This window comes from Cupriavidus sp. SK-3 (assembly GCF_000611145.1).
In the GTDB taxonomy this organism is placed as follows: Bacteria; Pseudomonadota; Gammaproteobacteria; order Burkholderiales; family Burkholderiaceae; genus Cupriavidus.
In genome coordinates this window covers 1-43,044 of the sequence record NZ_JFJV02000246.1, presented here as the reverse complement: position 1 = coordinate 43,044, position 43,044 = coordinate 1, and the positions used below count along the sequence as shown (strand labels likewise).

General features: G+C 66.5%; 38 protein-coding genes, 2 pseudogenes and 1 riboswitch. Of the genes and pseudogenes, 22 read left to right on the top strand and 18 right to left on the bottom strand.

What is annotated here, in order from left to right:
• Positions 1-305: 305 nt before the first annotated feature.
• Entirely contained in the window at positions 306-1,328 is a 1,023-nt protein-coding gene (locus tag CF70_RS26025; RefSeq protein ID WP_035871599.1) for an ABC transporter substrate-binding protein, read from the bottom strand.
• Positions 1,329-1,381: 53 nt separating this feature from the next.
• Positions 1,382-2,455 carry a substrate-binding domain-containing protein gene (locus CF70_RS26020; protein ID WP_051649009.1) on the bottom strand — a complete coding sequence of 358 codons (1,074 nt, stop codon included), beginning with the start codon at positions 2,453-2,455 and terminating at the stop codon, positions 1,382-1,384.
• A gap of 515 nt (positions 2,456-2,970) precedes the next feature.
• On the opposite strand from CF70_RS26020, the gene CF70_RS26015 reads away from it, so the two are divergent.
• From CF70_RS26015 to CF70_RS25980, 8 genes are all read left to right on the top strand, one after another.
• Complete coding sequence (locus tag CF70_RS26015) at positions 2,971-3,636, top strand: fumarylacetoacetate hydrolase family protein (RefSeq protein ID WP_035871619.1); 666 nt, start codon at positions 2,971-2,973, stop codon at positions 3,634-3,636.
• On the top strand, positions 3,633-4,397 hold the full coding sequence (locus CF70_RS26010) for a fumarylacetoacetate hydrolase family protein (protein ID WP_035871596.1): 765 nt from the start codon (positions 3,633-3,635) through the stop codon (positions 4,395-4,397). The genes CF70_RS26015 and CF70_RS26010 overlap by 4 nt, the downstream gene beginning before the upstream one ends.
• A 28-nt stretch (positions 4,398-4,425) precedes the next feature.
• Positions 4,426-5,886 carry a 5-carboxymethyl-2-hydroxymuconate semialdehyde dehydrogenase gene (gene hpaE / locus CF70_RS26005; RefSeq protein ID WP_035871593.1) on the top strand — a complete coding sequence of 487 codons (1,461 nt, stop codon included), beginning with the start codon at positions 4,426-4,428 and terminating at the stop codon, positions 5,884-5,886.
• Between the two features lie 60 nt (positions 5,887-5,946).
• Entirely contained in the window at positions 5,947-6,795 is an 849-nt protein-coding gene (gene hpaD / locus CF70_RS26000; protein WP_035871590.1) for a 3,4-dihydroxyphenylacetate 2,3-dioxygenase, read from the top strand.
• Positions 6,796-6,840: 45 nt separating this feature from the next.
• Positions 6,841-7,230, top strand: a complete 390-nt coding sequence (locus CF70_RS25995; RefSeq protein WP_035871587.1) for a 5-carboxymethyl-2-hydroxymuconate Delta-isomerase — start codon at positions 6,841-6,843, stop codon at positions 7,228-7,230.
• A gap of 45 nt (positions 7,231-7,275) precedes the next feature.
• A complete protein-coding gene (gene hpaH / locus CF70_RS25990; RefSeq protein ID WP_035871584.1) occupies positions 7,276-8,079 on the top strand; it encodes a 2-oxo-hept-4-ene-1,7-dioate hydratase in 804 nt (267 codons plus the stop codon).
• Positions 8,080-8,092: 13 nt separating this feature from the next.
• Positions 8,093-8,896: a 4-hydroxy-2-oxoheptanedioate aldolase gene (gene hpaI, locus CF70_RS25985; protein WP_035871581.1), complete on the top strand. Its 804-nt coding sequence runs from the start codon at positions 8,093-8,095 to the stop codon at positions 8,894-8,896.
• Positions 8,897-9,104: 208 nt separating this feature from the next.
• Positions 9,105-10,112, top strand: coding sequence for a Bug family tripartite tricarboxylate transporter substrate binding protein (locus tag CF70_RS25980; protein ID WP_035871578.1), 1,008 nt, complete (start codon positions 9,105-9,107; stop codon positions 10,110-10,112).
• Positions 10,113-10,119: 7 nt separating this feature from the next.
• Here the strand turns inward: CF70_RS25980 and CF70_RS25975 are convergent, their stop codons facing one another.
• The gene (locus CF70_RS25975; RefSeq protein WP_035871575.1) at positions 10,120-10,941 is read right to left on the bottom strand and encodes a DNA-binding transcriptional regulator; all 822 of its coding nucleotides are present in this window, start codon (positions 10,939-10,941) and stop codon (positions 10,120-10,122) included.
• Between the two features lie 133 nt (positions 10,942-11,074).
• Here CF70_RS25975 and CF70_RS25970 point away from each other — a divergent pair, with 133 nt between their 5' ends.
• The 8 genes and pseudogenes from CF70_RS25970 (at position 11,075) to dmpG (ending at position 18,780) form a co-directional block, all read left to right on the top strand.
• Positions 11,075-12,010, top strand: a complete 936-nt coding sequence (locus CF70_RS25970; RefSeq protein WP_051649007.1) for an alpha/beta fold hydrolase — start codon at positions 11,075-11,077, stop codon at positions 12,008-12,010.
• A gap of 35 nt (positions 12,011-12,045) precedes the next feature.
• A pseudogene (locus tag CF70_RS38295) lies at positions 12,046-13,128 on the top strand (bifunctional 3-(3-hydroxy-phenyl)propionate/3-hydroxycinnamic acid hydroxylase); the annotation flags it as partial.
• Between the two features lie 3 nt (positions 13,129-13,131).
• Positions 13,132-13,921, top strand: a pseudogene (locus tag CF70_RS38290) (3-(3-hydroxyphenyl)propionate hydroxylase); the annotation flags it as partial.
• Position 13,922: 1 nt separating this feature from the next.
• A complete protein-coding gene (locus CF70_RS25960; RefSeq protein WP_035871572.1) occupies positions 13,923-14,873 on the top strand; it encodes a 3-carboxyethylcatechol 2,3-dioxygenase in 951 nt (316 codons plus the stop codon).
• 17 nt (positions 14,874-14,890) lie between these two features.
• Positions 14,891-15,682, top strand: coding sequence for a 2-keto-4-pentenoate hydratase (gene mhpD, locus CF70_RS25955; RefSeq protein ID WP_200876812.1), 792 nt, complete (start codon positions 14,891-14,893; stop codon positions 15,680-15,682).
• Positions 15,683-15,733: 51 nt separating this feature from the next.
• On the top strand, positions 15,734-16,711 hold the full coding sequence (locus CF70_RS25950) for a Bug family tripartite tricarboxylate transporter substrate binding protein (RefSeq protein WP_063830504.1): 978 nt from the start codon (positions 15,734-15,736) through the stop codon (positions 16,709-16,711).
• A 26-nt stretch (positions 16,712-16,737) separates the two neighbouring features.
• Complete coding sequence (locus tag CF70_RS25945; RefSeq protein WP_035871569.1) at positions 16,738-17,688, top strand: acetaldehyde dehydrogenase (acetylating); 951 nt, start codon at positions 16,738-16,740, stop codon at positions 17,686-17,688.
• A gap of 27 nt (positions 17,689-17,715) precedes the next feature.
• Positions 17,716-18,780: a 4-hydroxy-2-oxovalerate aldolase gene (gene dmpG, locus CF70_RS25940; RefSeq protein WP_035871566.1), complete on the top strand. Its 1,065-nt coding sequence runs from the start codon at positions 17,716-17,718 to the stop codon at positions 18,778-18,780.
• Positions 18,781-18,987: 207 nt separating this feature from the next.
• Here dmpG and CF70_RS36305 read toward each other — a convergent pair whose 3' ends face one another.
• The 3 genes from CF70_RS36305 to CF70_RS25925 form a co-directional block, all read right to left on the bottom strand.
• On the bottom strand, positions 18,988-19,308 hold the full coding sequence (locus CF70_RS36305; protein WP_063830503.1) for a hypothetical protein: 321 nt from the start codon (positions 19,306-19,308) through the stop codon (positions 18,988-18,990).
• Positions 19,309-19,547: 239 nt separating this feature from the next.
• Positions 19,548-20,195 carry a hypothetical protein gene (locus CF70_RS25930; protein ID WP_035871563.1) on the bottom strand — a complete coding sequence of 216 codons (648 nt, stop codon included), beginning with the start codon at positions 20,193-20,195 and terminating at the stop codon, positions 19,548-19,550.
• 133 nt (positions 20,196-20,328) lie between these two features.
• A complete protein-coding gene (locus tag CF70_RS25925; protein ID WP_235185215.1) occupies positions 20,329-21,093 on the bottom strand; it encodes a Crp/Fnr family transcriptional regulator in 765 nt (254 codons plus the stop codon).
• Between the two features lie 159 nt (positions 21,094-21,252).
• On the opposite strand from CF70_RS25925, the gene CF70_RS25920 reads away from it, so the two are divergent.
• Complete coding sequence (locus CF70_RS25920; RefSeq protein WP_035871559.1) at positions 21,253-22,890, top strand: acyl-CoA synthetase; 1,638 nt, start codon at positions 21,253-21,255, stop codon at positions 22,888-22,890.
• 472 nt (positions 22,891-23,362) lie between these two features.
• On the opposite strand, the gene CF70_RS25910 is transcribed toward CF70_RS25920, so the two are convergent.
• The 4 genes from CF70_RS25910 to CF70_RS25895 form a co-directional block, all read right to left on the bottom strand.
• On the bottom strand, positions 23,363-24,547 hold the full coding sequence (locus CF70_RS25910; protein WP_035871553.1) for a M20 aminoacylase family protein: 1,185 nt from the start codon (positions 24,545-24,547) through the stop codon (positions 23,363-23,365).
• A gap of 63 nt (positions 24,548-24,610) precedes the next feature.
• Positions 24,611-25,918 carry an MFS transporter gene (locus CF70_RS25905; RefSeq protein WP_035871545.1) on the bottom strand — a complete coding sequence of 436 codons (1,308 nt, stop codon included), beginning with the start codon at positions 25,916-25,918 and terminating at the stop codon, positions 24,611-24,613.
• Between the two features lie 268 nt (positions 25,919-26,186).
• The gene (locus tag CF70_RS25900) at positions 26,187-27,110 is read right to left on the bottom strand and encodes a LysR substrate-binding domain-containing protein (RefSeq protein ID WP_035871542.1); all 924 of its coding nucleotides are present in this window, start codon (positions 27,108-27,110) and stop codon (positions 26,187-26,189) included.
• 97 nt (positions 27,111-27,207) lie between these two features.
• Positions 27,208-28,530 (bottom strand): D-amino acid dehydrogenase, encoded by a 1,323-nt coding sequence (locus CF70_RS25895; RefSeq protein WP_035871539.1) that lies wholly within the window; start codon positions 28,528-28,530, stop codon positions 27,208-27,210.
• A gap of 48 nt (positions 28,531-28,578) precedes the next feature.
• Positions 28,579-28,705, bottom strand: a riboswitch (glycine riboswitch).
• 250 nt (positions 28,706-28,955) lie between these two features.
• Here CF70_RS25895 and CF70_RS35300 point away from each other — a divergent pair.
• Entirely contained in the window at positions 28,956-29,513 is a 558-nt protein-coding gene (locus CF70_RS35300) for a Bug family tripartite tricarboxylate transporter substrate binding protein (protein ID WP_255350699.1), read from the top strand.
• A gap of 770 nt (positions 29,514-30,283) precedes the next feature.
• Here CF70_RS35300 and CF70_RS25885 read toward each other — a convergent pair.
• The 3 genes from CF70_RS25885 to CF70_RS25875 form a co-directional block, all read right to left on the bottom strand.
• Positions 30,284-30,727 carry a GNAT family N-acetyltransferase gene (locus CF70_RS25885; protein ID WP_035871537.1) on the bottom strand — a complete coding sequence of 148 codons (444 nt, stop codon included), beginning with the start codon at positions 30,725-30,727 and terminating at the stop codon, positions 30,284-30,286.
• A 314-nt stretch (positions 30,728-31,041) separates the two neighbouring features.
• Positions 31,042-31,578, bottom strand: coding sequence for a cytochrome b/b6 domain-containing protein (locus CF70_RS25880; RefSeq protein WP_035871531.1), 537 nt, complete (start codon positions 31,576-31,578; stop codon positions 31,042-31,044).
• 23 nt (positions 31,579-31,601) lie between these two features.
• The gene (locus CF70_RS25875) at positions 31,602-31,868 is read right to left on the bottom strand and encodes a PepSY domain-containing protein (RefSeq protein ID WP_035871528.1); all 267 of its coding nucleotides are present in this window, start codon (positions 31,866-31,868) and stop codon (positions 31,602-31,604) included.
• 291 nt (positions 31,869-32,159) lie between these two features.
• Between CF70_RS25875 and hfq the strand changes: the two genes are divergently transcribed.
• Positions 32,160-32,543, top strand: coding sequence for an RNA chaperone Hfq (hfq, locus tag CF70_RS25870; RefSeq protein ID WP_035871525.1), 384 nt, complete (start codon positions 32,160-32,162; stop codon positions 32,541-32,543).
• A 287-nt stretch (positions 32,544-32,830) separates the two neighbouring features.
• On the opposite strand, the gene CF70_RS25865 is transcribed toward hfq, so the two are convergent.
• The 4 genes from CF70_RS25865 to CF70_RS25850 form a co-directional block, all read right to left on the bottom strand.
• On the bottom strand, positions 32,831-33,235 hold the full coding sequence (locus CF70_RS25865; protein ID WP_035871523.1) for an FKBP-type peptidyl-prolyl cis-trans isomerase: 405 nt from the start codon (positions 33,233-33,235) through the stop codon (positions 32,831-32,833).
• A gap of 267 nt (positions 33,236-33,502) precedes the next feature.
• Positions 33,503-34,948 (bottom strand): short-chain fatty acid transporter, encoded by a 1,446-nt coding sequence (locus CF70_RS25860; RefSeq protein WP_035871520.1) that lies wholly within the window; start codon positions 34,946-34,948, stop codon positions 33,503-33,505.
• Positions 34,949-34,958: 10 nt separating this feature from the next.
• The gene (locus tag CF70_RS25855) at positions 34,959-35,924 is read right to left on the bottom strand and encodes an ornithine cyclodeaminase family protein (protein WP_035871518.1); all 966 of its coding nucleotides are present in this window, start codon (positions 35,922-35,924) and stop codon (positions 34,959-34,961) included.
• A gap of 47 nt (positions 35,925-35,971) precedes the next feature.
• The gene (locus tag CF70_RS25850; RefSeq protein ID WP_035871515.1) at positions 35,972-39,403 is read right to left on the bottom strand and encodes a molybdopterin-dependent oxidoreductase; all 3,432 of its coding nucleotides are present in this window, start codon (positions 39,401-39,403) and stop codon (positions 35,972-35,974) included.
• A 95-nt stretch (positions 39,404-39,498) separates the two neighbouring features.
• Between CF70_RS25850 and CF70_RS25845 the strand changes: the two genes are divergently transcribed.
• Positions 39,499-40,416 carry a LysR family transcriptional regulator gene (locus tag CF70_RS25845; RefSeq protein WP_035871513.1) on the top strand — a complete coding sequence of 306 codons (918 nt, stop codon included), beginning with the start codon at positions 39,499-39,501 and terminating at the stop codon, positions 40,414-40,416.
• Between the two features lie 204 nt (positions 40,417-40,620).
• Entirely contained in the window at positions 40,621-41,853 is a 1,233-nt protein-coding gene (locus CF70_RS25840; RefSeq protein ID WP_035871511.1) for a bifunctional alpha/beta hydrolase/OsmC family protein, read from the top strand.
• 40 nt (positions 41,854-41,893) lie between these two features.
• Here the strand turns inward: CF70_RS25840 and CF70_RS25835 are convergent, their stop codons facing one another.
• On the bottom strand, positions 41,894-42,295 hold the full coding sequence (locus tag CF70_RS25835) for an OsmC family protein (RefSeq protein WP_035871509.1): 402 nt from the start codon (positions 42,293-42,295) through the stop codon (positions 41,894-41,896).
• Positions 42,296-42,463: 168 nt separating this feature from the next.
• On the opposite strand from CF70_RS25835, the gene CF70_RS25830 reads away from it, so the two are divergent.
• On the top strand, positions 42,464-43,044 hold a 581-nt coding region (locus tag CF70_RS25830; RefSeq protein ID WP_035871504.1), incomplete at its 3' end, for a VTT domain-containing protein.

Here is a 43,044-nt window from a genome sequence, read left to right as displayed (position 1 = left end):
TGGGGTGTGCACCCAAACTCGCATCGCCTTAAGGTGATACTCAAACATGGGTCCCTCTTTTCCGCTCTTTTCGCCGGATCCCGAGGCGCCTCATACGGCCTGGTACACCTTGACGGCTCGCTGTGGACCGCCCTTGGGGGCGCTCCACACGGCTACACCCTGTGAGTTTGAATCGACTCCCGGTTTCCCCCGCTTGCGGGATGGCAACCGGGGGAGTGGGCGGGCGCAGGCAAAGCGATGGCGACGCAACTAACTCAGCCTGACTTATCAAGCACAGCAGGGCATCGCTGCTAGCAGCCATCCGCTTAGCGGACCTCTTTCAAATACTGCTCGCTAAACCCTTTCTGTGCTTCCGCCATCTTGCCGAAATCCACGGGCCTGGCGCGCGCGTAGTCCGCCGCGGGCAGGAACCTGGCTTGTACTTCGCTGGGTATCGCGGCGCTGCGCACCGGCCGCAGATAGGCGTTGGCCCATAGCGCCTGTCCGGCATCGGACAGGACGAAATCGAGCACCTTCTTGCCTTCGGCTTCGTGCGGGGCCTTGTTCACCAGGCTCATCACGTAGGGCACCACTACCGTGCCTTCCTTGGGGATCACGAAGGCTACGTTGGATTTGTCCTTGTAGCGTGCGCGATAGGCGTTGAAGTCGTAATCGAGCAGGATCGGGATCTCGCCGGAGAGCACGCGGGCATAGGCGGTCTGCTTGGGCACGATGGGCTGGTTCTTCTGCAGGTCGCGGAAGTATTTGAAGGCGGGGCCGAAGTTGTCCATCGAGCCGCCCAGGGCCTGGTTGATGGCGACGGCGCCGACGTAGCCGACGAAGGCGCTGGCGGGGTCGAGGTAGCCGATCAGGCCTTTGTACTCTGGCTTGAGCAGGTCGGCCCAGGATTGCGGCACGGGCTTGCCGCGCAGGGCGTCGACGTTGACCATGAAGCCGAGCGTGCCGGAGTGGATGGCGAACCAGTTGCCTTGCGGGTCCTTCAGGCCGTCGGGGATGTCGTTCCAGTGGGCCGGCTTGTAGGCGGCGGTGACGCCGTCTTTCTTGGCCTGGATGCCGAAGGTCACGCCGTAATAGACCACGTCGGCGACGGGGCTGCCTTTCTCCGCGACGAGTTGCGCGAGCGACTGGCCGGAGTTCTTGTTGTCGTGCGGCACCGTGACGCCGGTCTTTTCCTTGATGGCGCGGATCTGCGAGGCCCAGTCGGCCCATTCGGGCGGGCAGTTGTAGCAGATCGCGGTTTGCGCTGCCACGCCCTGGCTGAAGGCGGCGGCGCCGAGTGCGATGGCGATCCAGCGTAGCGGTTTGGGCCAGGTACGGCTTGCTTGCATGGTGAACTCCTTGAGTAGCGGACTGGGGCTGGGGAAAGCGGGTGGAAGACGGTTCATGCCGGCGCGGCGACGGTGCCGCCCAGGCGCAGGGTGTGTGGCAACAGGGTGACGCGTCCGGGCCTGGCGCCGTCCTGCTTGCCGGCGCCGGACGGCGCGAAGCGCGCAAGCAGGCGCGCGACGGCGCGCTCGCCGATTTCGGTATTGGGTTGGACCACCGATGCCAGTGCCGGCTCCACCAGCGCGCCGAGCGCAATGCCGTCGTAGCCGAGCACGGAGATGTCGCGCGGCACGCGCAGGCCGAGCCGTTTCAGGTCGGAGATCACGCCGATCGCGAGCAGGTCATTGGTGCAGAAGAAGGCGGTCGGCGCGTCCGGCCCCACGGCCAGCGCGCGGATCTGTTCGGCGTTGCTGGCCGTGTGGGTGGGCAGGCATACCGGTGGCGCGGGTTCCAGGCCGTGCGCGCGCATGGCGTCGCGGTAGCCGTCAAAGCGCTGGCGGGCACGGTCGGATGCGATGAAGGCGCCGGATACCACGCGGATGCGGCGGTGCCCGGCGGCGATCAGGGCTTCCACGCCTTCGCGGGCGCTGGCGCGGTTGTCCACCGAGACGGAATGGCGCTGGCCGCGGGCGGCAGCCTGGTTGTAGGCCAGCACGTAGGGCACGCCTTCCGCGTCGAGCTGGTCGAGCACGGCGCTGCGGGCGGCATCGGCCACGGTCAGCACCATGCCGTCCACGCGGTGGCGCAGCAGGTATTCGATGCGTTCGCGCTCGCGCGCCGGGTTGTAGGCGCTGGTCACCAGCATCAGCGAGTAGCCGGCGGCCAGCGCCGCGTCTTCGATGCCGCGCCAGCATTCGGCGAACACGGCGTTCTCCAGCGTCGGCAGCATCACGCCGATCATGCGGCTTTGCTGCGCGCGCAGCTTGCTGCCAAGCAGGTTGGGGCGGAAGCTGAGTTGCCGCGCTGCTTCCAGCACGCGCTGCACCGTGCCTTCGCGCACCAGCGCCGGGCTGTTGAACGCGCGGGACGCGGTGGCCAGCGAGACGCCGGCCGCCTGCGCCACGTCAGCCAGGGTGGCGGTGCCGGCGGCGTCGGGCAGGGTGGGCGATCGGTCCTGGTTGCGCTTCACGTGTGTCGTTCCGGTCTCGGTTAGCGAAGAAGGCATGGCGGCAGAAATGAAAACGTTTTCATTCAAGCTGCAAAAAAATCGGGTAGCAAGCTCTTTTGCTGCTGCGGCGCATTAGTAAATTTGCGCTGCCGCAAGGCCTGACCCGGTACAGGCCGAATTCTGGCGATGCTGCATGACAGCACGATGACAGGCCCGCGTCCACGTTCCCGGAGCCGGGTAGCCTGAACCTGCCAGCGGCCGCAGAATGTCTGAGAAGCCGGACGGCACAAAGCACTTGAAACTCCCGCGCAATCTTATTAACATGTTAAGTACAGGCAGCGCCAACTGGCGATCCGCCACGACGATCCGCAAGCCGGGCAATGCAATGGCCGGGCGCGAAGCGGGCGCAACCAGACAGGAGCACGATGCGACAAGCCAGAATCGCTGCCGGCGGCCGGCCGGTGCGGGCAATGCCGGTGGACGAAGCCACCTTGCTGCCGTGGGACGGGGCGCGCGCCCTGGGTGAAGACGAGTTCATGTGGCAGCCCGCCATCACCGGCACGGTCTACGGCACGCTGCTGAATTTCAAGGGCGCGCTCGCGGCCCTGGGCGACAGCGTCAATGCCGCGCCGTACCAGGCGCCTCCGGCCGGACCCATCCTCTACATCAAGCCCGCCAATACACTGGCCGCCCACGGCAGCGACGTAGCGTTGCCGCCGGGGCAGGACACGCTGGAGATCGGCGCCGCGCTGGGCATCGTGATCGGCCGCCGCGCCACGCGCATCGATGCGGCGCGGGCAGCGGACTATATCGCCGGCTACACGGTGGTGTCCGACGTCAGCGTGCCGCATGCCAGCTACTACCGCCCGGCGGTGCGCCACAAGTGCCGCGACGGCTATTGCCCGATCGGCCCGTGGGTGACCGCGCGCGAGCAAGCGGGGAACCCCGATGCGCTCACGATGATAGTGCGCATCAACGGCGAGGAACGCCAGCGCAATCACACCGGCAACCTGCTGCGCCCGGTGGCGCAATTGCTGGCCGATGTCACGGCCTTCATGTCGCTCGAAGCCGGCGATGTGCTGCTGGCGGGCGTGCCGGAAGGCGCGCCGCTGGCGCGTGCCGGCGACACCGTGGAAATCGAGATCGAAGGCGTAGGGTGCCTGCGGCACCGGGTCGTGGCAGCCATTGGGGAGACCGCATGAGAACCGCACGCGTGGCCTTCGACGGCCTGATCCACGGCGCGCAACCGGCGGGCGAGGGCGCACTGCGTCTCGACGATGGCCGTGTGGTCAGCGAGGACGCGGTGACGTGGCTGCCGCCGCTGGCGCCGCGCACCACGTTCGCGCTCGGCCTTAACTATGCCGACCATGCGCGCGAACTCGCCTTCAAGGCGCCGGAAGAACCGCTGGTCTTCCTCAAGGGGCCGGGCGCGTTCATCGGCCACCGCGCCCACACCATCCGGCCAGAAGGCGTGAAGTACATGCACTACGAGTGCGAGCTGGCGGTGGTGATCGGCAGCACCGCGCGCGGCGTCAAGGCGGCGCAAGCCTACGACTATGTGCGCGGCTACACGGTGGCGAATGACTATGCCATCCGCGACTACCTGGAAAACTACTACCGCCCCAACCTGCGGGTGAAGAACCGCGACACCTGCACCCCGCTCGGGCCCTGGCTGGTCGATCGGGACGAGGTGCCGGACCCGATGAACCTGGCGTTGCGCACCACAGTAAACGGCAAGCTGACCCAGCAGGGCAACACGCGCGACATGATCTTCGGCATTCCGTGGCTCATCGAATACTTCAGCAGTTTCATGACGCTGGAGGCGGGCGACGTGATCCTCACCGGCACCCCGGAAGGGCTGGCCGATACACAGCCGGGCGATGAAATCGTCACGGAAATCGAAGGCGTGGGGCGGCTGGTCAACACCATCGCCTCCGCCACCGGATACGGCAGCGTGCGCTGATACGCCACGCGCCAACAAGGAGGAAGACATGATCAGGCACTGGATCAACGGCAAGCAGGTCGACAGCAAGGACACCTTCGTGACCTGGAACCCCGCCACCGGCGAGAAGATCGCCACCGTGGCCGCGGGCGGCGAGGCCGAGGTCAACGCCGCGGTGGCGGCGGCCAAGGCGGCCTTTCCCAAGTGGGCCAATACACCCGCCAAGGAGCGCGCGCGCATCATGCGCAGGCTGGCGGACCTGATTACCGAGCACGTGCCGCACCTGGCCGCGCTGGAAACCCAGGACACCGGCCTGCCGATCGCGCAGACCGGCAAGCAGCTGATTCCGCGGGCCGCCGAGAACTTCAATTTTTTCGCCGAGGTGTGCGTGCAGATGAACGGCCGCACCTATCCGGTCGACGACCAGATGCTGAACTACACGCTCTACCAGCCGGTGGGTGTGTGCGCGCTGATCTCGCCGTGGAACGTGCCCTTCATGACCGCCACCTGGAAGGTCGCGCCGTGCCTGGCGCTGGGCAATACCGCGGTGCTGAAGATGTCGGAGCTGTCGCCGCTGACGGCGGACCAGCTCGGCATGCTGGCGCTGGAAGCCGGCGTGCCGGCCGGTGTGCTCAACGTGGTGCAGGGCTACGGCGCCAGCGCGGGCGACGCGCTGGTGCGCCATCCGGATGTACGCGCGGTGTCGTTCACCGGCGGCACCGCCACCGGCAAGCGCATCATCGAACGCGCCGGCCTGAAGAAGTTTTCGATGGAACTGGGCGGGAAGTCGCCGGTGCTGGTGTTTGACGACGCCGACCTGGAGCGCGCGCTGGACGCCGCGCTATTCACCATCTTCTCGATCAACGGCGAGCGCTGCACCGCCGGCTCGCGCATCTTCGTGCAGGACACCGTCTATGACGACTTCGCGCGCAAGTTCGCCGAGCGCGCCAGGCGTTTGCGCGTGGGGGACCCGACCAGCGAGCAGACGCATGTGGGCGCCATGATCACCCAGCAGCACTGGGAGAAGGTTACCGGCTATATCCGCCTGGGCGAGCAGGAGGGCGCCACCATCCTGGCCGGCGGCGCGCAACGCCCGTCCGATCTGCCGGCGCACCTGCGCAACGGCAACTTCGTGCAGCCTACCGTGCTGGCGAATGTGGAAAACCACATGCGCGTGGCGCAGGAGGAGATCTTTGGCCCGGTGGCCTGCCTGATCCCCTTCAAGGGCGAGGATGACGGCCTGGCCATGGCCAATGACACCGCCTACGGCCTGGCCTCGTATATCTGGACGCAGGACGTGGGCAAGGTGCACCGGCTGGCGCGCGGCATCGAGGCCGGCATGGTGTTCGTCAACAGCCAGAATGTGCGTGACCTGCGGCAGCCTTTTGGCGGCACCAAGGCGTCCGGCACCGGGCGCGAAGGGGGGGAGTTCAGCTTCGAGGTGTTTGCGGAGGTGAAGAACGTTTGTATCTCGATGGGCGGGCATCACATTCCGCGCTGGGGCGTTTGAGAGCAGCCGGCGCGCCGTTTGGCTGCGAACCGGCGCCATGACAAAACAGGAGACACCGCAATGGGCAAGCTTTCACTCGCCGCCAAGATCACGCACGTACCGTCGATGTACCTGTCGGAGCTACCGGGCAAGCACCACGGCTGCCGCGAAGCGGCAATCGCCGGCCACCGCGAGATCGGCCGGCGCTGCCGCGAGCTTGGGGTGGACACCATCGTAGTGGCCGATGTGCACTGGCTGGTCAACGCCGGCTACCACGTCAACTGCAACGCGCATTTCGAAGGCATCTACACCAGCAACGAGCTGCCGCATTTCATCAAGGACATGGCCTATGCCTACGACGGCAACCCCGAGCTGGGCCGCCTGATCGCCAGCACCGCGACCGAACGCGGCGTGATGACGCGCGCCCATGAGATCGCCAGCCTGGAACTGGAATACGGCACGCTGGTGCCGATGCGCTACATGAACGCCGACCGCCACTTCAAGGTGGTGTCGGTCGCGGCCTGGTGCGCCTGGCACCAGCTCGACGAGAGCCGCCGCTTCGGCGCCGCGCTGCGCGAGTCCATCGAGGCCAGCGACGCCAATGTGGCCTTTCTTGCCAGCGGCTCGCTGTCGCACCGTTTCAACGACAACAACAGCCCCGAGGAAAGCATCCACCAGATCAGCCGCGAGTTCTTCAGGCAGGTGGACCTGCGCGTGGTGGAACTCTGGAAGCAGGGCGACTGGGCCACCTTCTGCCGCATGCTGCCCGAGTATAACGAGCACTGCATCGGCGAGGGCGGCATGCACGATACGGCCATGCTGCTTGGCTTGCTGGGCTGGGACAAGTACGACCAGCCCGTCGATATCGTCACAGACTATTTCACCAGTTCCGGCACGGGCCAGATCAATGCGGTCTTCCCGGTGCGCTGACGGATCACTGGATCACTGGATCACGACTCACCAACGAGGCCGCCAATGCCCCACATCATCGTCGAGTACACCGATAACATCCGGACCGAGGCGCGCGTACCGGCCCTGCTCAAGACCATCAACGACGTGCTGATCGCGCAGGACGGGGTGTTTCCCACCGGCGGCATCCGCTCGCGCGCGCTGGCGCTGACCGACTACCGCATGGCGGACGGCGAGGCGGACTATGCCTTCGTCCACATCACGCTGAAGATCGGCGCCGGGCGCCCCGAGGCGGTAAAGAAGACGGCTTGCGACGCGCTGTTCGAGGCCGTCAAGGCGCACTTCGCCGAGCTGTACGCACGGCGCTATCTGGCGCTGTCGATGGAGCTGGTCGAGTTCAACGAGGGCGGCAGCTACAAGCACAACAACGTCCATGCCCGCTTCAGGAAAGCCTGACCGGCGCCACGCCCACGCAATCTCAACGCTACCCACGGAGACCCCATGCTCAGCCCCGAGCTGATTCGCCAGCTTGCCCATCGCCTGCACGATGCGGAACAATCGCGCAAGCAGATCCGGCAGATCTCGCTGGACCATCCCGACATCACCATCGAAGACGCCTACGCCATCCAGCGGGAATGGGTCGCGCACAAGCTGGCCGGGGGCCGCACCGTCAAGGGACACAAGATCGGCCTGACCTCGCGCGCCATGCAACTGTCCTCGCAGATCGACGAGCCCGACTACGGCACTTTGCTCGACGACATGTTCTTTCAGGACGGCGCAACGATTCCCCCCGGCCGCTTTATCGTGCCGCGCGTGGAAGTGGAACTGGCCTTCGTGCTTGGCAAGCCGCTCAAGGGGCCGCACTGCACGCTGTTCGACGTCTACGACGCCACCGCCTACGTGATCCCCGCGCTGGAGATCATCGATGCGCGCAGCCAGTCGATCGACCCCGACAGCAAGCGCCCGCGCAAGGTGTTCGACACCATTGCCGACAATGCCGCCAATGCCGGCGTGGTCATGGGCGGCCGGCCGGTGAGGCCCTTCGATGTGGACCTGCGCTGGGTCTCGGCCATCATGTCGCGCAATGGCGTGATCGAGGAAACCGGCGTGGCCGCCGGCGTGCTCAACCATCCGGCCAACGGCGTGGCCTGGCTGGCGAACAAGCTGCATCCGTTCGGCGTGAGCCTGGAAGCGGGCGAGGTGATCCTTGGCGGCTCCTTCACCCGGCCGGTGGCCGCCAGCCCGGGTGATACATTCCAGGTGGACTACGGCGCGCTGGGCGCCGTGGCTTGCCATTTCGCATGAATCCGAGGCCATCATGGAATTTCCCCTCAATATCTTCAAGCGCGCGCTCGCCGCGGGCGAGCAGCAGGTCGGGCTCTGGCTCGGGCTGGCCAGCCCGTACGCGGCCGAGGTGCTCGCCGGCGCCGGTTTCGACTGGCTGCTGATCGACGGCGAGCACGCGCCCAATACGGTGCCGTCCATCCTGGCGCAGTTGCAGGCGCTGGCCGCCTATCCGGTACAACCGGTGGTGCGCGCGTCCTGGAACGACACCGTGCAGATCAAGCAACTGCTCGACCTTGGCGTGCAGACGCTGCTGGTGCCCATGGTGCAGGACGCCGCCGAGGCCGCCGCCGCCGTGGCGGCCACGCGCTATCCCCCGCAAGGCGTGCGCGGCGTGGGCAGCGCGATGGCGCGCGCCTCGCGCTGGAACCGCGTCGATGGCTACCTGGGCCGCGCCAATAGCGAGATGTGCGTGCTGGTGCAGGTGGAGACACGCGCCGGGCTCGAGCATCTGGACGAGATCGCGGCCACCGAAGGCGTGGACGGCGTATTCATTGGCCCGGCCGACCTGGCCGCCGATCTGGGGCATCTTGGCAATCCGGGGCATGCGGAGGTACAGAGCGCCATCGCCGACGCCATCGCGCGCATTCGCCGTGCCGGCAAGGGGGCGGGCATTCTCAGCGCCGACGTCGCGCAGTCCCGCAAGTACATGACCCTTGGGACGACGTTTACCGCGGTTGGCGTGGATGCCACCATGCTGGCTCGTGCGGCGGAAAGCCTGGCCGCGCAGTTCAAGGGGCAGGGCGGTGCCGGGGCCGGCGGGGACAAGACGTACTAGGGGCGCAGCGCCAGCCGGAGCCGGCCAGTGCGCCAAAAGGAGCCACTCGAAGCGGAGCCAACGGTTTTTTCCAGCATGGCGACGTAACCAGCACCCGCCCTCTCCCCCCGACCCATCTCCCGCAAGCAGGAGAAGGGTGCCAAACCATCGCACCGGAAGCGGGTCCCATCCTGGCCGAATGAAAAACAAGAAACCGAGGAGTCACACTATGCAAGCATCAGCCTGCCCGCCAAGCGCGCGCTCGCCCTCTATCGTGCGGCAAACATTCCGTGCCGCGGTCCTGCTGACGGCAGCGCTCTGCGGCGTCACCCAGGCCCTGGCGGCCGACCCCGCCGCGCGCTGGGTGGTGCCCTACACCGCCGGCGGCGGCAGCGACCTGGCCACGCGCATCGTCGCGCAGAAGATCGCGCCGGTCATGCGCCAGAACATCGTGGTGGACAACAAGCCCGGCGGCGCCACGATCCTGGCCGCACAGGACGTGGCCAAGGCCCGCGCCGACGGCGCCACGCTGCTCACCGCGGGGCAGGGCACGCTGGTGCTCAACCCCGCGCTGTACCGCAAGCTGCCTTACGACGCCAGCAGGGATTTCACGCTGGTCACGTCGCTGGTGAAGCTGCCGGTGGTGCTGGTGACCAGCCCGGCGCTGCCGGCAAAGACGCTGCCGCAGTTCATCGCCTGGCTGAAGGCGGCCCAGGGCAAGGCCTCCTATGCTTCGGTGGGCACCGGCAGCCCGCATCACCTGAGTGCCGAACTGATGCTGGACCGCGCGCAGGCCAGCGCGGTGCATGCGCCCTACAAAGGCACGCCGCCGGCGCTGCAGGACGTGGCGGGCGGGCAGGTTGATTTCATGATGGCGGATCTGTCGGCGGCGCTGCCGCTGATCCGCGCGGGCCGGCTGCACGCTATCGCGCTGCCTGCGGAGCAGCGCTCGGCGGTGCTGCCGGATGTGCCGACCTTTGCCGAAGCCGGGCTGGCCGGCTTCACGGCATACGCCTGGCAGGGCGTGGTGCTGCCGGCAGGTACGCCAGCAGCGTCGGCCGACAAACTCAACGCGGCGATCGCCGCCGCGCTGAAGGATCCGGCCGTGGTCAGGCAGATGCAGGAGCTTGGCCTTGAACCCATGGGCGACACGCGGGCAGGATTTGCCGAGTTCGTGGAGCGTGAACGCGCGAAGTGGGGAGCCTTGATCCGCGCACACAAGATCGTGCTGGACTGAAGCGCGCCTAGGTGGCCCGCCGTGCTGACGCGGGCGCGGCCATTCCTTCCTGGACGCGATTCGCGATGTCCTGCAGCGGCGCAACGAACCGCTTGATTGCCTCTTCCTCGCTCAGGGCGCGCGCGAGATACACCACGTTCAGGCTGCCGCGCACGCGGTCCTGGTACCGGATCGGCACGGCGACGGCGCCGATCTTGCGCTGCTCGAGCCAGTCGCCGCGATTGGAGCCAAAGCCATCCGCGCGCACGCGCTCCACAAGCTTGCGGACATAGGCAGCGTTATTGGCCAGCGCGGCTTGTTCTTCGCCCCCCGCTCCTGAACGCAGCAGGTTGAGGATGTCTTCACGTTCGGCGTCGCCGCAATGCGCGAAATAGGCCCGCCCGGCTGCCGTCGAGAGCATCGGCAGGCGCCGCCCCACCATCGCACGGTGAAAGGACAGCGGACTGAAGCGATGCGTGGTTTCGCGAATGATCATGGCGTCGCCATCGGGCGTCGTCAGGTCGGACGGCCACAGCACGCGCTGCAGTAGTTCTCCCATCAGCGGCGCGGCGAGGGTGGAAATCCACTCATCGTCATTGAAGCCTTCACTCAGGGCCCGTACCTGCAGCGTCAGGCGATAGCTGTCGTCCGACTCGCTGCGGCGCACGTAGCCCTCCGCGATCAGCGTCTCCAGCAGGCGCCTGACCGTGGTGCGGTGCAGCCCGGTCAGCTCGCTCAGTTGCAGGGCGGTCCCGCGCCCGCTTTCCATCCGGTTCAGCGCCTTCAGCACGTCCAGTCCACGGCTAAGCCCGCGCACGCTGGCATACGGGGAGGTTCGGCTATGCGGCATAAATTACCCTAAAAAATCCTTTTAAATCAACGTTGTGCACTCCTTGCACATTCTGTTCGTTTTTTTGTCGGGATGCAATCGGGTCTCTACACTCCGCTGTACTACTTAGACACTCACGAACGAAGGAGACACGATGTCCAGCGCCGCCACCAGCCTCAAGCCCGTCCCGTCCAGCCAGGCCAGCCAGCCGTTCCAGAGCATCTGGGGCGAGTTGCGCGGCGTTTCCTTCAGCCAGGGCTGGCTCGATGCCAAGGGCATCCGCACCCGTTACCTGCATGCCGGCAGCAGCGACAAGCCCGCACTGATTCTGCTGCATGGTGTCGGCGGCCACGCCGAGGCCTATGTACGCAACCTGCAATCGCATGCCGAGCATTTCGACGTATGGGCCATCGACATGATCGGCCACGGCTGGACCGACAAGCCGGCAGGCGGGCGCGAGATTCCCGATTACGTCGACCATGTGATCCGCGTGATGGATTCCCTGGGCATCGGGCGCGCCTCGTTCAGCGGTGAATCGCTGGGCGGCTGGGTGGCTTCGCGGCTGGCCATCGACCATCCAGAGCGGGTGGAGCGGCTGGTACTGAACACGGCCGGCGGTTCGCAGGCGGACCCGGTGGTGATGGAGCGCCTCAAGACGCTGTCGATGCGCGCCGTGGAAGATCCGGGCTGGGATTTCATCAAGGCCCGCGTGGAATGGCTGATGGCCGACAAGGCCAAGGCCTTCGACGACCTGATCGCCACGCGCCAGGCCATCTACGCGCAAGCGGGCATGGTCGAGGCCCAGCGCGGCAACATGGTGCTGCAAGACATGGAAACGCGCCAGCGCAACATCCTGCGCGCCGAGCACTATGGCCGCATCAAGGCCCCGACGCTGGTGCTGTGGACCTCCGACGACCCCACCGCCGATGTCTCGGAAGGCCGCCGCATCGCCACCATGATTCCCGGCGCGCTGTTCACGGTGATGGATGGCTGTGGCCACTGGCCGCAGTTCGAGGATGCCGCCACCTTCAACCGCATTCACCTGAATTTCCTGCTCGGCAACGCCGTGCCGGAAGCGACCACGGTTTAAGCCCGCCAGATCCGCGAAACAGCAGGAGAGGAGACATGAACAACGCCATCGAGATGGCGGGCGGAGACGCTCGTCCGCAGGATCTTGCCACTGACGTCGCCATCATCGGCGCCGGGCCGGTTGGCCTGATGATCGCCAATATCCTTGGCCTGCAGGGCGTGCGCGTCGTGCTGGTCGAGAAGCTGGACCAGATCATCGATTACCCCCGCGCCATCGGGCTCGACGACGAGGCACTGCGCGTGTTCCAGTCGGTCGGCCTGGCCGATGCGCTGCTGCCGCATACCACGCCGCACCACTGGATGCGCTTCGTCACGCATACCGGCCGCTGCTTTGCATCGATCGAGCCGCGCACCGACGAGTTTGGCTGGTCCCGCCGCAACGCCTTCATCCAGCCGCTGGCCGACCGCATCCTGTATGACGGCCTGCAGCGCTTTGCGCATGTGAAGGTCCTGCTGGGCCACGGCATCGCGGCCTTCACACAGGACGAACATGGCGTGACCCTCAGCGCGGAAGACGCGCAGGGACGGGTCACGTCGATCCGCGCTGCCTATATGGTGGGCTGCGATGGCGGCAACAGCATCGTGCGGCGCACGCTCGATGTGCCGTTCGAAGGGCGCACCAAGCCGAACCAGTGGATCGTGGTCGACGTGCGCAACGACCCGATCGGCACGCCGCATATCTACATGCATTGCGACCCGACCCGCCCCTATGTCTCTGCCGCGCTGCCGCACGGGATCCGCCGCTTCGAATTCATGGTCATGCCCGGCGAGACGGAAGAGGAATTGTCCCGGCCGGAAAACCTCGCCGCGCTGATCCGCAAGGTAGTGGCCGACCCGGACAAGGTCGACTACATCCGCAAGCGCGTCTACACGCACAACGCGCGGCTGGCGCGCACGTTCCGCGTCAACCGCGTGCTGCTGGCGGGCGACGCCGCGCACATCATGCCGGTCTGGCAGGGGCAGGGCTACAACAGCGGCATCCGCGATGCGAGCAACCTGGGCTGGAAGCTGGCGATGGTGGTCAAGGGCGTGGCGCAGGACCGCTTGCTCGACACCTATGGCGCGGAACGCCGCGCCCATGCGCGCTCGATGATCCACCTGTCGGAGGTGGCGGGCGACNNNGGGCGCCTTCTCCCCCCCCCCCAGCCGCTTCGGCGCGTCGCTGCGCGACGGCCTGACGCGGGTGCTGAACGTGTTTCCACCGGTAAAACAGTACTTCGTGGAGATGCGCTTCAAGCCCATGCCGCGCTACGAATCCGGGGTGGTGCTGTTGCCAGGGCGCGAGCGGGACGACGGCTTCCTCGCGCGCTTGCTGGAGCGTTCCGGCAACTCGCCACTGGGACGCATGCTGGGGCTGATGAGCGAGAAACGCGATTCGCTGGTGGGAAGGCTTGTTCACGGCCGCGATCCGGCCGGCGGCTCGCCGGTCGGGCGCATGTTCATCCAGCCGATGGTGCGGACCGAGGCAGGCCATACGGTGCGCCTCGACGACGTGATCGGCAATCGCTTCGCCATTGTTGCCTGGGGTGCCGACCCGACCTTCGGCCTGACGCCGCAAGCGCGCGCCATCTGGGAAAAGCTGGGCGCCTGTTTCGTGATGGCCAAGCCCGATACGCAGCTCGCCTATCGCGACGATGTGCCGGACGGCGTGATGCCCATCGGCGATGCCGCCGGGCGCCTCAAGGAATGGTTCGGCAAGGTGCCGGACTCCGTGGTGCTGCTGCGTCCCGACCGCTTCGTCGCCGGCATGTGCTCGCCGCAGCAGGTGTCGGATGCCATCCAGGCGCTGGCCGGGAAGCTTGCCCTGGCCGACGTGTCGCCGGCGGCATCCACGGCCTCTGGCGCTCTGCCTGCCCGGCCGGATGCGGCGCCGGTGCCCGACCGCGCGATTGCCTTTGCCCGGGGAGCCTGACATGCCGATGCATCTCGAATGCCTGTCCCATACGCCGCTGCACGGCTACTACGACCCCGCACCGGAGATCGTGGCCGAAGTGGAGCGCGCGCAGGCCGCGGCGCGAGCCCGGGTACAAGCTTTCGCGCCGGAACTGGTGGTGGTCTTCGCCCCGGATCACTTCAATGGATTTTTCTATGACGTGATGCCGCAGTTCTGCATCGGCGTCGAGGCCAGCGCCATCGGCGACTTCAAGAGCCTCGCCGGCCCGCTCGATGTGCCACGCGGCACCGCCCTTGCGATGGCGCAGGCCGTGCTGGCCAGCGACGTGGACGTGGCCGTGTCGTACCGCATGCAGGTGGACCACGGCTGCGCGCAGGCGCTGGAAGTGCTGCTGGGCGGGCTCGGCCAGTGCCCGGTGATTCCCGTCTTTATCAACTCGGTGGCGCCGCCCATGGCGACGTGCCGCCGTGCGCGGCTGCTGGGCGCGGCCATCGGTGGCTTCCTGCAAGGCCTGGGCAAGCGCGTGCTGGTGGTGGGCTCGGGGGGGATCTCGCATGAGCCGCCGGTGCCGGAAATTGCTTCGGCCAGCGCGGAGGTCGCCGAGCGCCTGATTGCCGGGCGCAATCCGTCGCCCGAGTCGCGTGCTGCCCGCCAGGCGCGCACCGTGGCCGCCGCGCAGGCGTTCACCAAGGGCGACAGCCCCCTGCATCCGCTCAATCCGGCATGGGACAGGGCCTTCCTGGAACTGCTCGCCAGCGGCAACCTGGGCGGGGTGGATGCGATGCGCAATGACGACATCACACGCGACGCCGGCAAGTCGGCGCACGAGATCCGCACCTGGATCGCCGCATTTGGCGCGCTGGCCGCCGCCGGACCTTACCAGGCATCGGTCGAGTACTACCGGCCCATCGACGAATGGATCGCAGGCTTCGGCGTGATGCAGGCACGGCCTGCCACCGGGCACGCATAACCCAACCAGGATCAACCATGTCAAACCAGGAAATGACGCTCGCGCTTGCCAGGCGGCTGCGCGAGGCAGAGCAGACGCGCACGCCGGTCGAACCGCTGCGCGGCGAAATCCCGCCCGGCGATGCCGCGATGGCCTATGCCATCCAGCGCGCCAACGTCGACGCGTGGCGGGCCCAGGGCCGCCGCGTGGTGGGCCGCAAGATCGGCCTGACTTCGCCAGCGGTGCAGCGCCAGCTTGGCGTGGATCAGCCCGACTTCGGCACGTTGTTCGCGGACATGGTCTTCGGCGACGATGAGCCGATTCCGCTCGCGCGCACCCTGCAGCCGAAGGCGGAAGCCGAGGTCGCGCTGGTGCTCTGCCGCGATGTGCCGGAGGAGGACGCCACGCTGGTGGACCTGATCAACGCCATCGCCTACGTGCTGCCCGCGATTGAAGTGGTCGGCAGCCGTATCCGCGACTGGGATATCTCGTACGTGGATACCGTGGCCGACAACGCTTCCAGCGGCCTGGTGGTGCTCGGCGCTGTCCCCGTGCCGCTGGCCGGCCTGGACCTGAAGACCGTGAAGATGGAAATGCTGCGGGACGACGAGCGCGTCTCCACGGGTTCGGGGGCGGATTGCCTTGGCCATCCGCTCAACGCCGCGGTCTGGCTGGCCCGGAAGCTGGCCTCGCTGGGCGACCCGCTGCGCGCCGGCGACCTGATCCTGACTGGCGCGCTCGGCCCGATGGCCGCCGCCGGACCGGGGCAGTGCTTCGAGGCCCGCATCAGCGGCATCGGCAGTGTGCGGGCACGGTTCGCACAGGGCTAGCGCGCCGCACATCAAGCGATTTACCCCATTAGAAATACACAAGGAGACAACATGAAATACGCAAAACCCATCCTGGCAGCACTGCTCGTGACCGCGGGCCTGGCTGCCAACGCCCCCGCCATGGCCGACACCTTTCCCAGCCGGCCGCTGACCATCGTCGTGCCGTTCCCCGCCGGCGGCGTGACCGACATGATCGCGCGCCAGATGGCGCAGCAGATGCAGACCAGTCTGGGCAAGCCGGTCGTGGTCGAGAACCGGCCCGGCGGTGGCGGCCAGATCGCGGCGCAATCGGTCAAGCGTGCCGATGCGGACGGCTACACCCTGTTTGTGGCCGCCACCGAAATGTTCGCGATCAATCCCGGCCTGTACCGCAACTTCTCGTATGACCCGCTCAAGGATTTCAAGCCGGTGACGGCGCTGGCTTCGTCGCCGCTCGTGCTGGTGGTGCCGCAGGGCAGCCCGGTCAATTCCGTCAAGGAGCTGGTGGCGCTATCCAGGAGCAAGCCAGACGGCGTGAACTATGCCTCGCAGGGCATCGGCTCGATCGGGCACCTGCTGGGCGGCCTGTTCGCCGACAAGTCCGGCGGCCATATGACCCACGTGGCCTACAAGGGCTCGGCCCCGGCCTTGCAGGATGTGATGGCAGGGCAGGTTGACATGATGTTCGACCCGGTCATCACCACCTCGCCGCTGATCAAGGGCGGCAAGGTCAAGCCGCTGGCCATCGCGGCGCCTCGCCGCTCGCCTTCGCTGCCGGACGTGCGCACGCTCTCCGAGCTCGGTATTGGCGGGCTGGATGCCGGCGTCTGGTTCGGCATGGTGGTCAAGACCGGCACGCCTGATGCCATCGTTGCGCGTCTCAATGAGGCGGCGGTCAAGGCACTCAAGGCACCCGAGGTGACCAGGCGGTTTGCCGACCAGGGCCTGGAAGCGCTGCCCATGACGCCGCAACAGTTCGGCGCCTTCCTCAACAGCGAAAGCACGCGCTGGGCCCCGCTGGTCAAGGCCAGCGGCGCCAGCGTGGAATGACGCGAAACAAGCAACAGGAGAACGACATGACCCGCAAGCTGAAAGCAGCCATCATCGGTTCCGGCAATATCGGCACGGACCTGATGATCAAGATCATGCGCCACGGCGAGCAGATCGAGATGGGCGCGATGGTCGGCATCGACCCGGCGTCGGACGGCCTGGCACGCGCCGCGCGCCTCGGCGTGGCGACCACCCACGAAGGCGTGGAAGGACTGACGCGCCTGCCCGTGTTCGGCGACATCGACATCGTGTTCGATGCCACCAGCGCCGGTGCGCACGTGAAGAACGATGCGTTCCTGCGCGGCCTGCGCCCGTCGCTGCGCATGATCGACCTGACGCCGGCGGCCGTCGGTCCGTACTGCATCCCGGTGGTCAACGGCGACGCCCATCTCGACGCGCACAACGTCAACATGGTCACCTGCGGCGGACAGGCCACCATTCCCATGGTGGCCGCTGTCTCCCGCGTGGCGCCGGTGCTGTACGCCGAGATCGTCGCGAGCATTTCCAGCAAGAGCGCGGGCCCCGGCACGCGCGCCAATATCGACGAATTCACCGAGACCACCTCGAAGGCGATCGAAGCGATCGGCGGAGCCCGGAAGGGCAAGGCCATCATCGTGCTCAATCCCGCCGAGCCGCCGCTCATCATGCGCGACACGGTTTACTGCCTGAGCGAGATGGCGGACCAGGATGCGGTCGCCGCGTCGATCGAAGCCATGGCCGCCGAGGTGCAGCAGTATGTGCCGGGGTACCGCCTCAAGCAGAAGGTGCAGTTCGAGACGATCCCGGCCAATGCGCCGCTGGTGGTGCCGGGCGTAGGCCGGGTGAGCGGGCTCAAGACGTCGGTGTTCCTGGAGGTGGAGGGCGCCGCTCACTATCTGCCCGCCTATGCCGGCAACCTCGACATCATGACCAGCGCCGCGCTGACCATCGCCAGGCGCATGGCCGGCGCCATGCTGGCCCAACGCGCTGCCGCCTGACGCGGCCGCTCTTCAGGAAAGACTGTCATGCAAGACCAGAAGAAACTCTATATCTCCGACGTGACGCTGCGCGACGGCAGCCACGCCGTCCGTCACCAGTACAGCATCGAACAAGCCGTCCGGATCGCCAGGGCCCTCGATGCGGCCAGGGTCGACTCCATCGAAGTGGCGCATGGCGATGGCCTGCAGGGGTCCAGCTTCAACTATGGCTTCGGCGCCCATACGGACCTGGAATGGATCGAAGCGGTGGCCAGCGTGGTCAGCCATGCCAAGGTCGCCACCTTGCTGCTGCCCGGCATCGGCACCGTCCATGATCTCAAGGCCGCCTATGGCGCCGGCGCGCGCATCGTCCGCGTGGCCACGCATTGCACCGAGGCGGACGTCTCGCGGCAGCATATCGAGTACGCCCGCCACCTGGGCATGGAGGCGGTCGGCTTCCTGATGATGAGCCACATGACCACGCCCCAGCACCTCGCGGCGCAGGCAAAGCTGATGGAGAGCTACGGCGCCACCTGCTGCTACGTGGTGGACTCGGGCGGCGCGCTGACCATGAACGATGTCCGCGACCGCTTCCGCGCCTTCAAGGACGTGCTGAAGCCGGAAACCCGGACCGGCATGCACGCCCACCACAACCTGAGCCTGGGCGTGGCCAACAGCATCGTGGCGGTGGAGGAGGGCTGCGACCGCATCGACGCCAGCCTTGCCGGCATGGGAGCCGGCGCCGGCAATGCGCCGCTGGAGGTCTTTGTCGCGGCAGCGGAGCGCATGGGATGGAACCACGGCTGCGACCTCTACAAGCTGATGGATGCCGCCGACGACATCGTGCGTCCGCTGCAGGACCGGCCGGTGCGGGTCGATCGCGAAACGCTGGCGCTGGGCTATGCCGGCGTGTATTCCAGTTTCCTGCGCCACAGCGAGGCCGCGGCGAGCAGATATGGCCTGAAGACGGTCGACGTGCTGGTCGAGCTCGGGCGCCGGCGCATGGTGGGCGGGCAGGAAGACATGATCGTCGACGTGGCGCTGGATTTGCTGGAGGCGCGCAAGGCCAGCGAGGAAAACGGTGCGAGGGCCGTTACCCGGGAAGCCGCCTGACAAGGACCATCCGGCGCTGGTTTGCGGCAGCAAGGTAAGCCGCCGCTGGGGTAAGGCGTCAGCATGATCCATGGCGTCGCCCGCCAGCCTGCTGCCATTCCTCGATCCGACTCAAACAAAAAGCCGCCTCCAGCCAAGCACGCGGAGGCGGCGCCGGCCGGCGGCCTTGATTACCGCCGCGAGCCAATTCGTCATGCCGGTAAGTGATTAACGCTGGCCTTGCTGGCCGCTTTTCTGGCCTTGCTGGTTTTGCTGCCCAGCCTGGTCGGCCTTTTGGCCCTGTTGTCCTTGCTTGTCGTGCTGGCCGCCTTGCTGGCCCTGACCACGGTCCTGCTGTTGCTGCTGGCCGCCCTTCTGGTCCTGGCTGCCGGACTGGCCGCCTTGTTGACCGGATTGCTGCTGTTGCTTGCTTTGGTCTTGCTGGCCTTGGCCGGGTTGCTGTTGCTGTCCCATTGTGCTCTCCATGGCGCGGCGGAATGCCGCGTTAATGGAGGGGTGCAAGGCGCGTGCCACGCTGCGGGTATCCATGCCACTTGCCAGGCACCCAAGATCGCGTGCGCCTCGCAACGGACCGGCTGGCAACGGTTTGCGCGTCTCCCGGGCCTTGCTGTTCTTTTGCCGCCACCAGTCGGGCAAGGGCACGATGTTCACGGCCCCGCACATGCCGGGCACTATGGACCGCAGGCAAGCCAGTGCTTTTTACAAACGCCGCAGGTTTTTTACAAGCGACGTGAAGGCCGCAATGAGGTGAAACCGGACGCGGTCCTTCAGGCCGCCAGCGTGAATGCCGGACGCAGTCCGGCAGGGGCAGCCTGGCTGTTTCTGTCCGCCAGCAAGCTCAGGGCGGAGGGGCCTAGCGTGTTGGCGCAGGCGGCCCTTAACGCAGCAACGCCCGCCAGTCCCACTTGCCTGGCCAGCCACTCGGGGGGTGCGTCCTTGTCCATCGCGAGCAGGTAGATCGTATGCGCTACCCGCTGCTCGCGCAGCAGGGTGCGCAGCGATTCGCCTTCCGCGAACAGGCGTGCGCGTACCAGGCGCGGCGTGGCCTGCCAGCGCTCGGCCACCAGTGCTGCATTCCAGGCCAGCCGGGGGTGTTCGAACATCTCGCGGGCGAGGGCGCGCGACCAGTATTTCTGGCTGGGGTATGTGCCGCCCGGCGTGGCGGCCAGCGTCATGCGCGGGCAGGCGTCGTCCGGCACCGCGCGCAGCGCGATCACCGCGCTGCGCCCGGGTGCCGGCAGCAAATCGCAATCGAAATATGAGAAGGCAGGGACCACGAACGGATTCCCCGGCCACACCTCGCGCCGCGCGTTGGCGTCGCGCAGCCGCGCGCTGCCTCGCAGGGCGTCGACGCGCACCGCGAAGGGAAAGCGCAAGCGGGACAGGCGCAGATCGGTTCTGCTGACGAGGGCCATGCGAAGTTCAGGAGGGTCCGGCTGGCAGGCCACGCGCGGGGCGCGAAGCCGAACTCGCATTGTACGGGTTCGCAAGGCCAGTGGCTTCCGGGATGGCAAAGGAAGGATTCATCGGCCTCGTTGGCGACATTGGCTACAGTTCGGACAAGCCAAAGTGACGCAGGCGCTCAAGATCCGTCACCCGGATGCTCTGGTACGACAGGTCCACCATGCCCTCCGACGCCAACCGCCGCAGTGCCTGGTTGACCCGCTGGCGGGAAAGTCCGGTCAGCAGGCCAATCTCCTCCTGGGATAGCTCCAGCACCTCGCTGGTACGCGGATACAGCGCGGGATGGAACAACTGGGCCACCGCTTGCGCCACGCGCGCATCGACGCTCAGCAGGCGCTCGTTTTGCACGGTGGCGATGAACTGGCCCATGCGTTCGTTGAGCTGGCGCACCACGAAGCTGGCAAAAGGCAGGCTCTCGGCCAGCAAGGTGTGGAATACGGTGTCCGGCACCAGCGCCACGCGCGAGTCGCGGATGGCGATCACATCGTATCTCCGTGCTTCGCGCTTGATCACGCTGCCTTCTCCGCACCAGCCGCCCGCCGGCACGCCCGAGAAGGTGCAGCCGCGCCCGTCCTGCGTGTAGACCGCGAGCTTGATCAGGCCACGCTCCACCCCGATCCAGTAGCGCGAAGGCTCGCCGCGATGCGCCACGAAGGCGCCCGCGGCAAAGTCCTGCACGACCAGTTGCCGCGCCGCCAGTGCCTGATGGCCGGGCGCGAGCGCGGCGAACCATTCATGTTCCGAGAGCAGGGCGGCATGGCCGGTGCACTGCGGGGATGCTGGCGGCTGTGTGGCGGCTGCAGAGGGGGGTGTGAGCGCTTGGGGTGTGGCTGATGGCGGGCTGGACATGATTTCGGCTTGGCCCGGCGCGGGCATTGTCATCCGGACGACAGAGCTTCGTCGTGTGCGATGATAGCCTTGCACAGCGAAAAGTAACAGCGACCGGCAGCGCGTGGTTCATCCTGTGGAAGGGAACCGGCCCCGCCGGCGCATGCGGAGACTACAGCAATGCCAAGCGATTTCGATACCGGCCTGGGCAAGAACCCGGCCAACCACGTTCCCCTGACACCGGTCGACTACCTGGTGCGCGCCGCCGAAGTCTATGGCGATCGCCTGGCCATCGTGCACGGCCCGGTGCGCCAGAACTGGCGCGAGACCTACGCGCGCGCGCGGCGTCTGGCCAGCGCGCTGGCGAATCTGGGCGTGGGCAAGGGCGATACCGTTGCCGCCTTGCTGCCCAACACGCCCGCCATGGTGGAGGCGCATTTCGGCGTGCCGATGGCCGGGGCGGTGCTCAATGCGCTGAATATCCGGCTGGATGCCGCCAACCTGATCTTCATGTTGCGCCATGGCGAGGCCAGGGTGCTGCTGGCCGACACCGAGTTTGCCGACCTGGCGCGGCAGATCGCCAACGAGATCCCGGGGCTGAAGGTAGTCGCCGTGGTGGACGCACTGGGCCCGCAGGACGCGCAGCCCTTCGGCGAGACCGACTACGAAAGCCTGCTGGCCTCCGGCGATCCCGCATTCGACTGGCAGATGCCCGCCGACGAGTGGGATGCGATCGCGCTCAACTACACCTCGGGCACCACCGGGGACCCCAAGGGCGTGGTCTACCACCATCGTGGCGCGGCCATCAACGCCATCTCCAACATCCTTGAGTGGGACCTGCCCAAGCACGCGGTGTACCTCTGGACGCTGCCGATGTTCCACTGCAACGGCTGGTGCTTCCCGTGGACCATCGCGGCGCGCGCCGGGGTCAATGTGTGCCTGCGCAAGTTCGAGCCCAAGCTGGTATTCGACCTGATGCGCGACGAAGGCGTGACCCACTACTGCGCCGCGCCCATCGTGCATACCGCGCTGGTCAACGCCCCGCCGGCCTGGCGCGAAGGGCTGCGCGGCCCGGTGCGCGGCATGGTGGCGGGCGCGCCGCCGCCGGCCGCGGTGCTGGCGCAGATGGAGGAAATGGGCTTCGAGCTGACCCATGTCTATGGCCTGACCGAGACCTACGGCCCGGCCGCGGTGTGCGCCGAGCAGGACGACTGGGCTGGCTTGTCCCAGGAGGAGCGCGCCACCAAGAAGGCACGGCAGGGCGTGCGCTACCACCTGCAGGCCGAGGTGGCGGTGCTGGATCCGGATTCGATGCAACCGGTCGCCGCCGACGGCGAGGAGATCGGCGAGATCATGTTCCGCGGCAATATCTGCATGAAGGGCTACCTGAAGAACGAAAAGGCCACCCGCGAGGCCTTCGCCGGCGGCTGGTTCCATACCGGCGACCTGGGCGTGTGCACGCCGGACGGCTACGTCAAGATCAAGGATCGCAGCAAGGACATCATCATCTCCGGCGGCGAGAACATCTCCAGCGTGGAGGTGGAGGACGCGCTCTACCGCCATCCCGCCGTGCTGGCGGTCGCGGTGGTGGCCCAGCCGGACGCGAAATGGGGCGAGACGCCCTGCGCGTTTGTCGAACTCAAGGACGGCGCCAGCGCCACCGCGGAGGACCTGATCGCGCACTGCCGCACCTTGCTGGCGGGCTTCAAGGTGCCAAAGGCGGTGTACTTCGGGCCGCTGCCCAAGACCTCGACGGGCAAGATCCAGAAGTTCGAACTGCGCAAGAAGGTCAAGTCGGATACGGCGATCGACGTGTAGGGCCTCGGACGAAGCCGTCAGGTGCGCCAACGCCGTCTGCAATGACGGCTACTACCTTCTCTCTCCGCACGGGGGGAGGGGGTGGTTTAGCTGGGAGCCACGGGAAGCGAAGCCAGTGGATATTTCCAGCATGGCGCGCCTTCGTTCGCTATGGGAGTTTGGCCCGTATCCAATCCCAACGGGTTGGCGGCAATGCCACATAGCCCTCCGGGGCACGCGCCCCGATGTCATGCTGCACAATGTCGTGAAACCAAAGTAGGCGCGGAACATCGGGATCAAGGTACGTTCGCTCTGCTGGCAAAGCGAGTCGGTGAGTTGTTATCCGTGCGTACTGGGGCGTGTCCCTTGGTGCGGGGTCGCCTTGCATGCCCATAAGCTGCAGCGCAATGATGTCGTTCTCGCTCACGATTTCGCTAGTGCCCCCTGGATCGGCGTACCCACCTGCAGGCAGCACGCCGGCCATGTCGCACTCTCAGGCGTGCAGATGGCCTTCGGCCAGCGCCACCCAACACGCCGCGCCAAGCGGAATCAACTGGTCGTTGAAGTCGTAGCCGTCGTTGTGAATCGAGCAGCCGACCCATTCGCCGGTGCCATTGCCCAGCGCGAAGTAGCAGCCCGGCATCTTCTCCAGCATCCACGCGAAATCCTCACTGCCCATCTGCATAGACGGCGGCACCTGGATGACCTTGTCGCTGCCCAGCACGCTGGCCACGGCCTGCCGTGCGATGGCGGTTTCTTCCGCGGTATTGCAGATCGCGGGCGCCAGGCGCTCATAGGCGATGTCTACCGTCACGCCGCACGAGGCGGCCTGATGCGTCACCACCTCGCGGATGCGGGTCTCCAGCAGGTCTCGCACCTCTGCCACGGTGGCGCGCACGCTCAGCTTCAGCGTTGCGGTCTCCGGGATGATGTTGTAGGTGCTGCCGGCTTCCATCTGTCCCACGCTGATCACGGCGGCATCGACCGGCGCCACATTGCGCGCCACGATGCTTTGCAGCGCCACCACGGTAGAGGCCAGCGCCAGCGTGGGATCGGCGGCGCGGTGGGGCATGGCGCCATGGCCGCCTTTGCCGCGGAAGGTGATCGTGGCGCGGTCCGACGAGCCACCCATCGGGCCGCTCTGTACCACCGCCATGCCCACCGGCAGGCCGGGCGCATTGTGGAAGGCGTAGATCGCATCGCAGGGGAAACGCTCGAACAGGCCGTCGTTCATCATGGCGAGCGCGCCGGTCATGCCTTCCTCATCCGGCTGGAAGATCAGGTTGAGCGTGCCGTCGAAGTTGCGCGTGGCGGCCAGGTACTCGGCGGCCGCCAGCAGCGTGGCGGTGTGGCCGTCGTGGCCGCAGGCGTGCATGCGGCCGGCCACCTGGCTGGCATAGGGCAGGCCGGTGCGCTCCTGCAACGGCAGCGCGTCCATGTCGGCACGGATACCGATGCTGCGCGTGCCGTTGCCCACCTTCAATTGCGCCACCAGCCCGTGGCCGCCGACGGTGTGCACGGCATAGCCCCACTCGCGCAGCAGGGCAGCGGCCATCCCGGCGGTGCACGGCACGTCGGCTCCAAGCTCGGGATGCGCGTGGATGCGGTGGCGCAGTTCGGCGAAGCGCGCGGCGGATTCGTTCAGGGCGGACGGGACATTGCCTGGGGTCTGGGTCATGACAGTGCGATCCTGGATAGTGCTGCGGAATAGGGAAAGGGGGAAAGACGATCCTGGCGCGCGTCAGTCGCGGCCCGGGTGGCTGGGGAACAGCGCCAGCGCGCTCAGGCTGATGCACGCCGAGGCAAGCAGGTACCAGGCCGGCGCCATGCTGCTGCCGGTAGCGGCGATCAGCCAGGTGACGATCAGCGGGGCGAAGCCGCCGAACACGGTCACGCCAAGGCTGTACATCACCGACATGCCGGTGGCGCGATGGTGGCGCGGCAGCGCCTCCATCATCAGCGCGGCGCCCGCGCCGCTGCCGACCGACATCAGCGCCACGGCGCCGCCGATCAGCGCCATGGTGATCGGCAGGGCCGGCCCCGACGAAAGCAGCATGAAGTTGGGATACACCAGGGCCAGCGATGCCAGCCCGCCGGCAAACAGCAGGGGCTTGCGGCGCGGCAGCCGGTCGGCCAGCAGGCCGAACAAGGGCGCCACCACCAGCATGGCGAGGCCGGCCATGCACGCCGCCAGGAACGCGGTGACGGGCGGCATGTGCAGCGTGTTCACCAGGTAGGTGGGCATGTAGAACACCATGATGTACATCGACGAGGTGGAGCCGGTCATCAGCAGCATGCCCAGCAGCAGCGTGCGGCCATGCTCGCGGAACACCGCGCCGATGCCGCCGTGCTGCCCGCCTTCATGCGTTTCCTGCAGATGGCGGCGGATATACATGCCCACGGGCGCGATCAGCAGGCCCAGCAGGAACGGCAGGCGCCAGCCCCAGTCATGCATGGCTTCCGGGCTGAGCAGGGCCGATACCGCGGCGCCGGTCAGCGCGCCAAGCAGCGCGGCGCCGCCTTGGGTGGCGGCCTGCCAGCTCACGAGGAAGCAGCGGTTGCGCTTGCTTGCCGACTCCAGCAGCAAGGCCGATGCCGCGCCGACCTCGCCGCCCGCCGACAAGCCTTGCAGCAAGCGGCCGAGCACGACCAGCACGGTCGCTGTCACGCCGATGCTGGCGTGGGTCGGCGTGAACGCGATCAGCGCCGTGCCCGCGGTCATCAGCGCAATGGTCAGCGTGAGCGCGGTCTTGCGCCCGCGCCGGTCAGCCAGGCTACCGATCAGCACCGCGCCGAGCGGACGCATCACAAAACCGGCGCCAAACGTGGCAAAGGACAGCAACAGCGAAGCCAGCGGGCTGCTCGACGGAAAGAACAGCTTTCCGATGGTGGCGGCGAAGAAGCTGTAGACGGTGAAGTCGTAGATCTCCAGCCCGTTTCCGATCGCGGCGGCGACGATGGCGCGGCGCGAATGCGGGCGGGCCGCGGTGGGGGCGGCGGTGGATGCCGTGCCGGCGGGGCTGGATAGCGCGGTAGGCGCGTGGGTCATGCTTTCCTCCTCGGGTGGGATTGGCTCGGGACGGCTGCCGCGCGGCGCCGTCTCTACTGGTGTGCTGGCATGGTAAGAGCGAGGCGCCGGATAAGCACTTCGCTTTTTTTCATGGGTATGAGGATCGGGAATAGGCGGGAATAGGCGGGAACAAGCGGGCATGGGCGCCAGCCATCGGGAATGGCGGGCGATGCTCAAAGCGGGGGGGGAGGGGTGCCGCGTAAGTCGGCGGCCGCGCGTCCATGCAACGGCGCAGGCGCAGGCCAGTTCAGGGGGCGGCCGCGCCGCCCGGTGCCGGGGAGTCGCCGGAAAGCGCTTCCAGCATGGCATCGTGCAGGCGAGCCGCGGCCCAGGTCAGTACGTGCCGGTCGCGCGTGACCAGGGAGATGGTGCGCTCGGGCACCGGCTCTTCCACCTCGATGAAGTCCATATTGTCCGTAACGAACTTGCTGCCGCGCGATTCGCTGGAAAGCAGGATCAGGGTATCCGCCTTCCAGCATAGTTCCAGCGCCAGCCCCATGGAGGTGCACTCGATTACCCGCGCGGGAGGCGCCAGGTCATTGCCCGCGAACAATTGATGAAAAGGCGAGCTGGTGTCGGAGAGCGGGTCCAGCACCAGCCAGTCAGCCTGCTGCAGCACGCGCACCGACCGGGCCGCGCGCAGCGGATGCCCGCGCCGCGCGGCAATGATGGTCGGCAGGCGGCAGGCCTGGGTGCAATCCAATCCGCGGTCCGCCGGCAGCAGTTGGGACGTCACCGCAAAGTCCATGGTGCCCTCGCGCAGGTGCTCCAGCAACTGCGTCGGCCGCATCTCCTGCACGCGCAGGCGGGCGTTGGGAAACTCGCGCCGGAAGGTACTCAGGCAGGCCGCCATCGGCCGCATCACCGCCGTGACCGGCGTGACGCCAACCGTGATCTCGCTGACCACGCTGCCCATCATGTCTTCCAGGTCCTCCCGCGCGCGCCGCACGTTCTCGCTGATCAGCCGGGCATGCGTGACCAGCCGCTGGCCATGGGGGGTGAGCCGCACGCCCTTGCTGGAACGCACGAACAAGGTGGCGCCGACGCTGCTCTCCAGTTCCTTGATGGCCTTGCTCAGCGCGGGCTGCGTCAGGTGAAGGAGGCGCGAGGCTTCCTGGATGCTGCCGGTGTCGGCGATGGCGGCCAGGGCGCGCAACTGGTTAAGCTTCATGGGGAGCCTGCGGAGTCGTGGACGCACATGGTAAAGGCAAAGCGCCCGGCGCAGATGGCCGGGCGCAGGGCGCGGTAATGCGCGCCGCAGTTCGCGCTCAGTGGGCCGTTGCGCTGGCGGGGTTTGCCGCCATGGCAAGCGCGCGTGGACCCTTGTGCGCCGGCAGCTCGCCACTGAAGGCAAAGTCCACTTCCGGCACATAACCGCTGATGATGTCGGCAATGGCGCGGCCCGAGCCGCAGCCGTGCGTCCAGCCCAGCGTGCCGTGGCCGGTGTTGAGGTAGAGGCCGTCGATCCCGCTGGCACCGATATACGGCACGTTGCCCGGCGTGGCGGGGCGCAGGCCCGTCCAGAAGCGCGCCAGCTCGGGACGGCTCATGCCTGGGAACACGTCCAGCGTCCGTTTGACGATGGCGTCGCAGCGCACCGGGTTCAGGTCCATCGCATAGCCGTTGAGCTCGGCGGTGCCTGCCACGCGCAGGCGGTCGCCAAAGCGCGAGAACACCAGCTTGTACTCGTCATCGGTCAGGCTCACGCTGGGCGCGCGCGCGGGGTCGAGTACCGGCAGCGTCACCGAGTAGCCCTTGGCCGGATAGATATCCAGCTTCACCCCCAGCGGGCGCGCCAGCATCGGGCTGAAGCTGCCCAGCGCAAGCACATAGGCATCGGCGCTTTCGATCTGGTAGCCGCCGGTTTCATCGGCGATCTCCACGCCGCGCATCCTGCCGCCATCGGCGTGCAGGCGCTGCACACGCACGCCGTAGCGGAAACGCACACCAAGCGCCTCGCACTTGGCCGCCAGCTCGGTGGTGAAGCGGTGCACGTCGCCGGATTCGTCCTCGCTGGTATAGGTGGCGCCAGCCAGGCGCGGCGCGATATTGGACAGCGCCGGTTCCAGGCGTACGACTTCGTCCGGCCCGATCACGCGGCGCTCGCAGCCCAGTTCGCGCATGATGCGCGCCGGCTCGATGGCCGCGTCGAACTCCTTCTGGCTGGTGTAGAAATGCAGGATGCCGCGCGTCAGGTGGTCGTACTCGATGCCGGTTTCCTCGCGCAGGGCCTGCAGGCTGGCGCGGCTGTATGTGCCTAGGTTGAGCAACTGGATCATATTGTGGGTGGAGCGCTTAGCCGTGCACTCGCGCAGGAACTTCAGGCCCCACGACCATTGCGCCGGGTCGGCGCGCAGGCGGAACAGCAGGGGCGCATCCTCCCGGCCCAGCCAGCGCAGCATCTTCAGCGGAGCGGCCGGGTTGGCCCACGGCTCGGCATGGCTGACCGAGATCTGGCCGCCGTTGCCAAAACTGGTTTCCCGGGCGGCGCCCGCGTTGCGCTCCAGCACCACCACTTCATGCCCGGCCTTGGCCAGGTACCACGCAGAAGCGACGCCGATCACGCCGGCTCCCATCACGATGACTTTCATTCTTCAGGCTCCGGACAGCAAAAAGGGGCAGACAGGCAATCTGGCCTGTCTGCCCCCACTGTCCTTTTGCCTGAGAGATTCGCCGCACCCACCACGGGTGCCGGCTTGCCCCTTCGGCGGCCGCATGCCGCGCCACGCTTGGTGGTCCGGTCCGGCGCTCTCCAGTTTTATCGGTTTCCAGTCTTCTGCACCTGAGCGTTTCAGGGGTACGCCTTCGGTAGAAGCGCCCGACCTGCTATGGCGGGGGGCGCCTCGTTCTCCTGGAAGCCGCACCATAGCACGCGTGGCCGGGAGACTGCAAGGGCGAGGTAGTGGGCGTCGGGCCCGCCCCACCGATGTAGCAGCGTTTGCAGCATCGCCTTCTGGCGTCGCCGATTCTTTAACGTTTGCACAATGAAGCGGAAAGGTCCACGTCGGGTCGCAGCGTGACCTGCGGATACACGTTGTACCTGGCAACTAGCTCGACCAACGCGGCGAGTGCCCACCTATGTAAGAGGACGGGCTTCGAACCCATCAAGGATTTCACCACGGTCGCGTCCGTGGCTGCCATCCCCAGCATTCTGCTTGTGCCTGCGGTATCGCCATTCAAGTCGCCGAAAGACATCGTCAATGCTGCCAAAGCAAAACCAGGAAAGCTCTCCTATGGTTCGGGCGGCATTGGAGCATCGGCTCACTTGGCAGGTGAACTGTTCAAGTCCATTGCCGGCATCGACGTCATCCACGTGCCCTACAAAGGTAGTGGCCCAGCCATCTCTGATGTCATGGCCGGACAGCTCTCATATATGTTCGACACCGGGGCCGTCCCATACATCCGAGGTGGAAAAGTCCGCGCTATCGCGGTCGCTGCGGAGAGGCGTCTTCGATTGTTCCCCGAGGCCGCGACCTTCACCGAACGCGGCATCAAGGGTATGCAGATGAGCGCGTGGTATGGCCTCGCGGCACCATCGCTTACTGCCCGGGCGACGACAAAGAAAGCGAACTGACTCAGCTCCAGTCGGTCAGCGCCAGAACGTCAGCGCCCCTGTCGAGAATCGCGGCCCGCTGGAGCAAGTCGCCAGGTTCACAGAGCGCAACACAAGTGCCGGCCAGGGTCATCCTTGCCTGAGCAGTTGCTCGCAGGCTTGCCGCTTCCTGGCGCAGGGCCTTGATGCCGGCCGAGACGGTCCAGCGAGTCCTTCTCCCACTGCCAGCGCCGGGTAGCGACGCGTCGTTCGTGGCCATGGGAGAAGCGAGAGCTTGATGCATATTGACCTTGAAATATTGCTATGCCTCGTTTCGCTTGGCGGTATCTCGCGAACGGGCGTTCATTTTTTGTTTTGGCAAACATGCCAGAGTCTTGCTGGCCGGTAGCGGCGGTGAACTCGCCGATGGCGCTGCAAATAACCGCTCGCGTATTTAACTGGACCTAGATGACAATTTGGAGTCAGGTGAGTGCCGAGAAAGACGGATATCAGTGGGGCGCGGGTTAACCTTAACGCTGTGTCATGGCGACTTGCCGACCACCTGCCATGCCATGGGTGGTGAGGGTCACAATGGCCAAGAGATAAGCTGGAAAAATCTGTTTAATTCTCAGATTAAGAATTATTCATTCTGCATGGGCTGGCGATAGAGTCCTGCTGCCACCGTGTCACCAGTTTCCGGTGACGTGGGTCTTTTTGTGCACGAACGTGCACTGGATTTCTTCTGGCGGCAAGCGCTTACAGGGCCATTAAGCGAGGCAAGGGCGTTCACGCGTCAGGCGCGCTTCGCATGCCTACTTGAGCTCACAGTGCATGCATAGCGCTGAGCTTTGTGCAGCATTGCGGAACTCCCGTGAGGCCTGGACTTCTGACGGCGCTTTATCGAAAGGGATGTGGCAGAAACCCCAGCGCGCGAAATAGGCGGGAGCCGATGCGGACAAGAGAAAAGCATGTCGGAGTTCAGTGCCGCGGGCGCGCACGAGAAGCTTTTCTACGAGGCGGCTCGCGACACCCCTATCTCGATAGCCGGACTCCACTGCCACGGACCGGATGATAATTGAGTGTCCACGGCGCTCCGCTGCAGCACAGCCAACGATACGACCGTCGCAAAGCGCAATCTGAAAGCTGTCGAGAATCTCCGTTACGTCCTCCGTGGCGAGGCCGCATCTTGCCAGCAACGAAGTCATCGGCTCGATGTCGACTTGGGACGCCGAACGGAGATAGACGTGGGTAAGCATGAAACAGTCTCCGGTCAGTGCTCGATGAGGCTGCCGGGCAGCTCTGGCACTTTGTTGATGCCGCGTGTCAGCACCCACTGCTGATACGAAGCAACTAGTTGCGGGATGCTACCAGCTTGAACGTTCTCGTGACAAGCCCGAGGAAACTCCAATTTGTATCACTGTGTGATATATGCGTTGTCGGCGCGCGCAGACAGGAGGCTGGCAGAATTGCCGCTCTCCTGGAAGCCGCGCATTGGTGCTGGCTAAGCCGAATCGCAATGGCTGGCGGGAGACCCGTATCGGGACAATGCTCGCATGCTGCCGCGGCACCTTCAAGTGCCGCCATCGCGCCGCTTGTTTCCGGTCAGCATGGCGGCGATGAGATTCTCCTTGTGAGCCATGCTCATCGCGACGGCGGCAATGAGGTGTATGACGATCAGCACCATCAGGGCGTCCGCCAGCAACTCATGCACGTCCTTCGGTCCATCCTCGCCCCAGAAGGCGTCCAGCCTCGACATCCAGCCCGTCACGGCGAGCGCGATGATGATGGCCCACATGGTGATCATCATCATCGCGCCGAGCGGCGTGTGGCTCAGATACCGGGGCGGGCGGTGTGCAATCAGTGCCTTGAGGTAGGCCAGGAGGCGGGAGGGCGTGGGCAGCCACGCGGAAAACCTGGCAGGCTCGCTGCCGATGAAACCCCACAGGATCCGGAACAGCACCAGTCCGGCGGCAACATAGCCGACGGCGCGGTGTGACGGGCCGCCGGAGTCCTCGACCAAGTCCCGCAGCACAAGCGCAGCCACGCTCCAGTGCGTCAGGCGCACGGCAATATCCCAAACGCGAATCGACGCAGCGCCGGTCATCATGGCGTGCCCGTCCGAGACTGCCGTTACTTCTCGATTTCCGATTTCACGACATCGAGGGTCTTGGTGTCATAGTAGATCTCGGCCTTCTTGCCTTCCTTCGTCGTGCCGTAGATCTCGTAGCAGTTTCCGTCCACCTTGAACTTCTTGATGGTGTAGCCCTGCGCTTCGATCCTGGCCCTGGCGTCGGCTTCCTTCATCCATTCGGCCTTGGGATGGGCGGCGCACTTGGCACCAGCGATTGCTCCCGTTGAGAACACGCCAGCGAGCAGGAACAGGCAAATACGCTGCATGGAAAGCCTCCGCTTAGTCATATGTGACAGCGAAGCATAGACAAACAGGTAACGATTCGCAATACGGATTTGCCCCTGCCGCCGCGCGGGCAGCGTATCGGTTTCAGGGGGACTGATCGGCTTGCGCTAGAATGGCTAATGCAGGCCAGGATGGCGCGGCGCCATTCCGGCGTGCGCGGCACATGGCGCATGTGCGTGCAAGCACCGATGTGGTGCGCCGGCGCCGGCCAGGCAACGCCGCAGTAGCCCAAGTTTCCCGCAGCGCTTCGCCTGCCCCATTTTTGAATTCACATGCAGCTCGACGATACCAACCCGCAAAACTCCTTCCTGAACACAACGCGCAAAGAGCGCAAGCGTGTGCAGGTGTACCTGGTCAGCGGCATCCGGCTCGTCGGCTCGATCGAGTCATTCGACGCCTTCGTGGTGATGCTGAGCACGCCTGGCGGCATGCAGACCATCTACAAGCGAGCCATATCGACCATCCAGCTGGACACCGGCACGCGGCCGCCCGGCGGCGGCGGTGGTGGTGGCGGCGCGCGTGCGCCAGGCAGCGGGCCGCGCATGCCGGGGGTTGGTCCGCGCACGCCACGCGTGACGTCCGACGGCAATACCCAGGCACCCCTTGTGGTGACGCGGAAGCGTCGCTCCATGGCGCCCGGTGGCGGAAACGAATAGGGTTGCCACGCTGCCGCGAAGTCCGTTTTTGCCGGATGCGTTGTTGATCGCCGCGAATTGCTGCGTCAGATAGCTGCTGGTCGAGTTCGTCCTCGCCATGATCGGATCGAGTGGCTCGAACCCGGTCCGACAGCGATGAATCGCCTGGCTCATCCGGCAGCATGTGCTGGCGATGGTCACATCCCGGCCTCTTCACGCTCTTCTCGGGCGACTCGCTCGCAATCGTCAGTTCGTCAGCGCCCCGGCGGGCTTGCCGGGGCCTGGTCAAACGGTGGAACCGCCCTGCGTCAGTTGCCGATGCCGAGCAACTCCACTTCAAAGTTCAGCGTGGCATTCGGCGGGATCGTCCCCGGCACGCCGCGCGCGCCATAGGCGGTCGGGCCCGGGCAGACCAGCTTGGCCTTGCCGCCGACCTGCATCTTCTGCACACCTTCGGTCCAGCAGGGGATGACGCGGTTCAGCGGGAACGAGATCGGCTGGCCGCGCTTGTACGAGCTATCGAACTCGGTGCCGTCGGTCAGCGTGCCGCGGTAGTGCACCTTTACCGTGTCCGACGCCTTCGGCGTGGCGCCGGTGCCCTTGACGATCTGCTCGATGGACATGCCGGACGGCAGGGTTTCCACGGCCGGAGCGGCTGCGTGGGCGACGGAGGCCATTCCCAGGGCGGCAAGTAGCAGGGCAATTTTCTTCATGTGTCAGTTTGCAGAGTGGTGGGGGTGAAGTCCGGGCCGGCAAGGCCGGCCGGAAACCGCCATCTTAAACCGGGATGGCCATCGCAAGCCGCAACCGGGCTGAACCCAGGGGCGCCGGGCGCGATGGCGCCAGCGCCGCCAGACGCCATCGCGAAGCATGGACTCCCCGATGGCCAGACTCAACCGGGCAATGCGCCGGAGGCACCGGAGTATCCGGTTGCACAGGGGCCGCCCCCGGCTCCCGCGGCTTGGCGGAGCCCGTACGCATCAAGGCATCATGGGCGGGCGGTAAGGCAGCGTCGAAGCAAATGCCCAGAGCATGAACAGCACAAGCGGCGTGTGAACCAGCAACTGGGTGAAGGTAAAGCCCACCACGTCCTTGGCCCGGATCCCCAGCACGCCCAGCAGCGGCAGCATCCAGAACGGGTTGATCAGGTTGGGCAGCGCCTCTGCGGCGTTATACACCTGCACCGCCCAGCCCAGGTGGACCTGCAGCGCGTTTGCCGCCTGCATCACGTAGGGCGCTTCGATGACCCATTTGCCGCCGCCCGACGGCACGAAGAAGCCGAGCACGGCGGAGTACACGCCCATCACGGCGGAAAACGATTCCCTGGTGGCGACCGAGACAAAGGCCGACGCCAGGTGGTGGGAAAGGGTCGTGCCGTCTATGCCCGCAGCCTTGGTAAGGATGAATGCGATGCCGCCATATAGCGGAAACTGGATCAGCACGCCGGCGGTGGAGGGCACCGATTTGGCCACGGCGCGCAGGAAGCGCTTGGGCCGCCAGTTCAACAGCATTCCCAGCATGAGGAACAGGAAGTTGTAGGTGTTGAGATTGGAGATCGCGAGGACAGGATCCTTGGTGGTGAACTCGCGGACCAGCCATCCCGCGCCCAGCGCCACGATCAGCAAGGTCAGCAAGGGGCTGTACTCCAGCCATTCGCCGGGACGCGTGGGACGGCCGATGCCATCGCCGGCGTCATCGAGGTCTACGCCCATGTCCTGCGCAGTACGCGCGCGGTCTCCCGCCGGTGCGGAGAAATATGCCACCAGCAATGACGCAACGATCAGCACCGCCGTCATCGCCATCGACTGCCACAGGAAGATGGTCTGGGAGAAAGGGATCACGCCGGTGATATCGAGCAGGGATTTGGGCAGGCTGGCGGGATTGGCCTGCAACTGCGCGGCGGAAGAACTCAGGCCCAGCGCCCAGGTGGCCCCCATCCCCAGGTAGGCCGCCGCGCTGGCCGCGCGGTAGTCCACGCGCAGGCCGCTGCGCCTTGCGATGGCCCGCACCAGCAGTCCGCTCAGGATCAGGCTGATGGCCCAGTTGAGCAGGGAAGTCAGCAGGCTCACCAGCGCGACGAAGGCGATGGCGCCCCGCGCCGTCCTGGGCAGGGCGGCGAGCCGCCGGATCAGCAGCGAAGCAGGCGGCGAAGCCGCCACCACATACCCGGAGATGGCCACTACCGCCATCTGCATGGTGAACGGGATCAGGCTCCAGAAGCCGTCGCCAAATGCTTGCGCCACGCTTTGCGCCGGCGCGCCGGCCGCCATCGCGCCGATCGCCACGACGATCACCGCGATGGCGGCGAAGATATAGGAATCGGGGAACCAGCGCTCGGACCAGTCGGTGACCTTGACGGCCAGCCGTTCGAGTCCGCCGCGGCCCGGATGGTCCGCCGCGTCCAGCGATAGGGGGGTGCTTTTCATTGCTGTCTCCTTACATTGACATGGCTTCTGCGCTCGGCGTGGCGCCTTGCGAGCCCTTGAATCCTTCATAGGCCATGACGGCCGCCGCGAGATCTTCCAGCGCGGTGCCGACAGCCTTGAAGACGGTGATTTCCGCGTCGTCCACGCGGCCGGGATGGCGCCGCTGGCACAAGTCCGCGAGCGTGGCCCGGATGTCGGCCGCGTCGAGCACGCCGGCCTCGATCGGGTGCAGCAGGTCGCCGGCCTTGAGCACGGCCTCGCCCGTGTCGACGAAGACGGAAGCCGCATCGAAGCAACCGTCGTCGGCCTCGCGCATGGCTGGCGTGAAGCCGCCGATCAGGTCCAGGTGGGTGCCGGGCCGGAGGAACGCGCGATGCACGAGGGGCGCGGTGGAGAGCGTGGCGGCGGTCACGATGTCGGCGTCTTCGCAGGCGGCGGCGATCGTCGGGACAAAGCGCGCGTCGAAACCGTCGGCCTGCAGCCGTGCCACCAGCGCTTCGCCTTGCCGCGCATGGATATCCCAGACGGCAACGCGCCCGATCGGCCTGACGGCGCGATAGGCATGGGGCAGCAGGCTGGCGACCCGGCCTGAGCCGAGCACCAGCATCGACGACGCATCCTTGCGGCTCAGGTACGAGGCCGCCATCGCCGACGCGGCGGCGGTGCGCCTGGACGTGATCTCGTTGCCGTCGATCATGGCCAGCGGCTTGCCGGTGCGCGCGTCGTGCAGCAGGTAGGTCGAGTACAAGCCCGGCAGGCCTTTCGCCGTGTTGCCGGGGTAGATCGTCACGGTCTTCACGCCAAGGTAGCCGCCGGCCCGCCAGGAGGGCATCAGCAGCATGGTTCCGTCCGCATCAATGGCATGGCTGTGGCGCTGCGGGACTTCGCAGCCCCGGATAAACGCCGCGCGCAGCGCGGGCACGAGATTCTCGAACGGCAGCAGGGCACGGGTGGTGTCGGAGTCCAGTATCAACATAGTGGCTTGGGTGGGGGTTGGAATAAGGCAGGCGCCGGCGATCGCGATCACGCATTCAGCACGATGTCGCTGGCCGGAACGGCCTGGCACGCCAGGCACACGCCGGCATCGTCGGGATCCTCGCCGTGCAGGTGCCGGATGCGGCCCGACACGATGGGTACCGCGCAGCTTTCGCACTGGCCGACCCGGCACCCGCTGGGCAATGCCAGGCCGAGTCTTTCGGCGAAGCCCAGCAAAGGCCCGTCCGCCGAGCGCCAGGTGCTGGACATGCCGGACCTGGCGAACACCACGTTGAACTGCTGGCCGGTTCCGGCCACCGTCCGTTCGGGGGAGCGGAACACTTCCCGGAGGATGTCGGAGCGGGGCACGCCGCGGGCAGCCAGCGCATCGGCGAAAGCGCTCATCATCGGCGCGGGGCCGCACATATAGACCAGGGGACGCCGGGCAAGCAGGCGTGCCGGGACATGGTCGGCGCTGACGCGTCCGGCTATGTCGTAGTCGACCCCGGGCACGTCGCATTCCGCCGGACGGTCGTAGAAGTCGACGACTTCCAGCCCCCGGAGGGTTTGCCGTAGTGCCCGGATGCGCGACCGGAATGCATGGGCAAGGCTGTTCTGGTTCGCGTAAAGGAGCAGGATCTTCGGCGGATCGGCGAGGCTGGCCAGCGATTCGAGCAGGCAGACGAACGGCGTGATGCCGATCCCGCCGGCCAGCAGCACCAGCGGCCGCCCGGTATGCAGCGGCATGACAAAGGTGCCGGACGGCGCCCGCAGCCAGACCGTATCGCCGGCCGCAAGGCACAGGTTGATATGCGAGGAGGCGCGCCCGAATACGGTCTCGCCGGTTTCCGACACGCCCACCGCGCGGCGCACGGAGATGGAGTAGCCGCGCCGGTCCGGCACGAGGGCCGGGCCGGTGAGCGAATACGAGCGCACGATCTCCTCGCCGGCGGGTGGCACCGTCAGCCGGATCGTCACATGCTGGCCGGGCTGGAAGTCCGGCAGGCCGCCGCCATCGGCGGGTTCCAGAAATACCGACGTGACCTCGCGGGCTTCCTTCACCAGGCTGGCGACGCGGAAGGCGCGATAGCCGTCCCACCTGCGCCGCCCCACATCGACGCCGGGATCGCGCTCCACGTTGCAGCGGTAGCCGCGCAGCGGCACGGAGCCGCTGACGGGGTCGATGCTGTCAGCGGCGATCAGGCCGTTGTAGTTGCTGTTGCCCTGTCCCGAGACAGCCAGCGCGGGTTGCGCAAGTGCATCGCAGCGCTGCCACCAGCCAAACTCGCCGACCACCACGCGCGGATGCAGGCCTTCCCTGACCTTGGCGATGAACCTTGCGCTGCCGACGGCTGTGCTCACCCGGATCGCATCGCCGCTGACTATGCCGCGCGCGGCTGCCAGCGCGGCGGGGATCTCCGCTTCGGGCTGGAGCGCACGGCGCCTGAGCGAGGGCAGGCCGCGATGCTGGCTGTGGCAGTAGTAGCCGCTCTTGGCCGAGGTCAGCACGAACGGGAAGGCGTCGCCCGAAGCGTCCCCCGCATCCACAAGAGACTGGTCCGGGCGTGGCAAGGGCGGATAGCCGTGGCGCAGGAGCTGCTCGGCATACAGCTCCACCAGCCCGGTCGGCGTATTGAAGGCACGATCGCGTGGCCTGCCCGCATACTTGCGTTCCACGTCGGCGACCGGCACGCGGATGCCTTCCGGCTGCTCGCGCAACTTGCCCACCGTCAGGCCGCACGGGGCCAGCATATGATTCCACCCCGCTTCCAGGCTGCCGCCGAAGAAGGCCTCCGACATGCCCAGCCGCACAGCCAGGTCGAACACGATGTCGTTGTCCGCGCGCGATTCGCCGCGCGGCGACACCATGCGCTGGCGCAACTGCACCAGTTGTTCGGCCTCGGCGGAGATCTCGAAGCCGATGCGCAGGCCTTCTCGTTCCCACGGTGTGTTGACCGGCAGCAAGACATCGGCGTAGCGGGCGCTGGGTGTCTCGAACAGGTCGCAATGCACGTAGAAGTCCAGGCTGCGCAGGGCGCGCGCGCCGTCTTCCACGTCTGCCTGCGACAGCAGGGGATTGGTGCCAAAGGCGACCAGGGTGCGCACGGCGTAAGGTTGCGCGTGCAGGATGGCCCGATACAGGTCGCGCGCCGTGACCCATCCTTGCGCAGGCGGGCCGAGCGGCCTCGCCGCATAGCCCAGCGCCTTGCATTTTTGCTCCGGCGGCAAGAGGTTGAAGCTGCTGACGGGGTTGTACGGCGGCTTTTGATAAATGCGATTGCCGCCCTGCTTGTCGAAGCTGCCTGTCAAGGCGTAGAGGCAGGCAATCGCCCGGTCCGTCTGGGTCGCATTGTCATGCTGGCCGACGCCGGACCACGCGTGATAGGCCACGCGCTCAGCCGCGCCGAACAGGCTGGCCGCGTGGCGGATCTCCGCCTCCGCCACCCAGGTGAGTGCCGCGGCAACGTCCGCCGGATAGCGGGCGCATTCGCTTGCGTACAGGTCGAAGGCGGGCCGGCAGGCGAGGGTGGGGGGACCCGGCCTGTTGGCATTGCCCACTTCGAACGTCCCCCGCAGCGCGACCTGCTCGAAATCCCGCCCGGCCAGCGCCGATGACGGCCGGACTTGTCCGGCGCAGGCATCCCAAACCAGGCAGGCCTCGCCATCGGCGAGCCCCACGTCGCGGCCCCGCAGCAAGCGCCCGTTGTCGTTGCGGACCAGCAAGGGGCCGTTGGTCCATTGGCGCACGAAGGCGAGATCGAACGCATTCGCCTCGATCAGCAGGTTGGCGATTGCCATGGCGAGCACGGCATCCGTTCCCGGCCGCACGCGCAGCCATTGATCCGCCTGGCCGGCCAGCGCCGTTTCCCTGGGGTCCACCACCAGCAGCTTGGCGCCGGAGGCCCTGCCGGCGCCAATCGCCTCGGCCTGCGCCAGCCAGGTGTTGGTCGGGTTATGGCCCCACAGCACGATGAGGTTGGCATTGCGGTAGTCCGCGGTCGGCATGCCGCAGCCGAAAGTGAAAGCGTGCGCGTAGTCCTTGTGCCAGTTGCAGATTTCCGTGGCGTAGCAGGTGTTGGGGCTGCCGAATAGCCGGATAAACCGCTCGATCCAGTCGATGCTGTCGGACAGCGGCGTGCCGCTCGGCGTGGTGACGGCAAACGCAACTGACTCGGCGCCGCCGTCGTGCCGGGCCTGGAGCATCCGCCGCGCCACTTCGGACAAGGCCTCTTCCCACGAAATGCGTTGCCAGCCGGGATCCGCATCGGTCTTGGGGTTGGTCCGCCGCATCGGATAAAGGAGGCGGTCCGCGCTGTGGACCAGTTCCGGCGCCGATTTGCCCTTCATGCACATCGCCTTGCCCGTGGGGTGCGAGGTGTCGGGGCGGACTTCGATCAGCGCATCATTCGCCACCACGTTCACCGTGCCGCATCGTGAGCGGCACAACGTGCAGTAGCCGCGCTTGTCTTCCTTTGTCATGGGTGTCACCGCATCTTGTCTCCTGACCGGATGCTAGCTAGCATGTGGAGGTATTTCTAATTCATAATTTCGACACAGTAATATCGTAAAAATCGATGATCCCGACTTTGAAGCAAATGCAGCATTTCGTGGCCATCGCGGAGACCGGGCAGGTGTCGCGTGCCGCACTTCGCTGCCATGTGTCGCAGTCGTCGATGACGGCATCCTTGAAGGCGCTGGAGGAAGCGGTGGGCGCTCAGTTGTTCACGCGCCATGCCGGCGGCGTCCGCCTGACCGACGCCGGCACGCGCTTTCTCCGGCATGCGCAGCAGATCGAGGATGCCGTGCTGGACGCGGTGGAAGCCGTGAGCGTGGCCCCGGTGGAGATCGCCGGCACGGTGCGCGTGGGTGTGACAGAGACCATCACGGCCTATGTGCTGCCCGGCTTGCTGGCGTCGATCGAGCGAAAGTTTCCCGGGCTCCGGCTGGAAGTGCTCGAGCGGGAGCGGCATGACATCGAACGCGGCGTCCTGGCCGGCGAGATCGATATTGCCTTGCTGCTGGTCTCGAACCTGCCCGGTCTCGACCACGTCGCTTGCGAAACGCTGCTGCGCTCGCCGCGGCAGCTATGGGGCCATCCCGAACATCCGCTGATGATGGCGGACCGCATCGGCCTGGCGGACGTGGCAAGGCACGACTACATCCTGCTCGACATGGACGAGCATATCGCCACCGTCGGCAAGTACTGGGGGCAATATGGCCTGGCGCCGCAGGTGCGCTACCAGAGCTGCTCGATCGAGGCGGTGCGCAGCCTGGTCGCGGCCGGGCGCGGCATCGCTATCCTGTCCGATCTGGTTTACCGGCCTTGGTCGCTCGAAGGGCAGCGGATCGTGCGGCGCGCGATTGCCGACAAGGTACCGTCGATGGATGTTGGCCTGGTATGGAAACGCGAGCCCGCCACGCCAGGCAATGTGGTGGCGCTGGCCGACTACCTGCGCAGTGCGTTGAAGGGCAGGGACAAGGCGCGTGCCTGAGGGAGGCGAGCAGGAGATCCGATCGATCTGCCCACCCCGCGCGGGGCGCATTGCATTTTGTACATCGGAAAGCCGGACGCTGGCAAGCCTCCACAAGGCTGTTGTGCGTTGTGCGCCGACGGTCATGCGGCGCCAGTGGCACCCGGCGGCAAACTTGGCTAGAGTGGGAACCTCATACAGCTTGCGTCATGCATGAGGACATCAATGGAAGCACAGCGCCTGCAGTTCCCGGGAAGTGACGGCCAGCAACTCTCCGCGCGGCTGGACTTGCCCGTTGGCCCGGTCCGGACCTTTGCCTTGTTCGCCCATTGCTTCACATGCGGCAAGGACGTGCTGGCGGCGACGCGCATCGCGCAGGCGCTGACCGCACACGGCATCGCTGTCCTGCGCTTCGATTTCACCGGTCTTGGCGGCAGCGGCGGCGACTTCGCCAATACCAATTTCTCGTCCAATGTGGCCGACCTGCTGGCGGCGGCGGCCTATCTCCGGCAACATCACCGCGCGCCAGCCCTGCTGATCGGCCATAGCCTGGGCGGCGCGGCCATTCTCAGCGCCGCGCTCGGCATCCCCGAGGCCAAGGCGGTTGTCGCCATTGCCGCGCCAAGCGATCCCAGCCATGTCGTCGGCCTGTTCAAGGACCAGGCTGCGCGCATCGAAGCCGACGGCGAGGCCGAGGTCAGTCTCGCCGGGCGCCCGTTCAGGATCAAGCGGCAGTTCATCGAGGATGTGGCCGAGCAGAAACTGCTCGACGGCGTGGCCAGGCTGCGCAAGGCCTTGCTGGTCATGCACGCGCCGCAGGACGATACGGTTGGCATCGACAACGCCACGCAGATCTTCATCGCCGCGAAGCATCCCAAGAGCTTTGTCTCGCTGGATCGCGCCGATCACCTGCTGACGCGCAAGGAAGATGCCGTCTACGTGGCCAACACGATTGCCGCGTGGAGCCAGCGCTACCTGGATATCAAGGTGGAAGAGGTGCCGGCCGCCGTGGCAGAAGAGGGGCTGGTGCGCGTGGAGGAAAGCCACGCCGGCAAGTACCAGCAGCGCATCACCGCCGGGCCGCATCACCTGCTTGCCGACGAGCCGGTATCTTTCGGCGGGCTTAATGGCGGGCCGGCGCCTTACGACCTGCTGCTGGCCGCGCTTGGCGCGTGCACGGCCATGACGATGCGCATGTACGCGGAGCGCAAGGGCTTCCCGCTCGAACACGTGGCCGTGTCCCTGCGCCACGAGAAGATCCACGCGGCCGATTGCGCGGAGTGCTCGACCACCGAAGGCAAGATCGACTGGATCGAACGGGAGATCACCATGCGCGGTCCGCTGGACGAGGCCCAGCGCGCCGCGTTGCTGGAGATTGCGGATAAATGCCCGGTGCACCGGACGCTGCACTCGGAGGTGATGGTGCGGACGCACGAGGCGGAGACTGCGGCCGGCTAGGCAGCGAGGGGGCGGCCCGTGCGGCCGCTCCTTTCGGCCCTCAGAGGAGGGTGGTCTCGATCCGCGATGCCGCCTTCAGGAACAGCGTCACCGGCGTACGCTCGCAGATCTCGGCGAGCCGCTTGCGTTCGGCCTCGCCCAGTTCTGCGCCGCTCACCCGGACTTCACGCCGGATGAAGCGCGCCTCGTCCTTGCCCTGGAAGACGGCGGTGACTTCCACGTCCGCCACGGGCCATTGTTTGCGCTGCATATACATCTTCAGCGTGATGGCCGTGCACGATACCAGCCCGGATAGCACGAAGGCGAAGGGCGGCGGACCCTGGTCGGTGCCGCCCAGCCCGGCGGATTCGTCGCCGACGAGTGCGTGGCTGCCAGCCTGGAGGTGAACGAGGTAGTTGGCGTCGGCCGGGCCGATCCTGGCGGTGGCTTGCGAGCTTGACATGGCATTTCCAAGGGTTGGTTGAGCGGATATTACGCAGATGCGGGCGCGAGGGAAAGGACCGGGCCGGCGCAGGCGAATTCGCTTGCCGATGTAGCGCCGCCCGGACGGGCTACCCGCCGGCCAGCCCACGCCTACACTGTAAGCACAGCTTTGAGAGTCGGGGCGAGCATGAATTCAACGCAAATATTGCCGTTGCTGCTGCATTTCGATCAGTATCTCGGTCCCGCCATCGCGCAGTATGGCCTCCTGGTCTACGGCATCCTGTTCGCCATCGTGTTCTGCGAGATAGGCCTGTTGCCGCTGTTCTTCCTGCCGGGCGATCCGCTGCTGTTTATCTGCGGCGCGTTCTGCGCCTCGGGGGCGTTGAGGCTGTGGGTGCTCCTGCCGTTGCTGCTGATCGCCGCGGTCACTGGCAGCCTGCTGAACTATGCCATCGGCAAAAGCATCGGGACGCGCGTGTTTGCCGGCGGCTACCGCTGGATCAACCAGGACGCACTGCGCAAGACGCAGGCCTTCTGTCGGCGGCATGGCGGCCTGGCCCTGCTGCTGTCGCCCTTCGTCGCTGTGGTGCGTACCTTCGCGCCCTTTGTCGCGGGCGTGTCCGACATGCCGGTAGTGCGCTTTGTGCTGGCGGCTGGCGCCGGTGCGGCGGTGTGGGTGATCTCGCTGCTGGTCGGCGGCTATCTCTTTGGCAATGTGCCGCTGGTGCGCGACCATATGAGCGCCATCGTGCTGCTTGGTCTCGCGCT

What these genes read in the sequence shown, in the direction of transcription:
- CF70_RS26025 (WP_035871599.1), bottom strand. Translation starts at nt 1,328, where the DNA reads ATGCAAGCAAGCCGTACCTGGCCCAAACCGCTACGCTGGATCGCCATC.
- CF70_RS26015 (WP_035871619.1), top strand. Translation starts at nt 2,971, where the DNA reads ATGTGGCAGCCCGCCATCACCGGCACGGTCTACGGCACGCTGCTGAAT.
- CF70_RS26010 (WP_035871596.1), top strand. Translation starts at nt 3,633, where the DNA reads ATGAGAACCGCACGCGTGGCCTTCGACGGCCTGATCCACGGCGCGCAA.
- hpaE (WP_035871593.1), top strand. Translation starts at nt 4,426, where the DNA reads ATGATCAGGCACTGGATCAACGGCAAGCAGGTCGACAGCAAGGACACC.
- hpaD (WP_035871590.1), top strand. Translation starts at nt 5,947, where the DNA reads ATGGGCAAGCTTTCACTCGCCGCCAAGATCACGCACGTACCGTCGATG.
- CF70_RS25995 (WP_035871587.1), top strand. Translation starts at nt 6,841, where the DNA reads ATGCCCCACATCATCGTCGAGTACACCGATAACATCCGGACCGAGGCG.
- hpaH (WP_035871584.1), top strand. Translation starts at nt 7,276, where the DNA reads ATGCTCAGCCCCGAGCTGATTCGCCAGCTTGCCCATCGCCTGCACGAT.
- hpaI (WP_035871581.1), top strand. Translation starts at nt 8,093, where the DNA reads ATGGAATTTCCCCTCAATATCTTCAAGCGCGCGCTCGCCGCGGGCGAG.
- CF70_RS25980 (WP_035871578.1), top strand. Translation starts at nt 9,105, where the DNA reads ATGCAAGCATCAGCCTGCCCGCCAAGCGCGCGCTCGCCCTCTATCGTG.
- CF70_RS25975 (WP_035871575.1), bottom strand. Translation starts at nt 10,941, where the DNA reads ATGCCGCATAGCCGAACCTCCCCGTATGCCAGCGTGCGCGGGCTTAGC.
- CF70_RS25970 (WP_051649007.1), top strand. Translation starts at nt 11,075, where the DNA reads ATGTCCAGCGCCGCCACCAGCCTCAAGCCCGTCCCGTCCAGCCAGGCC.
- CF70_RS25960 (WP_035871572.1), top strand. Translation starts at nt 13,923, where the DNA reads ATGCCGATGCATCTCGAATGCCTGTCCCATACGCCGCTGCACGGCTAC.
- mhpD (WP_200876812.1), top strand. Translation starts at nt 14,891, where the DNA reads ATGTCAAACCAGGAAATGACGCTCGCGCTTGCCAGGCGGCTGCGCGAG.
- CF70_RS25950 (WP_063830504.1), top strand. Translation starts at nt 15,734, where the DNA reads ATGAAATACGCAAAACCCATCCTGGCAGCACTGCTCGTGACCGCGGGC.
- CF70_RS25945 (WP_035871569.1), top strand. Translation starts at nt 16,738, where the DNA reads ATGACCCGCAAGCTGAAAGCAGCCATCATCGGTTCCGGCAATATCGGC.
- dmpG (WP_035871566.1), top strand. Translation starts at nt 17,716, where the DNA reads ATGCAAGACCAGAAGAAACTCTATATCTCCGACGTGACGCTGCGCGAC.
- CF70_RS36305 (WP_063830503.1), bottom strand. Translation starts at nt 19,308, where the DNA reads ATGGATACCCGCAGCGTGGCACGCGCCTTGCACCCCTCCATTAACGCG.
- CF70_RS25930 (WP_035871563.1), bottom strand. Translation starts at nt 20,195, where the DNA reads ATGGCCCTCGTCAGCAGAACCGATCTGCGCCTGTCCCGCTTGCGCTTT.
- CF70_RS25925 (WP_235185215.1), bottom strand. Translation starts at nt 21,093, where the DNA reads ATGTCCAGCCCGCCATCAGCCACACCCCAAGCGCTCACACCCCCCTCT.
- CF70_RS25920 (WP_035871559.1), top strand. Translation starts at nt 21,253, where the DNA reads ATGCCAAGCGATTTCGATACCGGCCTGGGCAAGAACCCGGCCAACCAC.
- CF70_RS25910 (WP_035871553.1), bottom strand. Translation starts at nt 24,547, where the DNA reads ATGACCCAGACCCCAGGCAATGTCCCGTCCGCCCTGAACGAATCCGCC.
- CF70_RS25905 (WP_035871545.1), bottom strand. Translation starts at nt 25,918, where the DNA reads ATGACCCACGCGCCTACCGCGCTATCCAGCCCCGCCGGCACGGCATCC.
- CF70_RS25900 (WP_035871542.1), bottom strand. Translation starts at nt 27,110, where the DNA reads ATGAAGCTTAACCAGTTGCGCGCCCTGGCCGCCATCGCCGACACCGGC.
- CF70_RS25895 (WP_035871539.1), bottom strand. Translation starts at nt 28,530, where the DNA reads ATGAAAGTCATCGTGATGGGAGCCGGCGTGATCGGCGTCGCTTCTGCG.
- CF70_RS25885 (WP_035871537.1), bottom strand. Translation starts at nt 30,727, where the DNA reads ATGCTTACCCACGTCTATCTCCGTTCGGCGTCCCAAGTCGACATCGAG.
- CF70_RS25880 (WP_035871531.1), bottom strand. Translation starts at nt 31,578, where the DNA reads ATGATGACCGGCGCTGCGTCGATTCGCGTTTGGGATATTGCCGTGCGC.
- CF70_RS25875 (WP_035871528.1), bottom strand. Translation starts at nt 31,868, where the DNA reads ATGCAGCGTATTTGCCTGTTCCTGCTCGCTGGCGTGTTCTCAACGGGA.
- hfq (WP_035871525.1), top strand. Translation starts at nt 32,160, where the DNA reads ATGCAGCTCGACGATACCAACCCGCAAAACTCCTTCCTGAACACAACG.
- CF70_RS25865 (WP_035871523.1), bottom strand. Translation starts at nt 33,235, where the DNA reads ATGAAGAAAATTGCCCTGCTACTTGCCGCCCTGGGAATGGCCTCCGTC.
- CF70_RS25860 (WP_035871520.1), bottom strand. Translation starts at nt 34,948, where the DNA reads ATGAAAAGCACCCCCCTATCGCTGGACGCGGCGGACCATCCGGGCCGC.
- CF70_RS25855 (WP_035871518.1), bottom strand. Translation starts at nt 35,924, where the DNA reads ATGTTGATACTGGACTCCGACACCACCCGTGCCCTGCTGCCGTTCGAG.
- CF70_RS25850 (WP_035871515.1), bottom strand. Translation starts at nt 39,403, where the DNA reads ATGACAAAGGAAGACAAGCGCGGCTACTGCACGTTGTGCCGCTCACGA.
- CF70_RS25845 (WP_035871513.1), top strand. Translation starts at nt 39,499, where the DNA reads ATGATCCCGACTTTGAAGCAAATGCAGCATTTCGTGGCCATCGCGGAG.
- CF70_RS25840 (WP_035871511.1), top strand. Translation starts at nt 40,621, where the DNA reads ATGGAAGCACAGCGCCTGCAGTTCCCGGGAAGTGACGGCCAGCAACTC.
- CF70_RS25835 (WP_035871509.1), bottom strand. Translation starts at nt 42,295, where the DNA reads ATGTCAAGCTCGCAAGCCACCGCCAGGATCGGCCCGGCCGACGCCAAC.